The sequence below is a fragment of the Anaerocolumna sp. genome (assembly GCF_032079385.1).
In the GTDB taxonomy this organism is placed as follows: Bacteria; Bacillota; Clostridia; order Lachnospirales; family Lachnospiraceae; genus Anaerocolumna.
On sequence record NZ_DAMAUC010000017.1, the window covers coordinates 42353 to 91865 of the forward strand.

Annotated in this window: 42 protein-coding genes and 2 tRNA genes; 32 read left to right on the forward strand and 12 right to left on the reverse strand. The window is 33.9% G+C overall.

What is annotated here, in order from left to right; translation table 11 throughout:
* Both RT261_RS14080 and RT261_RS21170 read left to right on the forward strand, forming a co-directional pair.
* Positions 1–1847: DUF5704 domain-containing protein (locus tag RT261_RS14080; RefSeq protein WP_313133390.1), on the forward strand; the 1847-nt coding region annotated here is incomplete at its 5' end.
* Between the two features lie 247 nt (positions 1848–2094).
* Positions 2095–2196, forward strand: a complete 102-nt coding sequence (locus tag RT261_RS21170) for a putative holin-like toxin (protein WP_442871778.1) — start codon at positions 2095–2097, stop codon at positions 2194–2196.
* A gap of 629 nt (positions 2197–2825) precedes the next feature.
* Here RT261_RS21170 and RT261_RS14085 read toward each other — a convergent pair.
* Entirely contained in the window at positions 2826–4109 is a 1284-nt protein-coding gene (locus RT261_RS14085) for an HlyC/CorC family transporter (protein ID WP_313133391.1), read from the reverse strand.
* A 693-nt stretch (positions 4110–4802) separates the two neighbouring features.
* Here RT261_RS14085 and RT261_RS14090 point away from each other — a divergent pair.
* Entirely contained in the window at positions 4803–5399 is a 597-nt protein-coding gene (locus RT261_RS14090) for a zinc dependent phospholipase C family protein (RefSeq protein WP_313133393.1), read from the forward strand.
* Positions 5400–5725: 326 nt separating this feature from the next.
* On the opposite strand, the gene RT261_RS14095 is transcribed toward RT261_RS14090, so the two are convergent.
* Positions 5726–7360, reverse strand: coding sequence for an ABC-F family ATP-binding cassette domain-containing protein (locus tag RT261_RS14095; RefSeq protein WP_313133394.1), 1635 nt, complete (start codon positions 7358–7360; stop codon positions 5726–5728).
* A gap of 335 nt (positions 7361–7695) precedes the next feature.
* On the opposite strand from RT261_RS14095, the gene RT261_RS14100 reads away from it, so the two are divergent.
* From RT261_RS14100 to RT261_RS14120, 5 genes are all read left to right on the forward strand, one after another.
* Positions 7696–8616: an alpha/beta hydrolase gene (locus RT261_RS14100; protein ID WP_331665487.1), complete on the forward strand. Its 921-nt coding sequence runs from the start codon at positions 7696–7698 to the stop codon at positions 8614–8616.
* Between the two features lie 41 nt (positions 8617–8657).
* On the forward strand, positions 8658–9917 hold the full coding sequence (locus tag RT261_RS14105; RefSeq protein WP_313133396.1) for a hypothetical protein: 1260 nt from the start codon (positions 8658–8660) through the stop codon (positions 9915–9917).
* Positions 9918–10056: 139 nt separating this feature from the next.
* Entirely contained in the window at positions 10057–10719 is a 663-nt protein-coding gene (locus RT261_RS14110) for a DUF6320 domain-containing protein (protein WP_313133397.1), read from the forward strand.
* Positions 10720–10764: 45 nt separating this feature from the next.
* Complete coding sequence (locus tag RT261_RS14115; protein ID WP_313133398.1) at positions 10765–12687, forward strand: alpha-amylase family glycosyl hydrolase; 1923 nt, start codon at positions 10765–10767, stop codon at positions 12685–12687.
* Between the two features lie 43 nt (positions 12688–12730).
* Positions 12731–13411 (forward strand): TraX family protein, encoded by a 681-nt coding sequence (locus RT261_RS14120; protein WP_313133399.1) that lies wholly within the window; start codon positions 12731–12733, stop codon positions 13409–13411.
* 105 nt (positions 13412–13516) lie between these two features.
* Here the strand turns inward: RT261_RS14120 and RT261_RS14125 are convergent, their stop codons facing one another.
* Complete coding sequence (locus tag RT261_RS14125; RefSeq protein WP_313133401.1) at positions 13517–13735, reverse strand: hypothetical protein; 219 nt, start codon at positions 13733–13735, stop codon at positions 13517–13519.
* The gene (locus RT261_RS14130; protein ID WP_313133402.1) at positions 13732–13935 is read right to left on the reverse strand and encodes a hypothetical protein; all 204 of its coding nucleotides are present in this window, start codon (positions 13933–13935) and stop codon (positions 13732–13734) included. Before RT261_RS14130 ends, RT261_RS14125 begins: the two co-directional genes overlap by 4 nt.
* A gap of 179 nt (positions 13936–14114) precedes the next feature.
* Between RT261_RS14130 and RT261_RS14135 the strand changes: the two genes are divergently transcribed.
* From RT261_RS14135 to RT261_RS14150, 4 genes are all read left to right on the forward strand, one after another.
* Complete coding sequence (locus tag RT261_RS14135; RefSeq protein WP_313133404.1) at positions 14115–14612, forward strand: DUF5721 family protein; 498 nt, start codon at positions 14115–14117, stop codon at positions 14610–14612.
* Between the two features lie 333 nt (positions 14613–14945).
* Complete coding sequence (htpG, locus tag RT261_RS14140; protein WP_313133406.1) at positions 14946–17045, forward strand: molecular chaperone HtpG; 2100 nt, start codon at positions 14946–14948, stop codon at positions 17043–17045.
* 461 nt (positions 17046–17506) lie between these two features.
* Entirely contained in the window at positions 17507–18343 is an 837-nt protein-coding gene (locus RT261_RS14145) for a DegV family protein (RefSeq protein ID WP_313133407.1), read from the forward strand.
* Positions 18344–18473: 130 nt separating this feature from the next.
* Positions 18474–20180 (forward strand): S8 family peptidase, encoded by a 1707-nt coding sequence (locus tag RT261_RS14150; RefSeq protein WP_313133408.1) that lies wholly within the window; start codon positions 18474–18476, stop codon positions 20178–20180.
* Between the two features lie 104 nt (positions 20181–20284).
* On the opposite strand, the gene RT261_RS14155 is transcribed toward RT261_RS14150, so the two are convergent.
* The gene (locus RT261_RS14155) at positions 20285–21115 is read right to left on the reverse strand and encodes an ABC transporter permease (RefSeq protein ID WP_313133410.1); all 831 of its coding nucleotides are present in this window, start codon (positions 21113–21115) and stop codon (positions 20285–20287) included.
* Positions 21102–21875, reverse strand: coding sequence for an ABC transporter ATP-binding protein (locus tag RT261_RS14160; RefSeq protein WP_313133411.1), 774 nt, complete (start codon positions 21873–21875; stop codon positions 21102–21104). The genes RT261_RS14155 and RT261_RS14160 overlap by 14 nt, the downstream gene beginning before the upstream one ends.
* Positions 21876–22210: 335 nt before the next feature.
* On the opposite strand from RT261_RS14160, the gene RT261_RS14165 reads away from it, so the two are divergent.
* Complete coding sequence (locus tag RT261_RS14165; RefSeq protein WP_313133412.1) at positions 22211–23083, forward strand: DegV family protein; 873 nt, start codon at positions 22211–22213, stop codon at positions 23081–23083.
* A gap of 219 nt (positions 23084–23302) precedes the next feature.
* Here RT261_RS14165 and RT261_RS14170 read toward each other — a convergent pair.
* Together RT261_RS14170 and RT261_RS14175 are read right to left on the reverse strand one after the other, a co-directional pair.
* A tRNA-Thr gene (locus RT261_RS14170) sits at positions 23303–23375 on the reverse strand.
* 75 nt (positions 23376–23450) lie between these two features.
* Positions 23451–23523, reverse strand: a tRNA-Pro gene (locus tag RT261_RS14175).
* A 289-nt stretch (positions 23524–23812) separates the two neighbouring features.
* On the opposite strand from RT261_RS14175, the gene RT261_RS14180 reads away from it, so the two are divergent.
* The 8 genes from RT261_RS14180 to RT261_RS14215 all read left to right on the forward strand — a co-directional run bounded on the left by RT261_RS14180 (position 23813) and on the right by RT261_RS14215 (position 33312).
* Positions 23813–25027, forward strand: coding sequence for an InlB B-repeat-containing protein (locus RT261_RS14180; protein WP_313133414.1), 1215 nt, complete (start codon positions 23813–23815; stop codon positions 25025–25027).
* A gap of 134 nt (positions 25028–25161) precedes the next feature.
* Positions 25162–27627, forward strand: a complete 2466-nt coding sequence (locus RT261_RS14185) for an ABC transporter substrate-binding protein (protein WP_313133415.1) — start codon at positions 25162–25164, stop codon at positions 27625–27627.
* Between the two features lie 90 nt (positions 27628–27717).
* The gene (locus RT261_RS14190) at positions 27718–28707 is read left to right on the forward strand and encodes an ABC transporter permease (protein ID WP_313133416.1); all 990 of its coding nucleotides are present in this window, start codon (positions 27718–27720) and stop codon (positions 28705–28707) included.
* 12 nt (positions 28708–28719) lie between these two features.
* Positions 28720–29769 carry an ABC transporter permease gene (locus RT261_RS14195; RefSeq protein ID WP_313133419.1) on the forward strand — a complete coding sequence of 350 codons (1050 nt, stop codon included), beginning with the start codon at positions 28720–28722 and terminating at the stop codon, positions 29767–29769.
* A gap of 13 nt (positions 29770–29782) precedes the next feature.
* Positions 29783–30958: an ABC transporter ATP-binding protein gene (locus RT261_RS14200; protein ID WP_313133420.1), complete on the forward strand. Its 1176-nt coding sequence runs from the start codon at positions 29783–29785 to the stop codon at positions 30956–30958.
* A complete protein-coding gene (locus RT261_RS14205; RefSeq protein WP_313133421.1) occupies positions 30955–31923 on the forward strand; it encodes an ABC transporter ATP-binding protein in 969 nt (322 codons plus the stop codon). The genes RT261_RS14200 and RT261_RS14205 overlap by 4 nt, the downstream gene beginning before the upstream one ends.
* Positions 31924–32181: 258 nt before the next feature.
* Positions 32182–32502: a hypothetical protein gene (locus RT261_RS14210; RefSeq protein WP_313133422.1), complete on the forward strand. Its 321-nt coding sequence runs from the start codon at positions 32182–32184 to the stop codon at positions 32500–32502.
* Between the two features lie 297 nt (positions 32503–32799).
* Positions 32800–33312 carry a hypothetical protein gene (locus RT261_RS14215; protein ID WP_313133423.1) on the forward strand — a complete coding sequence of 171 codons (513 nt, stop codon included), beginning with the start codon at positions 32800–32802 and terminating at the stop codon, positions 33310–33312.
* Between the two features lie 261 nt (positions 33313–33573).
* On the opposite strand, the gene RT261_RS14220 is transcribed toward RT261_RS14215, so the two are convergent.
* The gene (locus tag RT261_RS14220) at positions 33574–34197 is read right to left on the reverse strand and encodes a response regulator transcription factor (RefSeq protein WP_313133425.1); all 624 of its coding nucleotides are present in this window, start codon (positions 34195–34197) and stop codon (positions 33574–33576) included.
* A 213-nt stretch (positions 34198–34410) separates the two neighbouring features.
* Positions 34411–35475, reverse strand: a complete 1065-nt coding sequence (locus RT261_RS14225) for a sensor histidine kinase (RefSeq protein WP_313133426.1) — start codon at positions 35473–35475, stop codon at positions 34411–34413.
* A 311-nt stretch (positions 35476–35786) separates the two neighbouring features.
* On the opposite strand from RT261_RS14225, the gene RT261_RS14230 reads away from it, so the two are divergent.
* The 6 genes from RT261_RS14230 (at position 35787) to RT261_RS14255 (ending at position 42069) form a co-directional block, all read left to right on the forward strand.
* Positions 35787–36722, forward strand: a complete 936-nt coding sequence (locus RT261_RS14230) for an ABC transporter ATP-binding protein (protein ID WP_313133428.1) — start codon at positions 35787–35789, stop codon at positions 36720–36722.
* A gap of 95 nt (positions 36723–36817) precedes the next feature.
* The gene (locus RT261_RS14235) at positions 36818–37957 is read left to right on the forward strand and encodes an ABC transporter permease (protein WP_313133430.1); all 1140 of its coding nucleotides are present in this window, start codon (positions 36818–36820) and stop codon (positions 37955–37957) included.
* Positions 37944–39110: an ABC transporter permease gene (locus RT261_RS14240; protein ID WP_313133431.1), complete on the forward strand. Its 1167-nt coding sequence runs from the start codon at positions 37944–37946 to the stop codon at positions 39108–39110. The genes RT261_RS14235 and RT261_RS14240 overlap by 14 nt, the downstream gene beginning before the upstream one ends.
* Before the next feature lie 89 nt (positions 39111–39199).
* Entirely contained in the window at positions 39200–40735 is a 1536-nt protein-coding gene (locus RT261_RS14245; protein WP_313133433.1) for a putative DNA modification/repair radical SAM protein, read from the forward strand.
* A 65-nt stretch (positions 40736–40800) separates the two neighbouring features.
* Positions 40801–41580, forward strand: a complete 780-nt coding sequence (locus RT261_RS14250) for a TIGR03915 family putative DNA repair protein (RefSeq protein WP_313133435.1) — start codon at positions 40801–40803, stop codon at positions 41578–41580.
* A 108-nt stretch (positions 41581–41688) separates the two neighbouring features.
* Complete coding sequence (locus RT261_RS14255; protein WP_313133436.1) at positions 41689–42069, forward strand: hypothetical protein; 381 nt, start codon at positions 41689–41691, stop codon at positions 42067–42069.
* Positions 42070–42110: 41 nt separating this feature from the next.
* On the opposite strand, the gene RT261_RS14260 is transcribed toward RT261_RS14255, so the two are convergent.
* Positions 42111–42512, reverse strand: a complete 402-nt coding sequence (locus tag RT261_RS14260; protein WP_313133439.1) for a Fur family transcriptional regulator — start codon at positions 42510–42512, stop codon at positions 42111–42113.
* Positions 42513–42621: 109 nt separating this feature from the next.
* The gene (locus tag RT261_RS14265) at positions 42622–43809 is read right to left on the reverse strand and encodes a GNAT family N-acetyltransferase (protein WP_313133441.1); all 1188 of its coding nucleotides are present in this window, start codon (positions 43807–43809) and stop codon (positions 42622–42624) included.
* 432 nt (positions 43810–44241) lie between these two features.
* On the opposite strand from RT261_RS14265, the gene RT261_RS14270 reads away from it, so the two are divergent.
* From RT261_RS14270 to folK, 5 genes are all read left to right on the forward strand, one after another.
* On the forward strand, positions 44242–45444 hold the full coding sequence (locus tag RT261_RS14270) for a class I SAM-dependent rRNA methyltransferase (protein WP_313133442.1): 1203 nt from the start codon (positions 44242–44244) through the stop codon (positions 45442–45444).
* A 73-nt stretch (positions 45445–45517) separates the two neighbouring features.
* Positions 45518–46888, forward strand: coding sequence for a bifunctional folylpolyglutamate synthase/dihydrofolate synthase (locus RT261_RS14275; RefSeq protein ID WP_313133443.1), 1371 nt, complete (start codon positions 45518–45520; stop codon positions 46886–46888).
* Between the two features lie 34 nt (positions 46889–46922).
* The gene (folE, locus tag RT261_RS14280) at positions 46923–47474 is read left to right on the forward strand and encodes a GTP cyclohydrolase I FolE (protein WP_313133444.1); all 552 of its coding nucleotides are present in this window, start codon (positions 46923–46925) and stop codon (positions 47472–47474) included.
* Positions 47475–47606: 132 nt separating this feature from the next.
* The gene (gene folP / locus RT261_RS14285) at positions 47607–48416 is read left to right on the forward strand and encodes a dihydropteroate synthase (protein ID WP_313133445.1); all 810 of its coding nucleotides are present in this window, start codon (positions 47607–47609) and stop codon (positions 48414–48416) included.
* A 142-nt stretch (positions 48417–48558) separates the two neighbouring features.
* Positions 48559–49380: a 2-amino-4-hydroxy-6-hydroxymethyldihydropteridine diphosphokinase gene (gene folK / locus RT261_RS14290; protein ID WP_313133448.1), complete on the forward strand. Its 822-nt coding sequence runs from the start codon at positions 48559–48561 to the stop codon at positions 49378–49380.
* The last annotated feature ends 133 nt before the right edge of the window (positions 49381–49513 follow it).

A 49513-nucleotide genomic window follows, 5' to 3' on the forward strand; every position in this document is an offset into this window, starting at 1 on the left:
ATCACATCGTAGAACCTAATATAAAGGTTGTTGTGGTATCATCTCAAACAATATCCGGTGGCAGCGTAGAGCCTTCCATTCCTTCAGAGAATTTTAAGGCGGAGGCAGAAAAAAGCGTAGATAAAATTAAATGTAAAAATGACAGTTTAATATTTAACGGTGAAACCATCATGTCTCCTTCCGTAAAAGAGGAAAAGACAGATGAACCAAAAGACATACCATCTGGATTAGTGCATGTTGGAGAAAATGTTTTATTTAAATCTAATATAGTAATACCGGGTATAAAAGCCAATGGTGATTATGATTCATCGGCTGCAGTATCCTACAAGCCTATTGTAGAATTTAATCCGGAAGAAGTAGAAACTATATACGAGGTAGATTACGTAAACAATGTTGTTGTACATACCCCTACCGTATGTGATGCTCAGATAGAAAATAAATATAAAGACAATCAGATGATAAATCCGGATAGAGTAAGAGCAGCTTTAGTATTAGACAGGCCGTTTTATGTTACTTTACCAACCACCGGCACACATAGATTTATAAAGGGTTATCAGTATAGAGACTATGGAAAGTATATAGCTGAAAGAGAAGTAAAGTTCCCATTTGATGTGTACCGCGGTTCTTCTGTTAACGGAACGTTTGTACCGAAAAGTACTTGGACAAGTGTAGGAGAAAACACGTTATTTTATTTACCTACCTGGGTAACAGAAGGAAAGTATAAAATAGACTTTAGAAGTACTGCTATTAATACATATACCAATTCAGGGATCAATAAAACAGAGACACTGGCCAACCAACAATTAAATAATTATGTTGCAACTGATACCGTAGATGCTGAAGTGTCAGGGAGAATCTATGGTTTATATCTCTATGATATTTCGGATTATCCAATGTGGAAAGATGTTTTTAGAAAGCCTAATTCATTAACACTAACCGGATTTCGATATACTGTAGGAACTAAGGATCAAAACGGTGACAGCAATGGGCAGAATTCAAAATATACATTATCACTTATTAATGGCTCCCATCCGGTTTATATGAATGTAGGTGTAGTAAAAACAGGCTATGTAACAAGATTTTCCTTGAAAACGGTTGGAAATATGTATGGAGAGAATGATTATATTATGATTAAGCCCACTTTCTACTATGTAGATAGCAAAGGGAAGAAACGACAGGAAGTAGATCTATATTACTCAGAAACCTTTAATGGAAAGTATAATGCTATGGTTAAGGTGGGGAGTAGTTTAGATTTAAAGAATAAGAAATCCATTTATACCAATGACAAGTATTTAAGCATATCAGAAACGGCTTTAAAACAAACTGCTTTCTTTGAAGGAGTGTCTCTTAAAACCTGGAAAGCACAGAAAAGGAATGTTTTTACTTTTGCTAATATCATGATTCCTAAAAGTCTTAGAACATTTGTAGGTTATGCTGCCAACATTCCAACTACAGTAACAGAAGCAATGGTGGCAAAGAGTGTGCAAAATTGGTATGGAGAATATTATTTACCAAGTGAAGTACATGTGGTATCAAAAGGCTTTGACATTTTAGCCCATATTAAGAAAAAAGGACCTATTAACTATAAAGAAGATTTTTGGTTAAAGGATGGATTTATTATAGTCAATTTCGATATAGAAACCATACAGAATGGCAAAAGGCACTTAAGTTATATCAATGTAGATAATGCAGCTCAGGGCTACTGTAATATGTGGAAAAGAGAAGGCTATCAGTATGAAAAGACAGATTATAAAGGCAACATATTTCATTTTATAGATGGAGATTATATTATGTATTATACGGATAAATCTGCCGCAAAAGATTATATATCTTCTGGAACACATTAACTAAACTTTCTTTATATCTTCTAAACAATCTTCTAAGTATGTCCATTTTTTATTTACACTCCCAATATAAAAATATATTCAATAAAAGTAAAAATATGCCTTAAGTTACTCTTAATCTTTATGACGAAATGCTTAAGATTGAGAATAAATGTAAAAACTACTTCCAAATTTACCAAATATTTGCTATAATTAACATAAGCAATCAGATACTGGGTGATTTTCTCTCCTTTAAAAGGGGTGATGGTTTATGACAACATATGAAGAGTTAATGCTAATCATTAGTTTTACGGGACTTATATTTGTTATATTAAACTATAAGGACAAAGGAATACGTAAGCAAAAAAGATAATCATTTACCGACGAAGTTCTGATTACTTTTTAAGTTTTTACACTTGATAACTAATTCCCCAGTACTGATTGCTTTTCAAATTATAGCATGTAATACATTTTATGTCATCTGGTTACAAATGTGAATGATTTATAAAGAAAATATTAAATACTAGTTGCTTATCTTTTCTAAAATTTTCAAATGACTCTAAAGTAATTATATAGCGCATATGGCTGGAATATACTAAATAACAAATATGTAAATAGCTAAATAAGTAAATAACCAATCTAAATAAGTAAATAAGCAATCTAAATAAGTTAAATAAGCAATCTAAATAAGTTAAATAAGCAATATAAATAAGTTAAATAAGCAATATAAATAAGTTAAATAAGCAATCTAAATAAGTTAAATAAGCAATCTAAATAAGTTAAATAACTAATCTAAATTAGTCAAATAAGCAATCTAAATTAGTTAAATAATCCAATCCAAATAACTAATTTAGACCAATCCATATATTGAGAATACAAAAACTGTTGGAAATATATGTTCCTATTCCCAACAGTTGTCATAGCTTGAGCACTATATGTTTCTATTATTTATTTTTCGTTATAGAATAATATTATTCATTTTTGATGAATAAAAACAATAATTTATACAATTTCTTCTTCGGCAGCTTCAGTTTCCGGAGTAATCTGAACATGTATCTTATCAATTCGATTCTTTTCCACAGACTGTATTGTATATACTACATTCTGAACTGTTATGGTTTCACCAACCTCAGGAAGATGATCTAATAAAAATATTAAATGACCCGCAATAGAATCATAATCATCAGATTCTATATCTACGTGAAAGGCTTCATTGATATCATCTAATTTTGTATTACCATCCACGATATATTCATTTTCACCAATACATTTTATACAATCTTCTTCATCAAAATCGTATTCATCACGAATTTCTCCAACGATTTCTTCCAGCAAATCTTCTAAAGTAATAAGTCCGGCTGTGGAGCCATATTCATCAAGAACAATGGCCATCGGAATGGAGTCTTTACGCATCTCAAGGAATAATTCGGAGGTTTTCTTATACTCATAAGTAAAGTAGGGTTCACGCATAATACTTTGAATAGAAAAGTTTTCTTTCTTACCAGCAAAGAAGAACAAGTCTTTTATGTTAATAATACCGATAATATTATCAATAGATTCATCATACACAGGCATTCTTGTGTATTTGTCAACGGAATAAAGTTCAACTACTTCGTCGTAAGTTAAAGAATCTTCCACTAATACCATATCAATTCTTGGAACCATAACATCTTTTGCAAGAGAATCACCGAAGTCTACAACATTATTAATCATTCTTCGTTCTTCGCTTTCAATAACCCCTTCTTCATGACTTACGTCAACAATGGATCTTAATTCATCCTCTGTGATAGTGGATACTTTTTCACCGGGGTTTATATGAATTAATAAAAGAATTCCTTGGGATATTTTATCCAGAATAAAAATCAAAGGCGTAAGTAATTTGATTAAGAAAATAATTACTTTTACATAGCGAAAGGATAATTTCTCCGAATGTATGGTGGCTATAAATTTTGGTGTCATTTCACAAAATATTAATATAAATAATGCTAAAATGCAGATTACTATAATGACACCTATACTATTAAAACGATTTATGGCGAATGCAGTGGCAATTGAAACGGCAGACAAATTGACAAGTGTGTTGCCAATTAATATTGCACTTAACATCTTTGATGGATTCTCAACCAGCTTATTTATGAGTTTAGCTTTCTTGTTATTTTCCTCTGCCAGGCTCCGGATTCTTAATTTATTTACCGTTGTAAATGTTGTTTCTGCTGATGAGAAAAAAGCGGATAGTAGCAATAGTATACCAATTATAATCAGTTGCGTGACTTCACTCGAGTCCAAAGTATCATCTCCTAATTCTGAATGGATGGCAATAAAACAATTTATGATTTATAATTATGAATCATAATACGTATATGTTAAAAAACAAATTGACTTTCTTCTCAGTCATGTTACAATGTGTGTATGTGAAAATTACACTCGTAACTGTTAGATTGCCACTTGGTTAAAAGTATTTCATGTAATATTATAATACAAGTATTATAATATTACATGAAATACTTGGAAATGTCAAGGAATAAGCAGTAGGACTGATGGGAACAAGCTGTGAAATAGTACACTTAAAAATCGAATTTCCGTCATTTGACTATTGAAAATAATAGTGATTGAGAGTAAAATAGAAACGAAGTTGAAAAATTGACGAACTATACCGTTTTATTGAGTTATGAATGTATACTTTATATTGGCTTTTCTTTGTGTAAACATAGTCGTTGTAATGTATTATTAAAAACAGCATAATATTTTTCGTTAATTTTAACAAGCTAAAATAAATCACTTAATAAGAATAAGACATTTCTATGTTTATAATATAAATAGCGAAATGTATTTCTGGATATAATTATGTTAATGTGCCGAGTATAGTTCACTCATTTACGTAGTAAGGTGATTTGTTTATTGATATTGAAAATGAATATTAATTTCGGATAGAATAAGGCTTATGCCAAGATGGATATTTTACTGGAATTCGGGGGTATTATGAGAAAAAAATCACATATTTCTTTAGCTAGTTATTTAATGAAAAGCGTGGATACAGAGGAATTAATGAATCATAAAAAGGCTTTCTATATCGGTAGTATTCTACCAGATTGCGTACCGTCTTTTGTAACCAGAAGACATACTATAGATGAAACTTTCGATTTATTGAAAGAAGAAATAATTAAAATAACAGATGATTATGATGTGAATAAAGGTATAACTGGGTATTATTGCAGACATCTTGGGGTAATCACGCATTACATAGCAGATTATTTTACATTTCCCCACAATAGGATATTTACAGGTAATATGAGAGAACATTGCAGTTATGAAAAAGAATTAAAATTTGCACTAAAGTCCTATGTAAATAGTGAAGCTGTGCAGCTTATTCATGATAGAAAAGAGAGATTCAAAACTGTAGATGAAATCTGTAATTTTATTAAAGAGATGCATGCGGAATATTTAAAAGCTATAAAAGAAATAAAAATGGACTGTATGTATATTGTGAAGTTGTGCCAGCGAGTAGTTGAAGCAATATTGATGATTTTTAAAATAGGTTTTGCTTCAAACAATTTAATGCAGCCTAATGCTATTTAGGCTTTTTGTGGGAAATAAAGTAAGGCATTGAGACCGTTTCAAAGTCTGTTAACTCAAAAAACGGACATAAAATTTTAGTAGTTATTTATGGGCAAGACCATTTTTTCTGTGGTTCTTGCCCATGTTTGTATTATAAAACTGTTTTTGGGGTTGTCAAGTAAATCTCCCCTTCGACAGTCTTAATACTTTAATTATAGAACCTAAAAAATAGGTACTACATCAGACAACAAAATGCAGTACCTACTTCATTTCCATATGGCAGGGGAGATATTTTAGAAATTCCGTTAGCCATAATTAAATAGCTTATTAATTAGATAACCTAACTATTACATATCATCCTCACTACGATCAATCTGCATAATTTGTCTCTTGCGGGCAAATTCATCGCTATCCAGATATTCATCGTAGGTTGAGATTTTGTCAATTAATCCGTTTGGTGTTAATTCCATAATACGGTTTGCAATGGTTTGTATAAACTGGTGATCCTGTGAAGTAAATAATAAAACACCGGAGAATTTAATTAATCCATTATTAAGGGCGGTTATGGATTCCATATCTAAGTGGTTAGTAGGTTCGTCCATTACTAATGCATTAGCACCTACAATCATCATCTTAGATAGCATAACTCTAACTCTTTCTCCACCGGATAGTACATTTACTTTCTTTACGCCTTCCTCACCAGCAAATAACATTCTGCCAAGGAATCCACGTACATAAGTTACATCCTTTTCAGGGGAGTAGGGCATTAACCAATCTACGATTATTTCGTCGCCGGAGAATTCCTTTGTGTTATCTTTCGGGAAATAAGAGGTTGTGGTTGTTACACCCCATTTATAAGTTCCTTCATCCGGTTCCATTTCTCCTGCCAGAATTTTAAATAATGTAGTGGTTGCTAAAGTATCAGGACCTACAAAAGCAATTTTATCTTCACGGTTGACAGTAAATGTGATATTATCCAGTATCTTTACACCGTCAATTGTTTTGGAAAGGTTTGTAACAGTAAGAACCTCATTTCCAATTTCACGATTTGGTCTAAAGTCAATGTATGGATACTTTCTGCTGGAAGGTCTGATTTCATCCAGTTCGATTTTCTCCAAGGCTCTTTTACGGGAAGTAGCCTGTTTAGATTTAGAAGCATTGGCACTAAACCTTTGGATAAATTCCTGAAGTTCTTTGATCTTATCTTCTTTCTTCTTGTTGGCTTCCTTCATTTGTTTAATCATTAACTGGCTGGATTCATACCAGAAGTCATAGTTACCTGCATAAAGCTGTATCTTGGCATAGTCAATATCTGCAATATGGGTACATACTTTATTTAAGAAGTATCTGTCATGGGATACTACGATAACGGTATTATCAAAGTTAATCAAGAATTCTTCTAACCAGCGGATGGCTTCCAGATCCAAGTGGTTAGTAGGCTCGTCCAGAAGAAGAACATCGGGATTTCCGAATAATGCTTGTGCAAGAAGAACTTTCACCTTTTCACTACCATTTAATTCACTCATTTGTTTGTAATGAAGACCTGTATCAATTCCAAGACCATTTAGTAAAGTGGCAGCATCGGATTCCGCTTCCCAACCATTTAAAGTTGCAAACTCGGCTTCCAGTTCACTGGCTTTGATTCCGTCTTGCTCTGTGAAATCCTCTTTTGCATAAATGGCATCTTTTTCTTTCATTATATCGTATAGACGTTGGTTACCCATAATTACAGTATTGAGTACATCATATTGGTCATATTTAAAATGATCCTGCTGCAGGAAGGATAATCTTTGTCCGGGTGTTATAATAATATCACCTTTGGTTGCTTCTATCTGTCCGGATAGAATTTTAAGAAATGTAGATTTACCGGCACCGTTAGCACCGATTAAACCATAACAGTTGCCTTCTGTAAATTTAATATTAACATCCTCAAATAAGGCTCTTTTACCAAGCCTTAAAGTTACGTTACTTGCTTGTATCATGTTTTACCTCTCTATCAAAAATAATCGTTTTAATATTCATATCTATTTTACAGTATATTGTCTTTTTTGCAAGCTAAATTTTGTAATTTAACCTCATAGGCAAATCCCTGCCTGTTTCAGCAGGAATTCAAGCTCCGGCTGAAATGCCACGTAGTGGTAATAAGGTTATGAGCAAGTAGCGTAAGCGGATTGCGAATATCCGCTTTGATCGCATGAAAGTTAGCTTTATTACTGGATGTGCTATGAAATTTCATACGTTGACATTTATAGGCAACTAGAATACAATGAAATTACTATAAAAGACGATATTTATTATAGTTTAGAAGGAGACTTCCATGGCAATGAGCCCTGTACGGAAAATGGCTTTGAAAGCCTTATCCTACCCTCAGTTAGATGTGAAGAAAAATTATAAAATACATCGAAAGGTAGTGGTAGCTTCTCATCCATTTTTTAAACCGCTTTATAATTCACTGGATCAAAAGATTATATTAGAAAACCATGAAATCCCTGTTCGGATTTTTAAGCCCAAAAAAGCAGAAGGTTTTAAAGTGTTGCTTTTCTTTCATGGAGGTGGCTGGGTAACCGGCAATATAGACAGTTATACTAATGTATGTGCTAATATGGCAAACCAAACCGGATATGTAGTTGTTTCTGTGGATTACAGGCTGGCACCGGAGCATCCCTTTCCTTCCGGATTATTGGATTGCTATTATGTTGCGGAAAAATTATATAAGAATCTACAGTTTTTCCCACGTAAGCCGGAGGAGATAGTTTTAATTGGCGATAGCGCAGGAGCTAATTTGGCTGCAGTGGTATCCTTAATGGCTAGAGATAAAGGTGAGTTCTTACCAGGCAAGCAGATCCTATTGTATCCTGCCACTAATAATTATCATGATTCCAGATCCCAGTTTCCGTCTATATTGGAGAATGGAACAGATTATATCATGACTTCCAAACGAATTCAGGACTATATGGATTTATACATCAGTAAGGAAGAAGATAAATTTAATCCTTATGTCGCTCCTCTTTTGGAGAAAGATTTAAGCAATCAGCCAAAAACCTTAATTATTACGGCAGAGTATGATCCTTTAAGAGATGAGGGAGAAGCTTACGGTATGAGGTTAAAGGAATGGGGCAACGATGTAACTGTAAACAGGATCAAGGATGCCCTTCATGGGTTTCTTACGCTGCCAAAACAAGCTGCCTATATTAGTGCCTGTTATGAAATTATAAATGGATTTTTAAAAAATAAGTAGTAGATGTATTTTTAGTTTTGTTAAATTAAAGGAGACTTCAGATGAAACGTGGTAAAAGGGTAGAGTGGACCAGACTTGATAATGCTGCAAAAATATTTCCACCGACCAGTAATGACAAAGATACGAAAGTATTTCGATTTGTTTGTGAATTACAGGAGGAAGTAAGCCCTGATATTCTTCAGATGGCTTTAGATGAAACAATCGAGAACTTTCCTTTATATAAATCCGTACTTCGAAAAGGAGTATTTTGGTACTATTTTGAAACCAGTAATATACATCCCACTGTAGAATTGGAATCTACACCTATCTGTGATCGTATTTATTTTGAAGGTCAGCGAAATTTGTTGTTTCGGGTTTTATATTATAAAAACAGAATCAATGTGGAAATATTTCATGCTCTTTCCGATGGAACAGGAGCATTATGGTTTGTAAAAACTCTGGTATATTATTATTTAATGAAAAAATATAAGGATATCTTAGGTGATAAAAAATTTAAGCTGGATTATGATGCTTCTTTAAGCCAGAAGATGGACGACAGCTTTTTAAAGCACTATACCAAGAGAAAGCTTCCCAAAAGGGAGAAGCATCCGAAAGCCTATCACATACATGAAACCAGAAGAGAGGAAAACCGTTATAAGTTAGTGGAAGGGACTATGTCCGTAAAGGAAGTATTAGAAGCGGCACATGAATATAATACTACTTTAACTGTTTATTTAACGGCATTATTTATATATTCCATCTGTAAAGGTATGCCGGCCAGAAGAAAGAATCGGCCAGTAGTTTTATCTGTTCCGGTTAATTTGAGGAATTATTTTGAGTCGGAATCGGCCAGAAACTTTTTTGGTACCATCAATGTTGGATTTCATTTTGGAAAAAATAAGATCAGCCTTAATGAGGTTATTGAAAGTGTCAGTGAGAGTTTTAAGCGGGAATTGGAGGAAGAAAGATTATTAGTTCATCTGAATCGCCTGGCCTCCTTAGAACAAAACGGATTAATTCGAATTGTTCCTTTGCCCTTAAAGGATATGGCTCTTAAAATTGCCAATCAAGTAGCAGAAAGTGGCATTACTTCTTCTATCTCCAATATTGGAAAGATTACTGTGGCAGAAGAATTAAAACCCTTTATCAATCAGTTTTCTGTATTTACAAGTGCAAGGAGACCTCAGATTGCTATTTGTTCCTATGAAGATAAATTGGTAGTTAGCTTTACTTCACCTTATAATGAAACTGATATTCAGAAAACATTCTTTCAAACCCTTTCTCATAAAGGCATAGATGTAAAGGTTGTAACAAACCTATAATGAACGTAGTATAGAACAGAATCTGTCCAGTGGCGGAAACTGCAATACTATTAGAATCGGATGATCAGTCTGAATTTATTTTATATAGTTTGAACCATGACCTTAGGTGGAGGAATTGGACTTGAGAGGAGGAAAGAATATGCAATATTGTGAACATTGTAAAGTTTATTTACGTGGTAATAGAAAAAAGTGTCCTTTGTGTCAGAATTCACTAATGATGAATGGAAATGATAGTGAAGAAGTATTCCCGGAGATACCGGTAACTTATCATAATAACGTTATTTTCAGAATGTTAATATTTCTATCTATCAGCATAATCGTTATGAGTTTTGCAGTGAATGCCATGTTTCCAACGGAAGTTAACTGGTCCATGCTGGTTATTTCAGGTATTTTGTGTATGTGGATTAGCCTTGGAGTTGTTATTAAGAAAAGAAATAACATTCCCAAAAGCATTGTATGGCAGGTTGCTATTATTTCAATATTAGCAGTGGTATGGGACTGGCGTACTGGCTGGAAAGGATGGTCGATTGATTTTGTTATTCCCATTGCCTGTGTAGTAGCTATGATTGTAATGTATGTTACAGCGAAGATTATGCACTTAAGTGTTAGAAATTTTCTTATATATATGTTAATGGATGGAATCTTTGGTATCATTCCTTTTGCATTTTTATTATTAAATATTTTAAATTATCGATATCCTTCCATTATTTGTACCACAGTCAGCATCATATCTTTATCAGCAATTATTATATTTGAAGGTGAGAATATAAAAGAAGAGCTGAATAAAAGAATGCATCTGTAACTGCAAACGTGAAAAAATAAGAAGAAAGGATCAATTTGCCTAATGATGAATCCTAAATCAATTTTATCAAAAGGAATGCCTATATCTCTAGGCGTTACCGGGCTTATAAATGGAATAAACTTTGCTGTATCCATACCCAATGAAGAAGAATGCATATTGAAATTATTCCGCAAAGAAACTGGTGATATAGCGGCATCTTTTCTTCTTTCTTCTGAACATAAAACAGGAAATGTATTCTCCTGCATTCTGTCTGAACCAATGATGAAAAAGAATCAAAAATTAAAAGGATTGAATCATTTGTTTGAAAAACCCTATGAATATACTTATAGTTATGAAGTAAAAGGCATAGAACTTATGGATCCTTATGCAAAATTAGTTTATGGCAGAGAAACCTACGGAGAAGAAAATTTAAGCTATAGACACAAATTAAGAGGTGGCTTACTTCCTGAGGAATATCTTTGGGAGGAGGAGAAACCTCTGCATATTCCATATTCACAATTACTTATCTATAAGTTACATGTGAGAGGTTTTACCAAGCACCCATCTTCCAAAGTTAAAAACCCCGGAACCTTTCAAGGAATAGCAGAGAAGATTCCATATTTTAAACAACTGGGAATTAACAGTATTCAGCTTATGCCAATATATGAATACAATGAAAATATACCCTCAAAAGGAATCGGAAAACAAGGAAGTAAAATAAATTATTGGGGTTATAGCGAAGATAATTTCTATTTTGCCCCTAAAGCTTCTTATGCAGCAGATCCTTTACAAGCAGATATAGAATTAAAAGCAATGATTAAGAAGCTTCATGAAGAAAAGATAGAAGTAATTATGGAGATATATTTTCCTCATGGGACAAATCACATTTTAATACTGGATTGCTTAAAATATTGGGTTATGGAATATCACATAGATGGTTTTTGCTTAATGGGTGAAGTAGTTCCCGGAACAACCATAGCAATGGAACCCTTACTTGGCAGAACCAAATTGTTTACAACAGTATGGGATAAGGAGCAGGTCTACAGCAGAGGATTTGTACCTGCTTATAAGAACCTGGCAGAATATAACGATGGGTATTCCGTTGATATAAAGGGATTTTTAAGAGGAGATGAATCTAAGGTTTCCTCTTTTGCTTCACATTTTAAATACAACCCAGATAAATGGGGTGTTATTAATTATATTACCAATCATAATGGCTTTACTTTAATGGATTTGTATTCTTATGATGTAAAACATAATGAAGCAAATGGTGAACACAACCGTGACGGTTTGGATTACAACTACAGCTGGAATTGCGGTAAGGAAGGAACCACAAAGGATAAAAAAATATTAAGTTTAAGAAGAAAACAAATACGCAATGCCTTTACGATCCTTTTATTAAGTCAAGGTTCGCCGCTTATATTAGCCGGGGATGAATTTGGTAATTCACAACTGGGCAATAACAATCCTTATTGCCAGGACAATGAGATTTCCTGGTTAAATTGGGATGACTTAAATACCAATAAAGACATTTTTGATTTTGTTAGATTCCTTATATCCATTCGAAAAAATCATCCTATACTGCATATGGAGTATCCGTTAAAAAGCATGGATTACATTTCCAGCGGTTATCCTGACCTGTCGTATCATGGAACAAAGGCCTGGTATCCGGATTATTCTTTTTATAGCAGAATGTTGGGAATTATGCTGGCGGGACAATACGTTAAGGTAAATTCCGCAGAAAATGATGTTAACTTTTATATAGCATGTAATATGCATTGGGAGGAGCATACTTTTGATTTACCCGGTCTTCCTAAGAATATGAAGTGGTATGTATTGTTTAATACATCAGAAAAGTTGGAGACAATTTATTCTTCATCAGTAGATGACAAAACAGCTGATAAGGCAGATATTGAACCAGCACTTTGCAGCAATCAAAAGGAATATATGGTGAAAGAAAGATCGATAGTTGTATTAATTGGGAAATAGCAATATAAAATAAATAAAGATATAACGGGAGAAGTAGGATTATATGAATGGATTGAGTTTAAAACTAATTGCAATGTTTACCATGCTGATTGACCACATAACAGCTCAATTAATACCCAGTGGAACACCTTTTGAATTCATTGGAAGAAGTATCGGCAGGCTTGCATTCCCTATCTTTTGCTTTTTGCTGGTGGAGGGCTTCCTACATACCAGGAGTGTTAAAAAATATTTAATCCGACTTGGAGTTTTTGCCCTTCTGTCAGAAATACCTTTTGATTTAGCGTTTGTAAGAGGGAAAACTTTCGCAGAGAATTTAGAGGGTCAAAATATTTACTTTACTTTATGTATAGGCCTATTTGTAATATTTCTTATCCAAATAGTTGAAAATAAATATAGATACAGCAGCACAATCACTGTTATTTTAACTAGTATTATTACTTTGATGGGATGTCAATTGGCCGAGTTTTTAAGAACGGACTATGGTGCAATAGGCATATTGATGATTGTATGTTTCTATTTATTCCGTAATAATAAATGGATCCTATTGGTGACAATCTTTTTTGTAAATCAATCTTTTTACTCCATTCAGGGATTTGCTACGCTCTCTTTGTTATTTATATGGCTTTATAATGGAGAAAGAGGACCTAAACTTAACAAATATATATTTTATGCTTTTTATCCGGTGCATATACTTGTGTTGTATTGGATTAGTACGGTAATATAATTGAATATGTCATTCCGAACAAATTCGTCTGATGGCGGGTATAATCCAAAGTCTTAATAGGTATCAGACAAAGATAAGTTCAGAATGACATCATGAAAGAAGGAATTACATTTCTGTATCGTGAGGGCTAATACCTCTGCTTTCAGCTACTTTATCATATAAATCCAGTACGCAGTGTTCATCCTCATCAAAATGTTTACAATTTAAGCAGGATACGGAATTTTCATCACTTACTCTATCCGTAAATGAGCTTTTACCAGATGATTTTTCATAGCCGCTGCAATTTGTTGCAACATCTTCATAAGCTTTATAACTTGCTCTCATAAGGTTTCTCCTTTCCCATGAGAATAATCATGGAGATTATCATAATAATTGTAATTTGAGTTTAAGAAGCTGCCGGTTAAGTCTTCGGCTGATACGGAATTCTTATCCGGAAAATAATAAGAAGTCGGTTCATCGAAGTCTACAACACCATTTTTACTTGGGAAGCGATAGTAGCTTCTCTTGGAATGATCAAAATACATGATAAATATCCCTCCTTGATGTCAAATATCTTATTGCATGATCTTAGGATACGATGGTGCATCCATCTGACAGCGTTCTATGCAATAATGGTTAATGCATAAATAAAAGTGCATACGATGCATTGGAACCAGGGTGATATCATGCTATACTAGTTTTTGCAAAACGGAGGGAAATATACATGATATCTTTAAAAATAATTGATGTGAAAGACTTTATGTCTAAATTTTTAATATCCAATGTTTTTGACAATTTTTTGTTAACTGAATTAGATATAAGTACCTTTACTCATTTTCACATTGATGGAAGATTAAATAAAGAGTTCTATTCTAACGATGAGTTAGAGATATTAGGTGAAAGAAAATACCCCAAATGGAGTGAAATAAAGCCTTTTGCATTTAGCATAATAAAGGGCAGCAAGCTGCCAATATTTATAAAAACAGTATTTGCATTATCATCTGAAAATATTGAAAAAGTAATTCAAAAATCAGGTATCCAGATGAAGGAAGAAGAGATAAATGGATTGTTTATAAATATAAAATATGAAAAAGAAAACCTCTATATTATTACAGGAACTTCCATAAAAACTTTTACTTTAGATAAAACCTTAGATCAAGTATGGGACGGATATGTGAAAGATTTCCTAAGGCATTATGAAATTGCGGTGGAAGATGCTTAAATGCAATTAGAAAAGCTATCCACAAAAGAAAAATTATATATGGAATATGAGATATATTCATAGATTACTAGCACTCTCTTTTGTTGAGTGCTAATTTTCCCTTGACAAATAAAAATTACCGTATTAATATTATTACTAACGAGGAAAGAGTGAAGGAGAAAAATAACCCTCACATATGGAAGAACTCCAACATAAGTATCTATTGAACTTCTTCGTCTATTATTTGAGATATGCCGCAAAGCGACATCATGTTTGAAAGAATTTTATTCTTTCAACGACTTTAAAAAGAACATAGTATATTAAAAAAATTTCAACATAAAAGGAGCGATTTACATGAACAAGGAACAAGGTAGTTTGTCAATTAATTCAGAGAATATATTTCCTATTATAAAAAAATGGCTATATTCCGATCATGATATTTTTATTAGAGAGTTAATATCAAATGGCAGTGATGCGATTACTAAATTAAAAAAATTAGAATTAATGGGAGAGACAACACTTCCAGAGGAAAATAAGTTCAGAATTGATGTGATTGTTAATCCGGAAGAAAAGACACTAAAATTTATTGACAATGGTGTCGGCATGACTGCTGAGGAAGTAAAAGAATACATTAATCAGATCGCATTCTCCGGTGCAGCGGATTTCTTAAATAAGTACAAAGACAAAGCCAACGAAGATCAAATTATCGGACATTTTGGTTTGGGTTTTTATTCTGCATTTATGGTTGCTGACAAAGTTACCATTGATACCCTATCCTGGCAGGAAGGTGCGGAAAGTGTTCATTGGGAGTCAGAAGGCGGTACTGAATTCACAATGACTCAGGGATCACGAGATACAAGAGGAACAGAGATCACTTTGTATCTGAATGAAGAAAGCTATGAATTCTCTAACGAATACCGAGCGAAAGAGATAATAAGTAAATATTGTTCCTTTATGCCGGTAGAAATATATTTTAAAAATGCCAATGCGCCGGAAGAATTTGAAGAAGTAGAAGATACTGACGCAGAGGAAAAGGCAGCAGATGATGATAATATTATTGACGCAGAAGTAAAAGAAGATGGCAAGGCAGTTGATAAAGAAAGTCAGGATGATAAAGAGGAGAAACCAACAAAGAAGGTTCCAAAGAAACCGGAACCTATTAACAACACAACTCCTTTGTGGATGAAACATCCAAATGATTGTACCGAAGAAGAATACAAAGAATTTTATCGTAATGTATTCCATGACTATAAAGAACCATTATTTTGGATTCACTTAAATATGGATTATCCTTTTAACTTAAAAGGTATTTTGTATTTCCCTAAAATTAATACGGAATATGATTCTTTGGAGGGAACCATTAAACTGTATTGCAACCAAGTGTTTATAGCAGATAATATTAAAGAAGTTATTCCGGAATTCTTAATGTTATTAAAAGGTGCCATTGATTGTCCGGATCTGCCGTTGAACGTATCCAGAAGTGCTTTACAAAACGATGGATTTGTTAAAAAAATCTCTGATTATATTACCAAGAAGGTTGCAGACAAGCTTTCCGGTATGTATAAAGTGGAAAAAGAAAGCTACGAAAAATTCTGGGATGACATCAGTCCATTTATTAAATTTGGCTGCTTAAAAGATGATAAATTCAGAGAAAAGATGAAAGATTTTATAATCTTTAAGAATTTAGAAGGCAAATATATAACTTTACCTGAGTATGTAAATGCAAGTGAGAAAGCAGATACAAAGGAAACTGCCGAAGAAAATACCCAGGAAAAGTCAGTAGAAACTTCCTCTAAAGAAGTTGAAAATGCAGAAGAAGCACCAGAAGCTTCTGATAAAAAAGAAGATGAAGAAAAACATGTTATATATTACGTTACCAATGAACAGCAGCAGAGCCAGTACATTAATATGTTTAAAGAAGAAGGTATTGATGCACTTATCTTAACACATAATATTGACCAACCATTCATTACTCAATTGGAACAACATGAAATAACATATCGTTTCCAAAGAATTGATGCTGATATTACGGATAGTTTTAAAGAAGATAATGATGAAGAAGCACTAAAATCACAACATGATAAATTGTCTGAACTATTCCGAAAAGTTTTGAATAAAGACAAACTTGAAGTGAAAGTCATGAAATTGAAAAATGAAAAAGTTTCCTCTATGATTACTCTTTCAGAAGAAGGAAGAAGAATGCAGGAAATGATGAAAATGTATAATATGTACGGAATGAATCCTGACATGTTTGGCAATGATGAAACTTTAGTTTTAAATGCAAACAATAAATTAGTGCAATACATTTTTGAAAATGAAGACAGCCAAAACGTACCTATGATTTGTGAACAACTGTATGACTTGGCTATGCTAAGCCACAAACCATTAGATGGAGAGGCTATGACCAAATTTATAGCACGAAGCAATGATATCATGATACTTTTGACAAAATAGGAATAACCTATCTTTGACACAGCTTACTGCCACATAAATTACTGATGCATACTTTGCCAAAGTAGATTTTAACTATGTTGTGGACATAAGGGATGTTGTATATTTAATTTAAAAAGCCAGAAGAGAATTCAGATGGTTTATAAAATTTAAATATGCAGCATCTCTTTTATTTCATCTCTTTGTTAAACTTTGAGATTAGTACATACCTATTATAGAAACCGTTATTTTTTGAAATAAGGCACTCAATAATTATAAAAAAAGTCTTTTCAAATGTAATAATTTGTGCTATGATTAGTAGTAATAAAAACCATATAACATAGTGAGAAAGTAAATGCCATATAGTTAATGTTTCTAATATATGGGACTTTGTTAAAAATTTGGAGAAAAAAACTATAATATGGGATACTATACTTTAGAATTTAGTGGAATAATTGTTATATAGATATTAGGAGGAATAGGTTATGGCATATAAAATTATAGGAGACAGCTGTACTGATTTAACAGAAGATATGAAGAAGGAAATGAAGGTTCAATTAGTACCTTTATCTATACAGCTAGATGGAGAAACTATTTATGATGATGCTGATTTTGATCAAGAGGATTTCTTGAAAAAGTTAGAGAAGAGTCCTAACTGTCCTAAATCATCCTGCCCATCACCGGATACTTATATGAAGCTGTATGATGGGGAAGAGGATGTATATGTGGTTACTCTTTCTTCAAGTCTAAGCGGTTCATATAATAGTGCTTTACTTGCTAAAAGGCTATATTTAGAAGAACATCCTGATAAGAACATTGCAGTATTTGATTCCAGAAGTGCGTCTGTAGGGCAGACATTAATTGTTAAAAAGATTTATGAATATGGGGAAGAAGGAAAAAGTTTTGAAGAAATCGTTCAATTAGTGGAACAATACAGGGATGAACTGAATACTAAATTTGTACTTGAGAATTTAGATACTTTGCGTAAGAATGGAAGATTGACCAGTCTGCAGGCCATACTGGTAAGTGCTTTGAATATAAAGCCAGTAATGGGGGCAACACCGGAAGGAACTATTAACAAATTAGGTCAGGCAAGAGGTATTCTAAAGGCATTGAGTTTAATGGCAAAACTTATTGAAGAAGATGCGGGAAGTGTTATTAATAAAACGCTAGGCATAGCTCACTGCAACAATTTAGAAAGAGCAATCTATGTTAAAGATGAAATATTAAAAAGATTACCATTTAAAGACTGGCTGATTGTTAATACAGCCGGAATCAGCACTATGTATGCCAATAATGGAGGAGTAATTGTCAGTTATTAGTTCAGAATAAAATAACTAGAAGAAATTACAGAAAGGAACTGTTTGCTAAGGTGAATAGTTCCTTATTTTTGTTAATTTTTTTTTATTTTCAGACATATATATTAGTAAATAGAAAATCGAAGGTTTTAATATGACTGACAATGAAAGATTTAAAATAACCAGTAATGACTATGCAGATCTAATTATAGATACTGATCAGCCTATTCCGATAGATATTCCATATTCTATAAATAGGATAAACAATCAATATGCAACAATCTTTATACCAGTTTCCAATATGACTTATAATAGTGTATATAAATTTTCATATGAAGCAATTCCTAAATGCTATGGTCTGCTTTCATCAGGTAAAATGGAAATGCAGAAAAGTACTGCCCTTAGTATGTTACAAGCGAACAATCTTCACGGTGAGGGGGTATTGATCGGCATGATTGATACCGGAATTGATTATACGAATCCATTATTTATAGATGAGAACAATTCAAGCAGAATCGTCTCTATATGGGATCAAACGATAGAAACCGGCAATTATCCCAGTAATCTATTTTATGGCACTGAGTACAGAAGGGAACAGATTAATAATGCACTATTAAGTGAAGATCCCCATTCTGTTGTACCCAGTGTAGATGAAATTGGACACGGAACTATGCTGGCAGGAATTGCAGGAGGTTATGATCCTAACAATCCGGATTTTACTGGTGTGGCAACTTCCGCTGAATTTGCTGTTGTAAAATTAAAACCTGCAAAGGCCTATCTGAAAGAATTCTTTTGCATACCGGAATCTGCTGTATGTTATCAGGAAAATGATATTATGATGGCTATAACATATTTGTTGCAGGTTTCCATTAATTTAAAAAGACCAATGGTAATATGTTTAGGACTGGGGACATCTCAGGGAGCCCATATGGGATTATGCATTTTATGTGATTATTTAACAGATGTAAATGAAGCTATTGGATATTCAGTGGTAGTAGGGGCCGGAAATGAAGGAAATTCAGATCATCATTTTTTTGGAATAGTGGATCCGCAGGTTGGTTACCAGATAGTAGAGCTTAATGTGGCTCCAGGCGAGCATGGATTTTCTATGGAACTTTGGGGTGATTCTCCAAGTATATTTGGAGCGGATATTATTGCACCGGACGGTACATTTGTAGCCCGAATACCTGCCACAATATTGAAACAGGATACCCTTCGCCTGGAATATGGTGAGACGGTTATATTTGTAGATAATGAAGTAAGAGTACCTAGAATAGGAGATAGCTTTTTGCTATTACGCTTTTGTAATCCCCAGCAAGGTGTTTGGCAGTTGCGTGTATTTGAAGAAGGTTTTTTAAACATGAACTACCACATATGGCTTCCGATTGAAAAATTTACATCAGGAGAAACCTACTTTTTACTTTCAAATCCTTACACCACTTTATCAGCTCCAGCTAATGTAGAATGGGTTTTTGCAGTAACAGCTTATAATCCTGTGGATTTAACCATATACCCAAACTCAAGCAGAGGATTTACTAAGGTTAGTCTTGTTAAACCAAATGCAGCAGCCCCTGGTCAGAACATCTATGCACCCAGCGTGGATGGGACGTTTGTAAATGCATCCGGTACGGGAATAGCGGCAGCATATGCAACAGGAACAGTTGCACAACTTCTTGAATGGGGAATTGTAAGAGGAAATCATCTTACAATGAATGGAATTGACGTAAACAGATTGTTAATCAGAGGAGCAATCAGGGATCCTAATCTGACTTATCCAAATGAGATATGGGGATATGGTATACTGGACTTAGATGGTGCACTGGAAACGGCAGTTCTTGCAGCACCGGTGGAACGTTACTAAATGAATTAAAAGCCTATCTATTAATAGACTATTTAAAAATCCTAATGTTGTTTTTAAATAGTCTATAATAAATAGGCTTTCAGTATTTTAATAATAAAAATTATTTACATTCTATTTGCATATTTTTTTTCTAAAATAGCTAATAACTGATAGAGAGAGGTTGCCATAATACAAAGTATAACAATGGACATTATGACCCAATCCAATTTAAATACTTGACTGCCATAAATAATCAGATATCCCAGTCCGGCTTTTGCTGCCAAGAACTCTCCAATAATAACACCTACCAGAGACAATCCGATATTAACCTTCATAATGCTGATCAGAGTAGGAATATTACTTGGAATAATAACTTTCAGCAGTATATCTTTCTTGCTGCCTCCTAATGTTCGGATTAATTTGATTTTATCTTCTTCTACATTGGAAAAGCTGGTGTATAAACTAATAATGGTTCCAAATACCGCCACAGATATTGCGGCTACAATAATGGTTTTGACGTTATTTCCAAGCCATACAATAAAAACCGGTGCCAATGCTGACTTAGGAAGGCTGTTTAGTACAACAAGATAGGGCTCTAATACTTTTGCAATACTGTCATTCCACCACAATAAAGTTGCAGCCAGAAAGCCAATGATAATAACTAAAGCAAAACTGACGAAAGTCTCCATTAAAGTAATACCCATATGATAAAATATACTTCCGTCAGAAGTCATATCCAGAAATGTTTTTACAACTCTTGAGGGACTGCTGAAGATAAAAGAGTTAAGTATTTTTGCCCGAGTTGTTAATTCCCATAATGCAATAAACGAAGTGATAATGAGTATCTGATAGATTCGTATGATACGCATTTTCTTCATGTGCTTTTTTACAAAGGCCTGGTGGGAAGCGGAAATAGCCAGTTCAGTAGAATTTATTTTGTTTTTATTCTTCCTCATTTCTATTTAGCTCCTTCCATATTAAATTAAAGTAATCCCTGAATTCAGGAGCACTTCTTGAACGAAAAGGAGTTTTGTCTTCTACAGTTAAGTTTATGGGAATAACACGTTTTACGGTTCCCGGACGAAGACTTAAAACTATAATTCGGTCCGCCATGGAAACCGCTTCCGATATATCATGTGTAATCAATATAGCGGTTTTCTTTTCTTTGCGTATAATACTCCAAATATCATCCGATACTTCAATTCTGGTTTGATAATCTAAAGCAGAAAATGGTTCATCCAAGAGCAAAATATCAGGTTCTAATAATAAAGTACGGATTAAAGCAGCTCTTTGTCTCATACCTCCGGAAAGTTCAGATGGTTTTGCATTTTTAAAAGTGATTAACCCATAAGTAGTTAACATGTCATTAATCAACAAATAACTCTGATCTGTCAGTTTATGTTGAATCTCCAGACCTAAAGTAAGGTTTTTAAGAGTAGAACGCCATTCTAACAAATGATCCTTTTGCAGCATGTAACCAATATTTTTCCCAGATGATTTAATATCTTTACCATTTATATAGATATCCCCGCTGTCAGGAGCAATAAGTCCGGCAATCAGCGATAGAAGGGTCGATTTTCCACATCCGCTAGGTCCCACAATAGCAAGAAATTCGCCTTCATTTACATAAAACGAAACATCGTCCAAAGCGGGAGTTTCACTCTCGAGATTATGGTAGTTATAACTAACGTGGTCAATTCTTAAAAATTCGCCCATATATTCCTCCATATTTAGTTATATAGTATTATATGAAGGCAAAATTGTTAGGTTACTTTCCTGAAAATATAAACACATTCGTTATATTTATAAAAATAATAAAAATTAAGTAAAATATTAATAAAAAAATTATAAGATAATAGTAGATTAATAGTGTTAAATCGGTTAAAATATAGCTATAAGTTCTGAATTCTTGAATTTTGTCATAAAGACGGTCTAATATAATTTTATAGGATAGTGTTATTACAAAAGAATAGTACCTATTTTTTGAGATGCCTGAAATCAACATCATGTTTGGAAATCTGAAAAAAATATACAGAAGGAGAAGTTGTAAGATGAAAGATTTTGTTATTACTGCAGATTCTAATTGCGATTTATTACCTGATTACATAAAAGAAAAAAAGATTGGAATTATACCTCATTATTATGATTTGGAAGGCATTACATATGGTGACGAAATTAACTTGACTCCAAAAGAATTCTATGATAGGATGCGGACTGGTTTGATGCCCACCACTATGGCAAGTAATCCGGCTGTTATAAGGGAAACTTTTCAAAAATATGCGGACCAAGGTTTAGATATTTTACATATTAGTTTTTCTTCTGCTCTTAGTGGAGGCCACAGCAATGTTGTAACTGGTGCAAGAGAAATATCTGAAGAAAATCCTGGTGTAAAGATTATTGTATTGGATTCTTTAAATGTGTCCATGGGCGAAGGCATGGTGGTTATGAAAGCTGTTCAGTTAAAAGAAGCCGGTAAGACCTTAGAAGAAATTGCTGAATGGATTGAAGCTAACAAATTAGACTTTTGCGTGCAGTTTACAGTAAATGATTTATTTCACCTTCAAAGAGGGGGAAGAGTATCTAAGATGACTGCAATCGTAGGAAGTATTATTAATATAAAACCTTTGTTGATTGTGAATAAAGAAGGAGCCTTGGTTTCTTCCGGTACTGCCAGAGGCCGTAAAAAATCGTTAATTACAATTGTAGACGATATGGAAAAACAAATGGGTAAATATAAAGAAGAAGACAATGTAATCTGTGTTGTTCATGGTGATGCGCAAGAGGATGCGGAGTACATAGTAAAATTAATAAAAGAAAGACTGCATACTAACAACGTGATAGTGAATACCGTAAGTCCAAGCATAGGAGCGCATTCCGGTCCTGGTGCGGTAGGGATATGCTTCATGGGAGAAAGCAGAGAATAGTTTATTCGGAAAAATAATTGTATAAAACTACTAATAGAATAATATTATTTAATAGAAGCTCGTTTATAAAATATAATGTTGTAAAACAATAAACTGTCATTCTAAGCATAAATTTCAGATATATAGAATTTTATGTTTAGAATCTTATAAACAGATTCTGCCCAAGGGCTTAGAATGACAGCTTTTTTGCAATAAAAAAAGGCCTGAGAGCCTTCTGTAAGCTGAAAATCGGACTTGAACCGACGACCTACTGATTACGAATCAGTTGCTCTACCAACTGAGCTATTCCAGCAGAATATATATGGTACAAATTTGCTTCTAAAGAGCTAAGAAGCAGCCGTACTAGTATCGGCTAATAAAATAAAGATCGAGGTGACGGGATTCGAACCCACGGCCTCTGCGTCCCGAACGCAGCGCTCTACCATCTGAGCCACACCTCGAATTAATATGGCAAAGAAAGGGTTACTATCAACCTTGCCAAAGATATTATGATACTTTTTAAGAAAAAAGTCAAGACTAAAATTATTGTTCTTACGGGTCAAAATAATTCTACTGGAAAAATAATTCTTCTTGGTATATAATATTGACTTTTCCATCTAAAGTTGCTATAATCAGTTGAATTAGTAAAATTTACATAATAAATCTGCGAAGAAGCATTCTTATACCTGGGTATGGGGGTGGTTTCTCTTTTTTTACATTCGTAGATTTTGGATAATTTTGGGAGGACATATGTACAAGGTGAAAAAAGGAATTATGGTATTGGCGTTGGCCACTTCAACATTGCTTCTTAGTGGTTGTAGTGTCGGAACCAGTTCCCTGTTCGTGCATCCGGAAGAACAGGGTTATGAATATGTAGTTACATACGATACTTTAGGTGGTCATATCAATCAAGAAAAGAAACGAGTCGTTTATTATGCAGACAATTCTTTATTATTTGAGCCAAGCGGAACTTCAGGTATGCTGGTACAGCCCAAGAATGGTGATAAGTCACTGGTTGGGTGGTATACCAAGTATACAACAGAAGAAACACAGAATGGAACGGTTTATAATTTTAATGAAGAAGATTTATGGGATTTTTCAGCTGACCGAATTTCTGACGAGTCTACCGTTGATAAGAGCTTATCTTTATATGCAAGATGGGCTGATAATCCATCTATTAACTTCTTAGATGCAGCAAATCCTGATGAGAGTCCTTTATTAAAATGGACAATTAATGTTGGAAGTGAATTAAAGCGTCCTACATCTACAGAACCCAAGAAGCAAGGATATACTTTAATTGATTATTATAAGGATCCGGAATGTATAGAAAAATATGAATTTAACCAACTAATCGAAGAAGACGATATCGATTACTCAAATGGCGGAAAAGCTCAAATAAATATCTACTGCAAATTTGTAGAAGGTGATTTAAAACGTGTTAAAACTGTAAGTGATTTAAAGGCAATGGCAGATAATAAGGAAGGACATTACATATTAGCTAATGATATGGATTTATCCAAGGAAGTTTGGACACCAATTGAAGGTTTTAGCGGAGTATTTGATGGCAACGGATATGCTATTGAAAATCTTAATCTAAATGTAAAGAATCGTGTTTCTGGAATTGCTGCTAAAAAAGCAGAAGAGGTATCTTACGGATTATTTTCTAAATTAGAAGGTGCTAAGATAATGAATCTAACAATGAAGGATGCGAATATTGTAATTGACAAGTCTACCAATGTTAAGCTTTGTGTAGGAGCATTAGCGGGGCGTACCAAGAGAACAACAATTGAGAATTGTGTTTTTGACGGAATTACAATATCTTCTGATGGGGCGTTAAATATTGATATTGTTGCATCTGGATTTGTAGCTGGTGATTATTCAACAACCATAACAAATTCTATATTTAATAATATTAATGTTAAAGTAACGACTTCAGGAAATTTAGAAACCATAGAAGGCAAGTAATACATATGTAGTAGGTTGTGTGATAGTTATTAAAGCACTTCATATCAACAAACATAAGAACCGATAATCGGTAATAGCATTGGATAATTAAGTCGAAAGGCTATGATTATAATAATTAAAAATGGAGGTAGTTTATGAAAAAATCAAAGAAATTATTAGCGTTACTTCTTTGTATGACGATGATTCTTTCATTAGCGGCATGCGGGAAGAAAGGGAAAGATCCCGATGACACTAAGTCCACTGTAGCACCGACAGATACAGCTGGCGGGGAGAAAAGTGAAGTAAAACCGGATGTTCCGGAAGGCAGAAGAGATGCTTCTACTAAGCGTACTGCTGCAAATGAGAATAGTCCATTTGTTATTGGCGAATTAACATTTGACGGAAAGTTTTCACCATTTTTCGGTACAAGTGAACCTGATCGTAAAGTCTATGAGAATACCCAGGTTAAATTAATTACAAGTAATGAGTTAGCTGAACCGGTGGCAGGGATAGACCAGCCTTCAGCTGCATGGGATTTCGAGATGACTACAAGTGATGACCAGTCAAAGTCTACATATAAATTCTGGCTTAAGAATGGAATTACTTTCAGTGACGGTCATGTGGTAACAGCAGATGATGTACTATTCAATCTATATGTATTTTTAGATCCAATGTATGATGGCTCATCTACCCTATATTCTATGAATATTGAAGGCTTAAAGGCTTATCAGACTCAGATTGCAGATGAAAGTTCAGCAGATGCTAAAATTACTGAGTTTGCAGATGCAGCTGGCAAGAAGGTTGAAGCAGCACTTGCCGGTAATGGTGAAGCAGCTGTTGTTGATAAGTTATGGGAACTTGTTCAAAATAGTGTGGCAGGTGATAGTAGTACATTAATAGCAAATGGATATGTGCCTGGAGATTTTGGCTTAGAGGGACCGGAAGATTTCTTAGAAACTGCACAGCCATCTGTAATTCTTTTCTATACTGCAAGTACTCTAGGCAAAGAACTAATTGCTTACAAAAATGGTGCTTACGTGATCGATGAATCTACAGGTTTAACGGTGGATAAAATGAGTACTTACACAGAAGAAGATTACATTAATGCTTCAATGAAGTGCATCAAAGAAGCAATTAGTCCAGTAGAATTTGATGAAGCATTCGGTTATACAACTGTAGATGAAGCAAAGAGTTTTTATGCAGAAGAAGAAAAAGCAGCATATCTTGAAGCAAACAAAGGTACTGTTAAGAGCATCAGCGGTATTACTAAGGGGAAAGAAGTTTGCTCTGACGGTGTTGAACGTGAGACTGTTACTGTAGTATTAAATGGTGTTGACCCTAAGGCAATTTGGAACTTTACCTTCAATGTTGCTCCAATGCATTACTATGCAGGACAGGAAAGACATGACAAAGCCAATGGCGTTGATTATTTTGGCGTTGATTTCTCTAGCAGAGATTTTATGATGGAAATAAAGGAGTTCAACGGTTTACCTATGGGCGCAGGTCCTTATAAGGTTACAGATGTTAATAACTCTGAGAATCCGACTGCAGATAAATTTTATGAGAATGGTATCTGCTATTTTGTAGCAAATGATAACTTTATGTTAGGTGCTCCAAATGTTAAATATGTAAGAATAAAAACAATTAATAGCGGATCTGAACTAGATTCTGTATTAACAGGCGAGGTTCATATTTCACAGCCTCAAGCTAGTTCAACTGTAATTAATCAGATTACTTCTGATTCTTCTTATTCTCACTTAAATTATGTATTAGTTGATAATTTAGGCTATGGTTACATTGGCATTAATTCACAGCTTATTCCTGATATTAATGTAAGACGTGCTCTTTTATCTGCTATGGATACCGAACTTACATTAGGTTCCTATCCAGGTGGTTTAGCTACAGTTATTCATAGGCCGATGAGCCAGGTATCATGGGCTTATCCGGAAGGCAGTACAGCAATGTATCCATTTGATGAAACTGGTGCAGCTTCGAAAGATTTCTTCTTAAAGGCTGGTTATACAGAAACAGCAAATGGTAAATTATTGGCACCGGACGGCAGCAAGCCATCCTTTAAGTTTACACTTCCGTCTGATGCAGATAAACACCCAGCTGGTCAGGTATTCTTAAAAACACAGGAAGTATTAGAAAAAATTGGTGTAGAAGTTATAATTGATATTGATCAAAATCTTTTAAGTAAAACAGAAGAAAATGTACTTTTTGTTTGGGCAGCAGCTTGGCAGGCAACCATTGATCCAGATATGTTCCAGACATGGCATTCTGACCCTGCCAAAAATCAAGCTGGTTCTCCAAAGGCTACTGGACTTTATTATAAGTTTGAAAAAGGAACTGAAGAAGAAAAAGCAATTCTAGTTCGTTTAAATGAATTAATAGAACAAGGCCGTTCTACCCTTAATGTAGATGAGAGAAAACCAATTTATTCAGAAGCACTTGATAAGGCTATGGAAATGGCGGTTGAATTACCAACCTATCAAAGAAAGAACATGTATGTTTACAACAAGAGTGTTGTTGATCCAGGCAGCATAACTCCAGCAGAGAAAACTACACCTTACATGGGACCAATAGATTTTATCTGGGATGTTAGCTTACTTGATAAATAATTTATAAGATTTTTACAAAAGTATAATTTAAAAAATGATGAAAGGGGGGCTTAGGCTTTCGCCCCCCTTCATATATCGTGGGGTAAAGACATGTTCAAATATATATGCAAAAGACTTGCAATATCAATCGTCATTCTGTTAGGAGTATCCATTATTATATACTTTATTATCCGAATGATGCCTGCTGACTATATTGATCAGCATACGTCTGCGCAAGTTGCTCAAGGTCAATTGACAAAAGAAGACGTTAAAAGAATGAAAGAATTATATGGAATTGGAGACAGTTCCTTTGGTGGAATTATGAAAAGCTACGGACAATGGCTTTCAAGAGCGGTTCGTGGTGATTTTGGTGTGTCCTTTGTATATGGGCGCCCGGTTCAAGAAGTAATTCAAAAGTATATGTGGATTTCATTTAGTATTTCCTTAGTAGCTTTGATTTTAAACATACTTATATCTATACCGCTTGGTATCGTCGCAGCGACGAAACAGTACGGAGCGGTTGACTATACCGTTACGGTGTTAGCTATGACTGGTATCTCGTTGCCTTCATTTTTCTTTGGAGCCTTACTGCTGCGGTTATTTTCAATTCAGCTTGGATGGTTTCCTTTACAGGGACTTTCTGATGCAACAAAGATTTTATCAGGTCCTGAACAAGTTCTTGATATCATTCATCATATGGTACTTCCTATGGTAACCCTTGTAGTTTTGTCCATTGGTGGTTTGATGAGATACACAAGAACTAATATGTTAGAAGTATTAAATTCCGATTACATCCGTACCGCAAGGGCAAAAGGGTTGTCTGATAAGGTGGTTATTTATAAACATGCATTTCGTAATACTTTAATTCCTATAGTAACTATGCTTGGTGGAAGTATTCCGGGCTTATTTGGTGGTGCTATGATTACGGAGACTGTGTTTGCAATTCCCGGTATCGGTTCCACATCTTATAAAGCAATACTACAGGGAGATATCCCCTTTGTTATGGGATATATGATGTTTCTAGCTGTGCTGACAGTATTAGGTACCATTCTTGCGGATGTATCATATGCAATTGTGGATCCTCGTGTAAAACTGCAATAGGGAGGTCTGAAGATGAGTAAAGAAAATAATACCAATGTTCAGGCAGCGGAGTTAGAGCATGAGAGCCTGAGCGATAGTGTTCGTGCATTGTCGCCAACGCGTTTGGTAGTGAAGCGTTTTTTTAGAAGCCGGTTATCTATGGTTGGCTTAATTATTATAGTATTTTTATTTTTATTTAGTTATTTGGGTCCGTTATTTATTCCATACAGGGAGACTCAGGTTTTTCCAATTCCTACGGAAGTAAATGTATCTACCTCAGAAACATTTGTAGGAGCAGATGGTGAGAAATACCAATATTTTGATGTATCTACAGGTGTTGATAATTATAGGGCAGCACCATCTATGCAGCATTGGCTTGGAACAGATACCAATGGAATGGATGTATTTGTCCGTCTGATGTATGGTGGAAGAATTTCCTTAACGATCAGTTTTTTAGTTGTATTTTTAGAAACCATACTAGGTATTATATTCGGTGGAATGTCCGGTTACTTTGGCGGAAAAATAGATATGCTTATCATGCGAATAGTGGATATCTTAAATTGTATTCCGACGATGCCTGTTTTAATCGTATTATCCTCTGTGTTATCGGCTTTGCCTGTAAGCATCATGCCGGTAAACAATCGAATTTACTTCCTTATGGGATTTTTAACTTTAATAGGTTGGGCAGGAATTGCGCGTATGGTAAGAGGACAGATTCTATCTTTACGTGAACAAGAATATATGGTTGCAGCAGAAGCTACCGGTATTTCTGCAAAAGCGAAGATATTCAGACACTTAATTCCAAATGTTATGCCTCAGCTAATAGTACAAATGACATTAGGCCTTGGTAGTATTATCTTATATGAAGCAACTCTATCTTATTTGGGCCTTGGTGTACAGATACCAAGAGCAGCTTGGGGTACCATGATTTCACTTGCGGATCCTTCCAAAGGACAAAGTATTTTGCAATACTATCCAAACCTGTGGATTCCACCGGGTGTTTTGATCGTACTTGCAGTATTGGCATTTAACTTTGTAGGTGATGGTTTGCGTGATGCAATCGATCCAAAAATGAAGAGATAGGGAGGATAATGCTATGGCGAAAGCAAAAAAAGATAACGGGCATTATATATCCCGTCAAGAAGAAAGAGCAATTGCAAAATATAATCGTAAAACGACAAAGGAATTAGAAGCTAAGAAAAATAGAAAGAATGTGAGCGAAGATACTTACTTAACTACAATGAAAGATCCTAAGAACATAGTTGAGTTTGATGATTTACATACATATTTCTTTACGGATGCCGGAACTGTAAAATCAGTAGATGGTGTAACTTTTAGTGTTCCTGCCAATAGCACAGTGGGTGTTGTTGGTGAGTCCGGATGTGGAAAAAGTGTAACTAGCTTATCTTTAATGCAGTTGGTACAAGCACCTCAGGGACAAATTGTAAAAGGTTCTATTCGTTACAATGACGGAGAAAAATGTTATGATATAGCAAAGATGCCAAGTGATGCCATGAGACAAATACGTGGCAAGGATATTGCAATGATATTCCAAGAACCTATGACAAGTTTAAACCCGGTATTCACTGTTGGTTACCAATTGGATGAGGTTACTTTACTTCACAATCCGGGAGCAACAAAAGAAGAAGCAAAAAAGAAATCAATTGAAATGCTGACACAGGTAGGAATTGCCCGCCCAGAAGGCGTTTATGATAATTACCCTCATGAGCTGTCCGGTGGTATGAGACAGCGTGTCATGATTGCTATGGCTCTTGTTTGTAATCCAAAGTTAATTATTGCAGATGAACCCACAACAGCACTTGATGTTACCATTCAAGCACAGATACTTGACTTACTTCGTTCGGTGCGTGAAAAAATAAAGGGCAGCATTATGTTAATTACACATGATCTTGGTGTAGTAGCAGAGATGGCTGATTTTGTTGTTGTAATGTATGCAGGAAGAATTATTGAGATGGGTACTGCAAAGGAAATCTTTCTAACCCCTAAGCATCCATACACTGTTGGTCTTATGAAGAGTAAGCCGGTAGTAAGTAAAAAAGTGGATCGCTTGTACAGTATTCCAGGGCAGGTACCAAATCCTATTAATATGCCCCAAACCTGTTATTTTAAAGATCGCTGCGACCGTTGTCACACTGCATGTGAAGGACCATATCCAAGTACAAGAAAGTTTAGTGATACACACCTTGTGTCCTGCTATTTGTATGATGACACCAATACACAGGATAATGACAGTATGGAGGTGGCAAAGTGAGTGAGATATGTTTATCAGTTCAAAATCTTAAGAAATATTTTACCATTGGAACAGATTTCTTAGGCCGTCCAACTCAGTATTTAAAAGCTGTTGATGATGTATCCTTTGATATCCCACAGGGAACGACTATGGGATTGGTTGGAGAATCCGGTTGTGGAAAAACAACCATTGGCAGAACCATTTTACGTTTACATGAGTTAACAGATGGAAAAGTAATCTTTAATGGACAGGATTTATCCAAATTGTCAAGAAGACAGTTAAGAAATCTAAGACCACAAATTCAGATTATATTCCAGGATCCTTATTCCTCTTTAAGTCCAAGACTTACAGTAGGTGCAATTATAGGAGAAGCAGTAAGCGCACATAAAATAGTTCCAAGAAGTGAATTAAAAGAGTATGTTTTACAGGTTATGAAGGATTGTGGATTACAAACTCATTATTATGAGCGTTATCCTCATGAGTTCTCCGGTGGTCAAAGACAAAGAATTTGTATAGCAAGAGCAATTGCACTTCGTCCAAGATTTATTGTGTGTGATGAACCGGTTTCTGCGCTGGATGTTTCTATTCAGGCACAGATTATTAACTTGTTAAAAGACCTTCAAGATAAATATGGCTATACTTATTTATTTATCTCACATGACTTATCTGTTGTTGAACATATATCAGATACGGTTGGTGTAATGTATCTTGGTAATATGGTAGAATACGGTTCAAAAGAGGATATCTTTAGTGATCCCCTGCACCCGTATACTAAGGCATTATTTAGTGCCGTGCCTATGCCGGATCCAACAGTTAAGATGCAGCGAATCATTCTTCAGGGAGATTTACCATCTCCGGCTAATCCACCTAAGGGATGTAAATTCTGTACTCGCTGTCCAGAGTGTATGGAGATTTGTAAAACAGACGCTCCGGAATTTAAAGAAATGACACCAGGACATAAAGTAGCTTGTCATTTATATAAATAATGGAAGAATCATAAATCTGATTTTTCCATTGAATATAAGTACTGCAAAGCAATCGCTTAACAGTACTTATTTTTATTGATATTTTATTGGTAGACATAGGGTGAATAATAAAGTAAGATAGAGTTACGAAGTGGAAATGAGGCTATAAGTAAGCAGCAGAAGCGGATAAACTTGTCTGTAGGCAGAACTTACCTGTCGGAAAAACATGCCTGGAGGCATGGGGAATATCTGCTTTGGCTGAAAGAAAGGAGGAATTGTATGAGTGATTTTAAAGAGGTTGAAAAAATCATTCAACGAAATAAAGTAGAGGATGAAAAAGACAATAAAAAGGTTTCAAATAAAAAAGATAAATTTATCGATGATGGCAGATCCATTGCGGATATGAATATAGAGGGATTTTCCTGGCATACACCCAATAAATATTCCACAGAAAGGAAAAATTTATCCGATTTAAAATTGACCAGAAAAGAAAGAATGGCTATGATTTTGGGCGCGTTACAGGCTATTTTACCCATTGCTTTAATGATGATTTTATTGTTTTTTGGAGTATTCTTACTTATTTCATTTTGGTTAAGCTAAATATATTGAAATAGAAAATTCTTGATATTATATAGAAGGCTATCTATAGGAAACAGAAGTGAAACTTCAAGGTAACATGCTAAGATACATTAATAAAGAATGTACAAGAAATAACTCCTAATTTTATTATACTTATCACTTTTATGAAATTTATTTAGAGATTTCGAATTTGTAAATGAATGTATAAATATGGTTGACTTTTGGATGGAATAAGATATAATATGAAGTATCTGGTAATTGGGTTTTTCAACTTTAGCTTACGAAAGCCCATATGTGCAAAAGATTGGATAATATGAAATGAGAAAAAAACATTATATTTTTGTGCTATTAGGTTTATTTGGTATATTTATAACTGTTATATACGTAATAGTGAAAAATCATTCTATATCTGCGGGTAGTATAGAAAAACTTCTTTATTCTCTCACCCCGTCAATTACAGAAGAAGAACTTGAAAGCGATGGTTTTATCAATATATCAGGAGTGCAACCTAAAGAAAATAAAGTAATCTCAACATTTTTGTCGAAGGTTGATTCAAATAAAAAAACTATTTTAAAATTTTTTTATTGGAATGAAAACGAATTATATACTAAAATACTGTTTTATGATCCTGAGTGCAAAGAAATTCGTTCATGGGCATATCTTCCAATAAAGCAATATGCCATATCTCCTGATAAAAGGTTTTCTAAAAGCTATGAGATAGCTGAAAAAAATAATATCATAACAATCAAATTAATTAATATTAAAAACAACTCTTTACCAGTGGAGCAATATTTATCAGATGAAATTTTATATTCTTACTATATGAATTGAAATAAAGCGAGCAGGAAAGATAATCCCTTCCTCTCGCTTCATTTTTGGTAGCAATGCATAGGGTTATAAAGTTGTGTATCCAATTATAGATTATATATAGAGTTGTTATATTAAAACATAAAGCATAATCGTTAGATAGTCTGACGTATGGCACTGTTGGAGGAATTAAATAATTTTCTTTCTTTCCTACCTAGTTATTAAATCCTTTAGGTATCTACCTGTTTTTAAGATTATAATAGATTGTTCAGAATAAAAAATATATTATTTATTCTTATAATAGAAAATAGCAATCTGTGTACGATCCCGAAGATTCAGCTTTTCTAATATCAAACTAATATAATTTCTTACAGTTCCTTCACTTAAAAATAGAATATCGGCGATTTCTTTGTTTGAAAGGCCGTCAGCAATTTTACAAATAATCTCGTATTCTTTATCTGTAACGCCATAGGAAGAATAAGTTTTTGCAGGGTTATTTTGATTTAGTAGGTTAGGTAGTTTTGTGATGATTTCATTACCATATACATTCTGCCCTTTATGTACGGCATGTAGAGCTGGTACGATACTATCAAAATCCTGTTTTAGCATATATCCTTTTGCACCGATATTTAAAGCTTTAATGATATAATCATCATCTAGGAAAGTGGTCAGATAGAGAATTTTTGCATTCTTATCATCTTTTAAAATAATCTCACCGGCTTCCAGACCGGTCATAGTTTCCATCCGTATGTCCATTAATAAGACATCCGGTTTTAATTCTTCGTATAGTTTAATTGCATCTTTACCATCATTACCGGTACCAATAACGGTTATGTCATCATCCGAATCCAATATAATTTTCAGAGAAGAGCACACTAATTTATCGTCATCAATAATTAACACCTTCATATATCCACCCTCTTACATCACATCGAACTAAAGATGTGATACCACAAGAAAAAATTAAGTTGAAAGAATCATTTTGTGGTAACCTCTCTATTTTTACTTTCTTTCAACCTTCCATACATGATACTTTTAATAGTATTTTAAGTAATGGACGAAGAAGTTTTCTTCATATTTATTTATACCATTGCTTTTTTGATTTTAATTTATTTATATTAATTACAATTTATTTTTATTATTATATTCTTTTGGAATGGTTATAAATATTTGAAATCCGTCATTCAAATTAATATTTATATTACCCTGAAAGCTTTTCACACGATCAGTTATATTTCGAAGTCCAATACCCTCATAATATAATTGATTTTGTATGATTTTGTTTAGTACTTCTTTTTTGTTTATATCCATAGTCCCATTATCAGATATAATCAACTGATACATAGCCGGATGCTCTCTTAAAACAACCATAACTTTTGTTGCATTAGAATGTTTCATGATATTTGATAAAGCTTCCTTTATAATTGCTATGAATGTATATTTTAATTTAGTATCAGGAGTTGCTTTTAAGTCATATTCAAAGTTAATATTACAAAAAGTAAATTCTTTTACTACAGTTTCTATTTGAGTATATAGATCTATGGATTCCTCATGCATATTATGAATACTATTTCGAATGCTGTCCATTCCGGCAGAGATGGATTCTTTCAATAATGTTAAGCCTTCCGTGACGGTTTCGTTTTTAGATATTCTTAAAAGAGCACCGATTTGCAAAAGGGATCTTGAAAGCAGGTGACCGATATTATCATGTATTTCTTTAGAGATACGGTTTCTTTCATTTAAAGTTGCAAGATTGATTTCATAATCCTGATTTTCTAATATACTTTGATTCTTTTGTTCCTGTAAAATGGACATTTCTTTTGTAGTATCTCTTAGTTCAATGTATTCCTGCTGTAATCTGGAAGTAGAAATAGTCTTATATTTTAATGCCCATGCTAATATGAAAAATATAAAGTTAAATATGATAATGCTCATATTATATTCATGAAAATTGAGAAACAAAGGTATAAAGGTCAAGGTGGCCAATATTTGATAGTCATATAGTGCTATATCATACATAATTAACGGTAAGAAAATATAGCAGTCAGGTAGTAATTGACAACATCCAATATAAATAAGGAAAAAAGCAAGTTTTAGTTTACGATTATCAAAATACGTGTTTAAACTGGTAAAAAACACGGCAATGATAATAGGAATAATTGCATAATCACCTTCAATTTCTAGCATGTATAAGGCAAAGGAACATATAAATAAAAGTGCTTTGTCTTGAATCTCTAACATAATTATTACCTTGCTCCTTCCTCAGTTTGGATACTTTGTGGATAACACAAACCTCCGGTTGAAAGAATTTTAACCTAACCTCGCTGATTTTTAATCTAATGTAATCATAGCAAATCCATAAAAATAAATCAATAAATGTAAGTTACATTTGTCATAAAGAATAATGACTTTGTTCACTTTGAAAATTTACTATGGTAAGTTATAGTATACTTAGTTGGTAATAGGTACCTAGAATATGATATGAGTGGAGGTTAATTATGGTAATTGTAGATGTAAAGAATCTTGTTAAAAGATATGATAAACTGGTGGCACTGGATCATTTGAATTTAACCGTAGAGGAAGGAGAAATCTTCGGCTTACTGGGTCCTAATGGTTCTGGTAAGACAACGGCTATAAATTGTATATTGTCCTTATTAAAGTATGATAAGGGCACCATTGAGATCTTTGGGAAAAAGATGAGTCCCGATGCCTATGACATTAAGAAAGATATTGGTATCATTATGCAGAATGTAGCAGTATTTGATGAGCTTACTGTATATGAAAATATATCATATTTTTGCAGCTTATATGTAAAAGATAAAAGTGAAGTAAGAAGACTTACTGAGGAGGCAATTTCTTTTGTTTCTTTAGAGGATTTTACTAAATTCCATCCTAAAAAATTAAGCGGAGGTCTTCTAAGAAGGTTGAACATAGCCTGTGGAATCGCCCATAAGCCTAAGCTTATTATTCTTGATGAACCAACCGTTGCCGTGGATCCTCAAAGCAGGAATAAGATATTGGAAGGAATTAAGAAATTAAATGAAAATGGAGCTACGATTATCTATACTTCACACTATATGGAAGAAGTTGAGATGTTATGCAGCAAAATATCCATTATTGATCGGGGTAAGGTTCTTGCAACCGGCAATAAAGATGAATTAAAAGCGATGATTTCTTTAGGAGAAAAGATTACGGTAGAAGCTTATGATCTAAATGAAGAACAAATTGAAGAAATAAAAAAAATACCGAATATTTCTGCAGCTTTATATAGTAATAACATTTTAGAAATAAAGTCTAAAAAAGGTAAAAACAATTTAATTCACGTTCTTGACTACCTACAAAAAAATGAAATAAATTTCGGTAAGATTTATACGGAGATGCCGACCTTAAATGATGTATTCCTTGAAATCACGGGAAAGGAATTAAGGGACTAACCGGTGGTTTTAAGAAGAAAGATAGGCAATTTGTGCGGATGTAGAAAGCTGCCGTTATGATTAAAAGGTGCTAAAGCGCCAGAATTGAGGTCAATATGTTTTTTAGATTATATAGAACCAGATTAAAATGTTTATTAAAGAATAAAGAGACCATACTTTGGTCTTTTGGTTTTCCGATTCTATTATCCATATTTTTTTATATGGCATTTTATAATTTATCAAAAGCGGAAAGCATAGAAAGTATACCAATCGGTTTGGTTATAGAAGAAAATGCTGTGTTACCTTTTAAAGATATATTAGAGAATGTGGAGATTGCAGAAGGAAAGAGTTTATTTGAAGTTAAAACAGGAACCTTAGAGGAAGTAAAAGATTTATTAGTAAGGGAAAAAGTAGAAGGTTATATTGTCTTTAATGATAAACCAGTATTGTACATTAAAAACAATGGGTTCCGCCAGTCGATTATTAAGACATTCCTTGATACTTATGAGCAAAAAAGTCAAACTATTAACCATATTATTCAACTAAATCCTGATATAGTAAAGGATGGACAAATTAATCTAATTACCAATTTATTTCAAAACTTTATTGTAGATGGGGGAGCTGAAAATAAGAATCCGGATAATATATTAATTTATTTTTATACTTTAATAGCTACAACCTGTATATTTGGAGCTAGTTGGGGACTTACGGAAGTTGTAAATATTCAAGCTGACCAATCCAATATTGCAGCAAGAATAAATGTAGCACCAACTCATAAAATGAAATTGTTGTTATGTAACCTTTTGGCAGCATTTACACTGCATTTTATAAGTATCTTATTTTTATTGGCTTTTCTGATTCGCGTGCTCAATATTGTATTTGGAGGCCAGCTAAACTATATTCTTCTTATCTGTTTAATGGGCTCTCTTTGTGGTATTTCTCTTGGGGCAATGATTGGTGTAATAATAAAAGCTAATTTAAAGGCAAAAGAAGCTATTTTATCTGCGATAGTTATGGGTGGAGGATTTTTAGCAGGTATGATGTCAACTCAGGTGAAGTATATGGTTCAAAAAAATGTACCATTCCTGGGATTTATTAATCCCTCTAACTTAATTACAGATGCATTTTATAGCTTGTATTATTATGATGAGTATGACAGGTTTTATCTGAATATATTCTTACTCTTTGTTTTAACTATTATTTTTACAAGTATTGCGTATTTTAAGATAAGGAGGAAAGAGTATGCAAGTATTTAAACTTTATATTAAATTATTAAAAAACTCATGGGTATCCATTGCCATATATGCATTTATATTTACCGCATTAATTATAATCTTATCAAGATTTCAAGGAAATGAAATAACGGATTTTAAACAGTCAAAGGTAAAAACCGCATTGGTTAATTATGATAAAGACAGTCCAATTGTCCAGGATTTTATAGAGTACTTAAAGGAATTTTGTGACTTTAAAGATTTAGGCAGGGACGAGATGAAAATTACAGACGCCCTATTTTTCCGTGATGTGGAATACGTTTTAACCATTCCTTATAATTTTGGTGAAGAGTATTTAATGGGAAAAGAGGTTGCAGTTGAAAAGAAATCTGTTCCGGATTCCATATATACAACAGCGGTAGATGCTGCTGTTAATAACTATTTGAATACTGGCAGGAGTTATTTAAAAGCTGTGCCGGGTATTACAGAAGAACAGTTAATGTCTTATATTCGTGAAGATGTAAATGTAAAAACTGAGGTAACCATCGATAAATCAACAAAAGATACGAAAAGTTATGAATTTGCAAATTATTATTTTAATTATGCTTCGTATGTACTTTTAAGCTGTTGCTTGCTTGGTATTGGGATGGTTATGGTAACTTTTCATAATATTGATATATTACGAAGAAATACCGTGGCACCTATATCAATTAAAAATATGAATGCTCAATTAATAGTTGGAAATATAATATTTGTATTGGCTTTTGATTTATTGTTTATCATACTTAGTGTAATTTTGAATAATGATAAAGGTATAACGGAAAATGTATTATTATATTGGTTAAATCTAATTATATTTTCTATAAGTGCAATGGCAATTAGCTATCTGATAGCAATGCTAATTAAAAGCAGGCAGGCTGCACAGGCTATTTCTTCTGTATTACCTTTAGGTCTAAGCTTCTTAAGCGGAGCTTTTGTACCACAATTCTTGATGGGAGATTTTGTACTGAAACTTGCAAGCTTTACCCCTGTTTATTGGTTTATAAGAGGAAATGATTCTATCGCTAAACTAAATGGCAGCAATCATGAAAATATAAATAATATCTTTATATATATGTTAATACAGATTGGTTTTGCAGCAGCTTTATTTGCCCTATCCTTAGTAGTAAGTAAGAAGAAAAGTCAAAGAAATAATTAAATACAAACAAACGTTCTAAAAGGTATTGATAAATTTTAAATTGCGTAGTATAATAAAAACAAACAAATGTTTGCAAAGGAATTAATACTATGATAATTCAAGAAAATTTATCCATACAAAAAAAACTGGAAATATTGACAGATGCCGCAAAGTATGATGTAGCCTGCACCTCTAGCGGAGTGGACCGGAAAGGTACAGCAGGACCGGGAATGGGGAATGCTGTGGCTGCAGGAATATGTCATAGCTTTGCGGCAGATGGAAGATGCATTTCTCTCCTTAAGATATTATATACCAATGAATGCATTTTCGATTGCAAATATTGTATTAACAGATCTTCAAATGATGTAGTAAGAACTTCCTTTACTCCTGATGAGATTGCAACATTAACAATGGAATTCTACAGGAGAAATTACATTGAGGGTTTGTTCTTAAGCTCCGGAGTTATAAAAAGTCCTAATCATACCATGGAATTATTGTGTGAATCTTTAAGACTGTTACGTGAAGTTTATCATTTTAATGGATATATTCATTGTAAAGCTGTTCCTGGTGCGGATCCGGCTCTTATTGAGATAACAGGCTGGTATGCCGACCGAATGAGTATTAATCTTGAATTACCCACAGCTGATGGCTTAAAGGCATTGGCGCCGCATAAAACCCGTAAGAACATATTAAGACCAATGAAGCAGATACAACTGGGTAGGAATGAAAATTTACATCTTCCTTTTATGAATGAAAATAATAAATCTATTTATAATAATATGGATTCGGTTGCATCATCTTTAACTGTTTTGGAGCCCTTATCTGTTCAACCGTACTCTTACCAGGGCTGCAGCCATAATAACATTAGTAAACCACAGGTTATATTGAATGATACATCCCATAACTTTAATCTTACCAGCCCTGATTCCTCAACATTAGGGCTGGTAAAAAGACCTTCCATGAATAGGGGATTTGTTCCGGCAGGACAAAGTACGCAGATGATTATAGGAGCAACTCCCGAAAGCGATTATCAAATTATATCCGTTGCGGAGGCTTTATATCAGAACTTTGATTTAAAAAGAGTGTTTTACTCTGCATTTATTCGTGTTAATGAAGACAATTCTTTGCCGATTTTACCGGGCGGTCCGCCTTTACTGCGGGAGCACAGATTATATCAGGCTGACTGGCTATTAAGGTTTTATGGTTTTTCTGCCTCTGAGCTTTTGTCAGAGGACAGGCCTAATTTTAATGTGCTGCTGGATCCCAAGTGCAACTGGGCATTGGGGCATTTGGAGGTATTTCCTGTTGAAGTGAATAAAGCAGACTATTACACCCTTCTTCGAATACCCGGAATTGGTGTAAAATCAGCCGGGAGAATCGTAAAAGCAAGGAAAACTACCAGATTGTCCTTTGAGGCACTTAAGAAAATGGGTGTTGTATTAAAAAGAGCATTATATTTTATCACATGTAATGGAAAGATGATGTATCCCACAAAGATAGAGGAAAATTATATTACTAATCAGCTTATTGGCTTAAAAGAAAAACTTCCTTTAGGTATTGGAGATCAGATAACTTATCAGCAAATGTCTTTATTTGATGATGTTAATTTTAAGTATGATATACCAAAATTTAAGGAACCAGGTTAACACTTTCTGCCGGCACAAAGTTATTATCGTAATAAAAGGCATAAAATATCCGAATCGAGGCTATTATGAAGAATAAAAGAATCTATATATGTGAAGATAGTGGGGAAGGAATATTTACCGCTATTTATGATGCATGGAGCAGCAGATATGGACATGAATATAATCGCATTGAAGTTTCTACGGAATATGGAAATGAAAGAAATTTTGAACTGTTTTCAGAATATATTCATGTTAAAACCAATGAAGAAAAAGCTCTTAAGGTTGCAAAAGCAATAAAAGAAAAGATATCTATGGAAGCATATGACATGGTTTGTAATGGAATCTGGTCTGAAAGAGCGGAAAAGGCAGACGTTGTATATCGATTCTTAATTCTTGGTTTTTCCATGGGAGCGAAGGTGGTAAATCATTTAGGTAATGATACTGTTATGAGTTTATTTGAGATGAACAGGAATGTATCCAATGAAGCCCATCATTATCTAGGGTTCCTACGCTTTAAAGAAATCAATAATCATATACTTTTAGCAAAAATAAATCCTAAAAATGATGTAATACGATTAATAGCGCCTCATTTTTCGGATAGACTATCTAATGAGAATTTTGTTATTTATGATGAAAAAAGAAAAAACGCTATTGTTCATAAGGTCGGTTATCCTTGGATCTATACAGTGGGAGAACATCTGAATTTAGATAACATAGGAAATCTTTCCGATGCAGAAGAAGAATTTCAAAGTCTTTGGAAAACTTTTTTTGAAACAATTGGAATTGAAGCAAGAGTGAATCATAAACTTCAAAGGAATAATATGCCATTACGGTTTCGAAATCATATGACCGAATTTAATAAATAATGAATTTTTGAAGCAAATTAAATCCAAGCATTTCTAATATGCATAATATAGAAAAATCAGTGGGATACTAAACGAGTAAAATGAAATAATTTTATAGGAGGAGTATCCATGAAAAGAAAACTATATCTATTATTAGCTGTTTGTTGTTTAACTTTCCTATCTTTTACTGCTTGTAATACTGGCAGAGGTACTAATAATTCAACTACATCAGATCGTAATGGCACTGGAAGTACGAATGTAGATGATAATAGAAATGGAACAACAAATGGAACAACAAATGGAACAACAAATGGTACTACTAACGGTACTACAAATGGTACTACAAACGGTACTACTACCAATGGTACTACAACTAATGGTACTACAACTAACGGAACCACAACAAACGGAACAACAATCGATGGAACCAGAGATAATACCGTTGGCGGTGCAGTTGGTAATGTAGAAGATGCCATTGAAAACAAAGTAAATAACAATAATAATCGTTAATTATAAGATTATTAAGAAGCGAGTAGTTTAAAAGTATTAAACTACTCGTTTTTCTTTTTCAAACAGTCCCTGCATGTTCCGGATATTTGTATATAATGATCTGAAATAGAGAATCCTTCTTTTTTCATAGCATCTTCAATTTCATGAATCGGGCATAGCGGCAAGTCAAACATCTTTTTACAACTATCACATATTACATAATGTTTATGATGATTTGAATTATCCTTTATTTGATAGAACAATTCATTGTCGTTCAAATAGTACTTATCAATTAGATTTTGACTTAATAAGGAATCAATATTTCGATAAATGGTTGATTTCGCGATAGTAGGTATTTCGTGTATTATTTTATGATATATATCATTAATTGACATAGGTCTAGAGGAATTGGTTAATATATCTAGAATTAATTGCCTTTGTTTTGTATTTCGTTTTAGTTCCATTAGCTATACTCCTTTGGTTTGGTAAATAAAACAATGGAATGATTACATATATTATATAAAGTCTATCTCTATTTGGCTCATATTGTCAATACTTTTATAGAGAAACTTGTTATGAAGCTGGAAATTCAATATGATAGAGAAGATACTCTTTATTGTTTATAATAACCGTATTTTCTTTAGACATTCCGATTCTTTCAGCTACTTTAACGGAACTATAATTTAATGGATCAATGACTGCTACAATTCTCTGAAAGTGTAAGATGTGGAAGGCATAATCAAGAACAGCTTTCCCACTTTCAGATGCAAAGCCAAGTCCCCAATAATTCTTGGATAAAAGATAACCTAATTCAATTTCTTCTTTTCCTTGAATTATTTTATTTTGGATTCCGCATCTGCCAATTAATTTACCAGTTTCTTTATGATATATACCCCAAAGACCGTAACCGTAGAAAGGATAAACATTATTTATGTAAGCCTTCTGCTTTTCTATTTCTATGTCTAAGTCATTATCAATGTCTTTAATGTATTTGTTTACATCAGGTTGTGCATATATTTTTTTTAGATCCACCAAGTCATTTTCAGAAAGTTCCCTTATAATTAATCGGGAGGTATTGGCTATAGTAACTGGCTCTCCATTTACTCTTGCATGAATCTGATTGATATAGTTGTAATCAATTTCTTCAAAACCTTCTACAACGATACAAGCATCCGATAAATTCTGGTTTCCGGAATTAGGATTAGTAAATCCGATTACAGGAATGCCGGCAGCTTTTCCAGCCATAAGGCCACTATAAGAATCTTCTATAATGATGCATTCGTTTGTAGGAACTCCTAATTCCTTGACAGCTTTTAAGAATACATCAGGTGCAGGTTTTGGGTGTTTTAACGTAGTTCCGCTGATTAAATGATCAAAATATTTTTTGATTCCCAAGGAAGTCACCACTTCTTCTATATCTTGGATAGAGGAGGAAGAAGCAATGGCTAATTTTATTCCATGCTGGTATAAATCCTCTATTAATTCCTTTGTATAGGGAATAGGGGAATAGCCTTCTTCATTGAGTAATTGTTCTCTGGATTTATTATATAAATCCAGCAGCTCCGTAGTGCTATAGGTTAGGTTATAATCATGAATGATGGTTTCTAACATATGCGCATTGGTTCTGCCGATAAATTGATAACAATATTCCATAGTAATGTTAACACCTATATTTTTAAATGCCAATACGGCAGCCCTGGCATGTAATGGCTCACTGTCAATCAGCACTCCGTCCATATCAAATATTACAGCCTTTAACATTGTAAGTTCCTCCTTAGTTATTTACACTATTATAGCAGAAGCAGGCGAGAATTTGAATAGGAAGATAATATGGCTATAAAAGAAAGTTTAAAAGGGATTTATAAATGTTAATAAAACAATTCAATTAAGAGCTAAGGAGGTGTAAATTTAAATGGAATAATATCTTTAGAAATTGACTTTATTTTGCAGCTTTTTATCATGTAATATTCATCCTGAAGTTGCCGTTTTTCATACAATTAACTGCGTTGACAATCTCCCTTACTATGATATAATTAACGCGTAGTACACATAGGCAAGCTTCCTTGCGTATGGGAGCTAAGACCAGGAGCAGGAATGTTAGTGTTCCTAATATAATTAATCGTAGTAAGCATACGCGAGTTTACTTGTGTAAGAGGCGGGAGCTTATATTGCAGAAATTGGAGATAATCATACATGGAAAAAGCGGTTGTAAAATTAATAAAAGGTGAAGGTAGAACATTAAAATCCGGTGGTATGTGGGTGTTCGACAATGAGATAGATTCCATTACCGGGGATTTCGAGAATGGTGATATAGTAGACATACATGATTTTGATGATTATTTTATGGGAAGGGGTTTTATCAATACCAATTCCAAAATAGTAGTAAGAATTATGACCAGAATAAAAGGACAGGAAATAGACACGCAGTTTTTAAAAACTCGTATTGAAGATGCCTGGGAATATAGAAAAAGAACGGTAGATACAAGCAGCTGCCGCATTATATTTGGTGAAGCGGATTTTCTGCCGGGAATTGTTGTAGACAAATTCACAGATGTATTAGTTGTTCAGTCATTGGCTATGGGAATAGACCGAATGAAGAATACGATTGTAGAACTGTTAAAAGAAATCTTATTAAAAGATGGCATTCAGATTCGCGGTGTATATGAGCGCAGTGATGCCAAGGTTCGACTTCAGGAAGGCATGGAACGGATCAAAGGTTTTCTTGGTGAATCTTTTGATACTAAGATTCAGATTATTGAAAATGGTGTTAAATATAATGTAGATGTAGAAGAAGGCCAAAAGACTGGTTTCTTTTTAGATCAAAAATATAATCGCGAAGCCATAAAGAAATTGTGCAAAGGAGCAGAGGTTCTAGACTGTTTTACTCACACAGGTTCTTTTGCATTAAATGCTGGATTAGCCGGGGCCAAAAGTGTTTTAGGAATAGATGCGTCGGAGCTGGGTGTTAAACAGGCGGAGGAGAATGCTGCACTGAATGGTTTACAGGAAGTGGTACATTTTCAATGTGCAGATGTGTTTGAATTACTGCCGGAATTGGAAAAGCAGAATAAAAAATTTGATGTTATTATTTTGGATCCCCCTGCATTTACAAAATCCAGAAATTCTGTTAAGAATGCAATAAAAGGGTATCGGGAAATCAATCTTAGGGCAATGAAATTATTAAAAAATGGCGGGTTTTTAGCCACTTGTTCCTGTTCTCATTTTATGACTCCAGATTTATTTGCAGATACGGTAGGACAAGCAGCTAAACATGTGAGAAAGAGATTAAGACAGGTAGAGTATCGTACTCAGGCTCCAGATCATCCAATCCTTTGGGCAGCAGATGAGTCTTATTATCTAAAATTCTTTATATTCCAAGTTTGTGATGAAAGATAATTTACTGTTATAAGACAAAAGTAAAGAAAGACAAAAGAAAGTAAGACAAAGGAAAGAAAGATACAGGTGTAAAATGACCATTGAAGAGGCATATAAATTTATAACGGAATCAAATAAATATGGCAGTGTATTGGAACTTTCATCAATGAAGACACTTTTAGCCCGATTAGGAAATCCTCAGGAACAATTAAAGTTTGTACATGTGGCCGGTACGAATGGAAAAGGTACCACAGGGGCATATATTTCAGCTATTCTTGCGACAGCCGGCTATTATGTAGGCAGATATATTTCTCCGGCAGTGTTAAATAAAAGAGAAATCATTCAAATATCCTATAAACATGAAACTTCCCATATGATAAGTAGCGGAAATAATCAGAGGAAGGATACTAAGTTTGATAAATCTCCAGACATATTTACAAAATATATATCAGAAAAAGATATTGCCTATTATATAGAACGGATTCAAAAAGCTTGCATTTCTATAACAGCGGAGGGACTGCCTCATCCAACCATATTTGAAATAGAAACAGCAATGTCTTTCTTATACTTTTTAGATTCCAAATGTGATATTGTTGTTTTAGAGGTGGGTATGGGAGGAAGGTTGGATGCAACCAATGTTATAAGTACTGCAGAGTGTGCAGTTCTAACATCTATCAGTATGGACCATATGCATATCTTAGGCAATACTTTGGAAGAAATCGCAATGGAAAAGGCAGGAATTATTAAGCCGGGGATTGAGGTAATCTCTTATGATCAAAAACCAGAGGCAAGAAAAGTTATTGAGGAAGTATGCAAAGAAATGGGAACCAATGTGGCATTTGCAGACTTTAACAATATTAGGATAGAAAGACAGGATTTAAAGGGAACTATATTTTCCTATGAAGAATGGAAGCATTTGCATATCAATTTGTTAGGCGAAAATCAGATTAAAAATGCGGTTACAGCCCTATTGGCAATAAAAGTATTACAAAGCTCCGGCTACTCCATAACAGAAGAAGATATTTATTCAGGACTGTTGAATGCATGCTGGAGGGGCAGATTTGAAATCTTAAAGGAGGAACCGTTATTTATAGTAGATGGAGCTCATAACGAAGATGCTGCTATTTCTTTGGCAAGGAATATTAATATTTATTTAAAAGGCAAGAAAATAATCTATATTATGGGAGTGTTAGCAGATAAAGATTATAATGCTGTGTTAAAACATACGGGAAAATATGCCAGTGCAATCCTAACCATAACTCCAAATAGCTCAAGGGGATTAAGTTCCAAAGTATTGGCACAGGCGGCAAGCCAATATTGCAGTACCGTTTATGACTGCCACAGGGTTTCAGAAGCGGTTGAAAAAGCTTATAATATTGCAGGCGAGAACGATGTAATAGTAGCTTTTGGTTCCTTATCATATTTGGAAGAAGTGTATCAGGTTTTGGGTATTACAATGGAATAGAAGATTGCAAAGGATTTGGCAGATGGGAGAAAATATGGATCAGAGAAAAATTGAAGAAGGAGTAAAGCTTCTTTTGGAAGGCATTGGTGAAGATGTTAACAGAGAAGGACTGTTAGAGACTCCAGAAAGAATAGCCAAAATGTGTGAAGAAATATTTGGAGGATTAAAAGCAGATGCAGGAGAACATCTGGTAAGAACTTTTACTGCTACCAACAATGAATTAATAGTGGAAAAAGAGATCCCTTTTTATTCGGTGTGTGAACATCATTTGCTTCCGTTCTATGGAAAAGCACATATTGGATATATTCCAGATGGAAAAGTAGTGGGATTAAGTAAACTTGCAAGGACTGTTGAAGTATATGCAAAACGTCCACAGATTCAGGAACAAATGACAGCCCAAATCGCAGATGATATTATGAAATATCTAAATCCCAAGGGAGTTATTGTGGTGTTAGAGGCGGAACATATGTGTATGACTATGCGTGGTGTTCGCAAACCAGGTGCAAAAACCACTACTTTTGTAACCAGAGGAGATTTTGAACAAAATCAGGAATTAAAAAATACATTTTTTCAACTGATAAAATAAGATACTTTACAAATAAGAAGGATAAATCAACGATTTAGAATAGAAAATTTATAAAGTTTGTTTTTATAAATCTGAGAGTACCGTAACATTCTTGTGTAAATGTATATTTCATTAAGGCAGGTGTTTGATAATATGATTATTGGAAATAAAGAGTTTAAAATTAAGGAAAGAACCCATATTATGGGTATTCTCAATGTAACACCGGATTCTTTTTCCGATGGCGGAAGATTTAATACTTTATCCAATGCATTGGAATATGCAGAACAGATGATAAAGGAAGGTGTGGATATTATTGATATTGGCGGTGAATCAACCCGTCCTAATTATACCATGATTTCAGAGGAAGACGAAATTAATAGGGTTGTACCTGTGATAAAGGAACTAAAAAAACATTTTGATATTCCGTTATCCATTGATACCTATAAAAGTAAGGTGGCGGAAGCTTCTCTCGATGCCGGAGCAGATTTAATTAATGATATATGGGGGCTAAAATTTGATGCTAACATGGCAAATGTCATTAGTAAATATAATGGAGCCACATGTATTATGCATAATAGAAAAGAAGCCATATACGATAACTTTATGAAAGATATGCTTTCAGACCTGCAGGATAGTATTGATATTGCTCTGGCTGCCGGTATTGAAAAAGACAAAATCATTATAGATCCGGGAGTCGGCTTTGCAAAAACCTATGAAATGAACTTAACAGTAGTGAATCGTCTGGAAGAACTTCAAAAATTCGAACTGCCGGTTTTACTGGGAACTTCAAGAAAATCAATGATTGGTAAAGCCCTGAATGAAACGGTAGAAAACAGATTGGAAGGAACCCTTGCAACGAGTGTTATGGGTGTTATGAAAGGTTGTAATTTTCTAAGGGTACACGATGTATTAGCAAACCTTCGGGCAATTCGAATGACAGAAGCAATACTAAGGGAACGCTAGGCACTAGTGTGAATTATTGAAATGCATAATTCACACCCTGATTTGCGGCATGCAATGTGAGCTAGTATGAAAATTAAATTTTAACACGGTAAATTTGTGCTTGCGTTCAAATACGCAGGCATTGGGAACATGGAGAATTAATATGGATAAAATAGTGATTTCACATCTTGAAGTATTCTCTCATCACGGTGTATACAAAGAAGAGAATGTATTAGGGCAAAAGTTTTTAGTATCTGTAGAAATATTTGCAGATTTATCAGCTGCTGCTAAAAATGATGACTTATCAAAATCAGTTAACTATGGCGAAGTATGCCATTTTATAAAAAAAGAAATGGAGCAAAACACCTTCAAATTAATTGAAGCATTAACCGCGCATTTAGCAAAGAAAATATTATTAGAGTTTAAGAATATAGAAAAATTAAAAGTACAAGTGAAAAAACCCTGGGCACCTATTCTGTTACCAATAGATACGGTATCTGTTGAAATGGAGCGAGGATGGCATACCGTTTATATAGGCCTGGGATCCAATATGGGAGACAGGGAACAAAACCTGAATTCTGCTATAGAGTTATTAAAATCTGATGAAGAGTGTCAGATAATAAAAGTATCCTCCTATAGTAATACAAAGCCGGTGGGAGAAGTGGAACAGGGGGATTTTCTAAATTGTGCACTAGAACTTAGAACTCTAAAATCACCGGAAGAACTACTGGAGCTAATCGGTGAAATAGAAAACAAATTAAAGAGAGTCCGAACCATTCACTGGGGACCCCGTACCATTGACTTAGACATCTTATTCTATGATCATGCCATTATCAATACAGAAAGATTGACCATACCTCACCCCGAAATCATTAACCGGGAATTTGTCCTAGATCCAATGAGGGAAATTGCGCCATACTATATGCACCCAATTTACAATCAAACTGTGAGCAAACTATACGAAGGCTATAAAAAGAATAATTAATAAAAGCTTTATAAAGCCAAATAAAAATGTATCTTTGTAGGACGCTTTGCCTGGGGGTGTAGAGAACTCAAAAAGTGCTGATTGGGTTTTCGTAATGACTTAATTTATTTTTAGTAAGGATAACATGGTGTAT

Bases quoted from the DNA above. Each gene is read 5' to 3' on its own strand.
- RT261_RS14190 (WP_313133416.1), top strand. From the start codon at position 27,718: ATGTTCAAATATATATGCAAAAGACTTGCAATATCAATCGTCATTCTG.
- RT261_RS14245 (WP_313133433.1), top strand. From the start codon at position 39,200: ATGATAATTCAAGAAAATTTATCCATACAAAAAAAACTGGAAATATTG.
- RT261_RS21170 (WP_442871778.1), top strand. From the start codon at position 2,095: ATGACAACATATGAAGAGTTAATGCTAATCATTAGTTTTACGGGACTT.
- folP (WP_313133445.1), top strand. From the start codon at position 47,607: ATGATTATTGGAAATAAAGAGTTTAAAATTAAGGAAAGAACCCATATT.
- htpG (WP_313133406.1), top strand. From the start codon at position 14,946: ATGAACAAGGAACAAGGTAGTTTGTCAATTAATTCAGAGAATATATTT.
- RT261_RS14105 (WP_313133396.1), top strand. From the start codon at position 8,658: ATGAAACGTGGTAAAAGGGTAGAGTGGACCAGACTTGATAATGCTGCA.
- RT261_RS14145 (WP_313133407.1), top strand. From the start codon at position 17,507: ATGGCATATAAAATTATAGGAGACAGCTGTACTGATTTAACAGAAGAT.
- RT261_RS14165 (WP_313133412.1), top strand. From the start codon at position 22,211: ATGAAAGATTTTGTTATTACTGCAGATTCTAATTGCGATTTATTACCT.
- RT261_RS14230 (WP_313133428.1), top strand. From the start codon at position 35,787: ATGGTAATTGTAGATGTAAAGAATCTTGTTAAAAGATATGATAAACTG.
- RT261_RS14195 (WP_313133419.1), top strand. From the start codon at position 28,720: ATGAGTAAAGAAAATAATACCAATGTTCAGGCAGCGGAGTTAGAGCAT.
- RT261_RS14110 (WP_313133397.1), top strand. From the start codon at position 10,057: ATGCAATATTGTGAACATTGTAAAGTTTATTTACGTGGTAATAGAAAA.
- RT261_RS14270 (WP_313133442.1), top strand. From the start codon at position 44,242: ATGGAAAAAGCGGTTGTAAAATTAATAAAAGGTGAAGGTAGAACATTA.
- folE (WP_313133444.1), top strand. From the start codon at position 46,923: ATGGATCAGAGAAAAATTGAAGAAGGAGTAAAGCTTCTTTTGGAAGGC.
- RT261_RS14200 (WP_313133420.1), top strand. From the start codon at position 29,783: ATGGCGAAAGCAAAAAAAGATAACGGGCATTATATATCCCGTCAAGAA.
- RT261_RS14225 (WP_313133426.1), bottom strand. From the start codon at position 35,475: ATGCTAGAAATTGAAGGTGATTATGCAATTATTCCTATTATCATTGCC.
- RT261_RS14235 (WP_313133430.1), top strand. From the start codon at position 36,818: ATGTTTTTTAGATTATATAGAACCAGATTAAAATGTTTATTAAAGAAT.
- RT261_RS14100 (WP_331665487.1), top strand. From the start codon at position 7,696: ATGGCAATGAGCCCTGTACGGAAAATGGCTTTGAAAGCCTTATCCTAC.
- RT261_RS14135 (WP_313133404.1), top strand. From the start codon at position 14,115: ATGATATCTTTAAAAATAATTGATGTGAAAGACTTTATGTCTAAATTT.
- RT261_RS14265 (WP_313133441.1), bottom strand. From the start codon at position 43,809: ATGTTAAAGGCTGTAATATTTGATATGGACGGAGTGCTGATTGACAGT.
- RT261_RS14155 (WP_313133410.1), bottom strand. From the start codon at position 21,115: ATGAGGAAGAATAAAAACAAAATAAATTCTACTGAACTGGCTATTTCC.
- RT261_RS14215 (WP_313133423.1), top strand. From the start codon at position 32,800: ATGAGAAAAAAACATTATATTTTTGTGCTATTAGGTTTATTTGGTATA.
- RT261_RS14090 (WP_313133393.1), top strand. From the start codon at position 4,803: ATGAGAAAAAAATCACATATTTCTTTAGCTAGTTATTTAATGAAAAGC.
- RT261_RS14185 (WP_313133415.1), top strand. From the start codon at position 25,162: ATGAAAAAATCAAAGAAATTATTAGCGTTACTTCTTTGTATGACGATG.
- RT261_RS14240 (WP_313133431.1), top strand. From the start codon at position 37,944: ATGCAAGTATTTAAACTTTATATTAAATTATTAAAAAACTCATGGGTA.
- RT261_RS14160 (WP_313133411.1), bottom strand. From the start codon at position 21,875: ATGGGCGAATTTTTAAGAATTGACCACGTTAGTTATAACTACCATAAT.
- RT261_RS14120 (WP_313133399.1), top strand. From the start codon at position 12,731: ATGAATGGATTGAGTTTAAAACTAATTGCAATGTTTACCATGCTGATT.
- RT261_RS14250 (WP_313133435.1), top strand. From the start codon at position 40,801: ATGAAGAATAAAAGAATCTATATATGTGAAGATAGTGGGGAAGGAATA.
- RT261_RS14210 (WP_313133422.1), top strand. From the start codon at position 32,182: ATGAGTGATTTTAAAGAGGTTGAAAAAATCATTCAACGAAATAAAGTA.
- RT261_RS14180 (WP_313133414.1), top strand. From the start codon at position 23,813: ATGTACAAGGTGAAAAAAGGAATTATGGTATTGGCGTTGGCCACTTCA.
- RT261_RS14125 (WP_313133401.1), bottom strand. From the start codon at position 13,735: ATGAGAGCAAGTTATAAAGCTTATGAAGATGTTGCAACAAATTGCAGC.
- folK (WP_313133448.1), top strand. From the start codon at position 48,559: ATGGATAAAATAGTGATTTCACATCTTGAAGTATTCTCTCATCACGGT.
- RT261_RS14255 (WP_313133436.1), top strand. From the start codon at position 41,689: ATGAAAAGAAAACTATATCTATTATTAGCTGTTTGTTGTTTAACTTTC.
- RT261_RS14095 (WP_313133394.1), bottom strand. From the start codon at position 7,360: ATGATACAAGCAAGTAACGTAACTTTAAGGCTTGGTAAAAGAGCCTTA.
- RT261_RS14275 (WP_313133443.1), top strand. From the start codon at position 45,518: ATGACCATTGAAGAGGCATATAAATTTATAACGGAATCAAATAAATAT.
- RT261_RS14260 (WP_313133439.1), bottom strand. From the start codon at position 42,512: ATGGAACTAAAACGAAATACAAAACAAAGGCAATTAATTCTAGATATA.
- RT261_RS14150 (WP_313133408.1), top strand. From the start codon at position 18,474: ATGACTGACAATGAAAGATTTAAAATAACCAGTAATGACTATGCAGAT.
- RT261_RS14115 (WP_313133398.1), top strand. From the start codon at position 10,765: ATGAATCCTAAATCAATTTTATCAAAAGGAATGCCTATATCTCTAGGC.
- RT261_RS14220 (WP_313133425.1), bottom strand. From the start codon at position 34,197: ATGAAGGTGTTAATTATTGATGACGATAAATTAGTGTGCTCTTCTCTG.
- RT261_RS14130 (WP_313133402.1), bottom strand. From the start codon at position 13,935: ATGTATTTTGATCATTCCAAGAGAAGCTACTATCGCTTCCCAAGTAAA.